This is a genomic window from Sporosarcina sp. FSL K6-1508 (assembly GCF_038007465.1).
GTDB classification, from domain to species: domain Bacteria; phylum Bacillota; class Bacilli; order Bacillales_A; family Planococcaceae; genus Sporosarcina; species Sporosarcina psychrophila_B.
This window is the reverse complement of the sequence record NZ_JBBOXF010000001.1, coordinates 1,671,557-1,729,227: the sequence shown is the minus strand read 5'-3', so window position 1 is coordinate 1,729,227 and position 57,671 is coordinate 1,671,557. Positions and strand designations below refer to the sequence as shown.

Annotated in this window: 53 protein-coding genes, 1 tRNA gene, 1 other RNA gene and 1 pseudogene (1 of these 56 cut by a window edge); 14 read left to right on the top strand and 42 right to left on the bottom strand. The window is 41.4% G+C overall.

Annotated elements, in window-relative coordinates; all coding sequences use genetic code 11:
• Positions 1–51: 51 nt before the first annotated feature.
• Positions 52–660 carry a hypothetical protein gene (locus MKZ11_RS08575; RefSeq protein WP_340793825.1) on the bottom strand — a complete coding sequence of 203 codons (609 nt, stop codon included), beginning with the start codon at positions 658–660 and terminating at the stop codon, positions 52–54.
• A gap of 124 nt (positions 661–784) precedes the next feature.
• Between MKZ11_RS08575 and tnpA (MKZ11_RS08570) the strand changes: the two genes are divergently transcribed.
• Genes tnpA (MKZ11_RS08570) through tnpC (MKZ11_RS08560) form a run of 3 tightly spaced genes read left to right on the top strand, consistent with a single transcriptional unit; the run spans position 785 to position 3,083 of the window.
• Positions 785–1,108, top strand: coding sequence for an IS66 family insertion sequence element accessory protein TnpA (gene tnpA, locus MKZ11_RS08570; protein ID WP_340793820.1), 324 nt, complete (start codon positions 785–787; stop codon positions 1,106–1,108).
• Complete coding sequence (gene tnpB / locus MKZ11_RS08565; protein ID WP_340793818.1) at positions 1,098–1,454, top strand: IS66 family insertion sequence element accessory protein TnpB; 357 nt, start codon at positions 1,098–1,100, stop codon at positions 1,452–1,454. The genes tnpA (MKZ11_RS08570) and tnpB (MKZ11_RS08565) overlap by 11 nt, the downstream gene beginning before the upstream one ends.
• A gap of 27 nt (positions 1,455–1,481) precedes the next feature.
• Positions 1,482–3,083, top strand: coding sequence for an IS66 family transposase (gene tnpC, locus MKZ11_RS08560; RefSeq protein ID WP_445327037.1), 1,602 nt, complete (start codon positions 1,482–1,484; stop codon positions 3,081–3,083).
• A 48-nt stretch (positions 3,084–3,131) separates the two neighbouring features.
• On the opposite strand, the pseudogene MKZ11_RS08555 reads toward tnpC (MKZ11_RS08560), so the two are convergent.
• Positions 3,132–3,953, bottom strand: a pseudogene (locus MKZ11_RS08555) (GmrSD restriction endonuclease domain-containing protein); the annotation flags it as partial.
• Between the two features lie 104 nt (positions 3,954–4,057).
• On the opposite strand from MKZ11_RS08555, the gene tnpA (MKZ11_RS08550) reads away from it, so the two are divergent.
• Genes tnpA (MKZ11_RS08550) through tnpC (MKZ11_RS08540) form a run of 3 tightly spaced genes read left to right on the top strand, consistent with a single transcriptional unit; the run spans position 4,058 to position 6,356 of the window.
• Complete coding sequence (gene tnpA / locus MKZ11_RS08550) at positions 4,058–4,381, top strand: IS66 family insertion sequence element accessory protein TnpA (RefSeq protein WP_340793820.1); 324 nt, start codon at positions 4,058–4,060, stop codon at positions 4,379–4,381.
• Entirely contained in the window at positions 4,371–4,727 is a 357-nt protein-coding gene (tnpB, locus tag MKZ11_RS08545) for an IS66 family insertion sequence element accessory protein TnpB (protein ID WP_340793818.1), read from the top strand. The genes tnpA (MKZ11_RS08550) and tnpB (MKZ11_RS08545) overlap by 11 nt, the downstream gene beginning before the upstream one ends.
• A 27-nt stretch (positions 4,728–4,754) precedes the next feature.
• On the top strand, positions 4,755–6,356 hold the full coding sequence (gene tnpC / locus MKZ11_RS08540; protein WP_445327036.1) for an IS66 family transposase: 1,602 nt from the start codon (positions 4,755–4,757) through the stop codon (positions 6,354–6,356).
• A 270-nt stretch (positions 6,357–6,626) separates the two neighbouring features.
• On the opposite strand, the gene MKZ11_RS08535 is transcribed toward tnpC (MKZ11_RS08540), so the two are convergent.
• From MKZ11_RS08535 to MKZ11_RS08515, 5 genes are all read right to left on the bottom strand, one after another.
• Positions 6,627–9,614: a type I restriction endonuclease subunit R gene (locus tag MKZ11_RS08535; RefSeq protein ID WP_340793814.1), complete on the bottom strand. Its 2,988-nt coding sequence runs from the start codon at positions 9,612–9,614 to the stop codon at positions 6,627–6,629.
• A gap of 15 nt (positions 9,615–9,629) precedes the next feature.
• Complete coding sequence (locus MKZ11_RS08530; protein ID WP_340796952.1) at positions 9,630–10,097, bottom strand: restriction endonuclease subunit S; 468 nt, start codon at positions 10,095–10,097, stop codon at positions 9,630–9,632.
• A 235-nt stretch (positions 10,098–10,332) separates the two neighbouring features.
• On the bottom strand, positions 10,333–11,448 hold the full coding sequence (locus MKZ11_RS08525) for an IS4 family transposase (RefSeq protein ID WP_340792764.1): 1,116 nt from the start codon (positions 11,446–11,448) through the stop codon (positions 10,333–10,335).
• Between the two features lie 68 nt (positions 11,449–11,516).
• The gene (locus MKZ11_RS08520; RefSeq protein WP_340793812.1) at positions 11,517–12,209 is read right to left on the bottom strand and encodes a restriction endonuclease subunit S; all 693 of its coding nucleotides are present in this window, start codon (positions 12,207–12,209) and stop codon (positions 11,517–11,519) included.
• Positions 12,206–14,218, bottom strand: a complete 2,013-nt coding sequence (locus MKZ11_RS08515) for a type I restriction-modification system subunit M (RefSeq protein ID WP_340793810.1) — start codon at positions 14,216–14,218, stop codon at positions 12,206–12,208. Before MKZ11_RS08515 ends, MKZ11_RS08520 begins: the two co-directional genes overlap by 4 nt.
• Positions 14,219–14,582: 364 nt before the next feature.
• On the opposite strand from MKZ11_RS08515, the gene MKZ11_RS08510 reads away from it, so the two are divergent.
• The 4 genes from MKZ11_RS08510 (at position 14,583) to MKZ11_RS08495 (ending at position 17,515) form a co-directional block, all read left to right on the top strand.
• Positions 14,583–15,422, top strand: coding sequence for a rolling circle replication-associated protein (locus MKZ11_RS08510; RefSeq protein WP_340793808.1), 840 nt, complete (start codon positions 14,583–14,585; stop codon positions 15,420–15,422).
• Positions 15,423–15,445: 23 nt separating this feature from the next.
• On the top strand, positions 15,446–16,045 hold the full coding sequence (locus tag MKZ11_RS08505) for a hypothetical protein (protein WP_340793806.1): 600 nt from the start codon (positions 15,446–15,448) through the stop codon (positions 16,043–16,045).
• A gap of 206 nt (positions 16,046–16,251) precedes the next feature.
• Positions 16,252–16,434, top strand: coding sequence for a helix-turn-helix domain-containing protein (locus MKZ11_RS08500; protein ID WP_340793804.1), 183 nt, complete (start codon positions 16,252–16,254; stop codon positions 16,432–16,434).
• Between the two features lie 781 nt (positions 16,435–17,215).
• Positions 17,216–17,515 (top strand): hypothetical protein, encoded by a 300-nt coding sequence (locus MKZ11_RS08495; protein WP_340793802.1) that lies wholly within the window; start codon positions 17,216–17,218, stop codon positions 17,513–17,515.
• A gap of 536 nt (positions 17,516–18,051) precedes the next feature.
• Here the strand turns inward: MKZ11_RS08495 and MKZ11_RS08490 are convergent.
• A complete protein-coding gene (locus tag MKZ11_RS08490) occupies positions 18,052–18,321 on the bottom strand; it encodes a DNA-binding protein (protein ID WP_340793800.1) in 270 nt (89 codons plus the stop codon).
• A gap of 168 nt (positions 18,322–18,489) precedes the next feature.
• On the opposite strand from MKZ11_RS08490, the gene MKZ11_RS08485 reads away from it, so the two are divergent.
• Entirely contained in the window at positions 18,490–18,990 is a 501-nt protein-coding gene (locus tag MKZ11_RS08485) for a helix-turn-helix domain-containing protein (protein ID WP_340793798.1), read from the top strand.
• 54 nt (positions 18,991–19,044) lie between these two features.
• Entirely contained in the window at positions 19,045–20,217 is a 1,173-nt protein-coding gene (locus tag MKZ11_RS08480; RefSeq protein ID WP_340793796.1) for a site-specific integrase, read from the top strand.
• Between the two features lie 134 nt (positions 20,218–20,351).
• Here MKZ11_RS08480 and ssrA read toward each other — a convergent pair.
• From ssrA to clpP, 16 genes are all read right to left on the bottom strand, one after another.
• Positions 20,352–20,711, bottom strand: a transfer-messenger RNA (tmRNA) gene (gene ssrA, locus MKZ11_RS08475).
• Positions 20,712–20,790: 79 nt separating this feature from the next.
• The gene (gene smpB, locus MKZ11_RS08470) at positions 20,791–21,258 is read right to left on the bottom strand and encodes an SsrA-binding protein SmpB (RefSeq protein ID WP_340793795.1); all 468 of its coding nucleotides are present in this window, start codon (positions 21,256–21,258) and stop codon (positions 20,791–20,793) included.
• A gap of 49 nt (positions 21,259–21,307) precedes the next feature.
• Positions 21,308–23,641 carry a ribonuclease R gene (gene rnr, locus MKZ11_RS08465; RefSeq protein WP_445327035.1) on the bottom strand — a complete coding sequence of 778 codons (2,334 nt, stop codon included), beginning with the start codon at positions 23,639–23,641 and terminating at the stop codon, positions 21,308–21,310.
• A gap of 41 nt (positions 23,642–23,682) precedes the next feature.
• A complete protein-coding gene (locus MKZ11_RS08460; RefSeq protein ID WP_340793793.1) occupies positions 23,683–24,429 on the bottom strand; it encodes an alpha/beta hydrolase in 747 nt (248 codons plus the stop codon).
• A 276-nt stretch (positions 24,430–24,705) separates the two neighbouring features.
• Positions 24,706–24,933, bottom strand: a complete 228-nt coding sequence (gene secG / locus MKZ11_RS08455) for a preprotein translocase subunit SecG (protein ID WP_067206024.1) — start codon at positions 24,931–24,933, stop codon at positions 24,706–24,708.
• Positions 24,934–25,107: 174 nt separating this feature from the next.
• On the bottom strand, positions 25,108–26,403 hold the full coding sequence (gene eno / locus MKZ11_RS08450) for a phosphopyruvate hydratase (RefSeq protein WP_340793791.1): 1,296 nt from the start codon (positions 26,401–26,403) through the stop codon (positions 25,108–25,110).
• Positions 26,404–26,417: 14 nt separating this feature from the next.
• Positions 26,418–27,944, bottom strand: a complete 1,527-nt coding sequence (gpmI, locus tag MKZ11_RS08445) for a 2,3-bisphosphoglycerate-independent phosphoglycerate mutase (protein ID WP_340793789.1) — start codon at positions 27,942–27,944, stop codon at positions 26,418–26,420.
• On the bottom strand, positions 27,937–28,698 hold the full coding sequence (gene tpiA, locus MKZ11_RS08440; RefSeq protein ID WP_340793787.1) for a triose-phosphate isomerase: 762 nt from the start codon (positions 28,696–28,698) through the stop codon (positions 27,937–27,939). The genes gpmI and tpiA overlap by 8 nt, the downstream gene beginning before the upstream one ends.
• Positions 28,699–28,713: 15 nt before the next feature.
• The gene (locus MKZ11_RS08435; protein ID WP_340796950.1) at positions 28,714–29,895 is read right to left on the bottom strand and encodes a phosphoglycerate kinase; all 1,182 of its coding nucleotides are present in this window, start codon (positions 29,893–29,895) and stop codon (positions 28,714–28,716) included.
• 114 nt (positions 29,896–30,009) lie between these two features.
• Positions 30,010–31,017, bottom strand: a complete 1,008-nt coding sequence (gap, locus tag MKZ11_RS08430; protein ID WP_340793785.1) for a type I glyceraldehyde-3-phosphate dehydrogenase — start codon at positions 31,015–31,017, stop codon at positions 30,010–30,012.
• A 145-nt stretch (positions 31,018–31,162) separates the two neighbouring features.
• Complete coding sequence (locus MKZ11_RS08425; RefSeq protein WP_340793783.1) at positions 31,163–32,197, bottom strand: sugar-binding transcriptional regulator; 1,035 nt, start codon at positions 32,195–32,197, stop codon at positions 31,163–31,165.
• Positions 32,198–32,331: 134 nt separating this feature from the next.
• Positions 32,332–32,559, bottom strand: coding sequence for a glutaredoxin family protein (locus MKZ11_RS08420; protein WP_340793780.1), 228 nt, complete (start codon positions 32,557–32,559; stop codon positions 32,332–32,334).
• 102 nt (positions 32,560–32,661) lie between these two features.
• Positions 32,662–33,495 carry a TPM domain-containing protein gene (locus MKZ11_RS08415; protein WP_340793778.1) on the bottom strand — a complete coding sequence of 278 codons (834 nt, stop codon included), beginning with the start codon at positions 33,493–33,495 and terminating at the stop codon, positions 32,662–32,664.
• On the bottom strand, positions 33,492–34,070 hold the full coding sequence (locus MKZ11_RS08410) for a LemA family protein (protein ID WP_340793776.1): 579 nt from the start codon (positions 34,068–34,070) through the stop codon (positions 33,492–33,494). The genes MKZ11_RS08415 and MKZ11_RS08410 overlap by 4 nt, the downstream gene beginning before the upstream one ends.
• 345 nt (positions 34,071–34,415) lie before the next feature.
• Positions 34,416–35,678: a group II intron reverse transcriptase/maturase gene (ltrA, locus tag MKZ11_RS08405; protein WP_340792415.1), complete on the bottom strand. Its 1,263-nt coding sequence runs from the start codon at positions 35,676–35,678 to the stop codon at positions 34,416–34,418.
• 597 nt (positions 35,679–36,275) lie between these two features.
• Entirely contained in the window at positions 36,276–36,896 is a 621-nt protein-coding gene (gene clpP / locus MKZ11_RS08400; protein WP_340793774.1) for an ATP-dependent Clp endopeptidase proteolytic subunit ClpP, read from the bottom strand.
• A gap of 188 nt (positions 36,897–37,084) precedes the next feature.
• On the opposite strand from clpP, the gene MKZ11_RS08395 reads away from it, so the two are divergent.
• Positions 37,085–37,156, top strand: a tRNA-Arg gene (locus MKZ11_RS08395).
• A gap of 1,128 nt (positions 37,157–38,284) precedes the next feature.
• Here MKZ11_RS08395 and MKZ11_RS08390 read toward each other — a convergent pair.
• The 12 genes from MKZ11_RS08390 to hprK all read right to left on the bottom strand — a co-directional run bounded on the left by MKZ11_RS08390 (position 38,285) and on the right by hprK (position 48,726).
• Positions 38,285–38,542: an HPr family phosphocarrier protein gene (locus MKZ11_RS08390; RefSeq protein WP_340793772.1), complete on the bottom strand. Its 258-nt coding sequence runs from the start codon at positions 38,540–38,542 to the stop codon at positions 38,285–38,287.
• 36 nt (positions 38,543–38,578) lie between these two features.
• Entirely contained in the window at positions 38,579–39,526 is a 948-nt protein-coding gene (gene whiA, locus MKZ11_RS08385) for a DNA-binding protein WhiA (protein WP_340793770.1), read from the bottom strand.
• 41 nt (positions 39,527–39,567) lie between these two features.
• Entirely contained in the window at positions 39,568–40,533 is a 966-nt protein-coding gene (locus tag MKZ11_RS08380) for a gluconeogenesis factor YvcK family protein (protein ID WP_340793768.1), read from the bottom strand.
• A 4-nt stretch (positions 40,534–40,537) separates the two neighbouring features.
• Positions 40,538–41,428 (bottom strand): RNase adapter RapZ, encoded by an 891-nt coding sequence (gene rapZ / locus MKZ11_RS08375; protein ID WP_340793766.1) that lies wholly within the window; start codon positions 41,426–41,428, stop codon positions 40,538–40,540.
• Positions 41,425–41,907, bottom strand: a complete 483-nt coding sequence (locus tag MKZ11_RS08370; RefSeq protein WP_340793764.1) for an NUDIX hydrolase — start codon at positions 41,905–41,907, stop codon at positions 41,425–41,427. The genes rapZ and MKZ11_RS08370 overlap by 4 nt, the downstream gene beginning before the upstream one ends.
• 209 nt (positions 41,908–42,116) lie before the next feature.
• Positions 42,117–43,067 (bottom strand): thioredoxin-disulfide reductase, encoded by a 951-nt coding sequence (gene trxB / locus MKZ11_RS08365; RefSeq protein ID WP_340793762.1) that lies wholly within the window; start codon positions 43,065–43,067, stop codon positions 42,117–42,119.
• 159 nt (positions 43,068–43,226) lie between these two features.
• A complete protein-coding gene (locus MKZ11_RS08360) occupies positions 43,227–44,747 on the bottom strand; it encodes a tetratricopeptide repeat protein (RefSeq protein WP_340793760.1) in 1,521 nt (506 codons plus the stop codon).
• 85 nt (positions 44,748–44,832) lie between these two features.
• Complete coding sequence (locus MKZ11_RS08355; RefSeq protein WP_340793758.1) at positions 44,833–45,357, bottom strand: acyltransferase; 525 nt, start codon at positions 45,355–45,357, stop codon at positions 44,833–44,835.
• On the bottom strand, positions 45,354–46,007 hold the full coding sequence (gene ppaX / locus MKZ11_RS08350) for a pyrophosphatase PpaX (protein WP_340793756.1): 654 nt from the start codon (positions 46,005–46,007) through the stop codon (positions 45,354–45,356). The genes MKZ11_RS08355 and ppaX overlap by 4 nt, the downstream gene beginning before the upstream one ends.
• Positions 46,000–46,944 (bottom strand): nucleoside recognition domain-containing protein, encoded by a 945-nt coding sequence (locus MKZ11_RS08345; RefSeq protein WP_340793754.1) that lies wholly within the window; start codon positions 46,942–46,944, stop codon positions 46,000–46,002. Before MKZ11_RS08345 ends, ppaX begins: the two co-directional genes overlap by 8 nt.
• Positions 46,945–46,959: 15 nt before the next feature.
• Positions 46,960–47,769, bottom strand: a complete 810-nt coding sequence (gene lgt, locus MKZ11_RS08340; RefSeq protein ID WP_340793752.1) for a prolipoprotein diacylglyceryl transferase — start codon at positions 47,767–47,769, stop codon at positions 46,960–46,962.
• Between the two features lie 30 nt (positions 47,770–47,799).
• Positions 47,800–48,726 (bottom strand): HPr(Ser) kinase/phosphatase, encoded by a 927-nt coding sequence (hprK, locus tag MKZ11_RS08335; RefSeq protein ID WP_340793750.1) that lies wholly within the window; start codon positions 48,724–48,726, stop codon positions 47,800–47,802.
• Positions 48,727–48,864: 138 nt separating this feature from the next.
• On the opposite strand from hprK, the gene MKZ11_RS08330 reads away from it, so the two are divergent.
• A complete protein-coding gene (locus MKZ11_RS08330; RefSeq protein ID WP_340793748.1) occupies positions 48,865–49,422 on the top strand; it encodes an N-acetylmuramoyl-L-alanine amidase family protein in 558 nt (185 codons plus the stop codon).
• Between the two features lie 160 nt (positions 49,423–49,582).
• On the opposite strand, the gene MKZ11_RS08325 is transcribed toward MKZ11_RS08330, so the two are convergent.
• From MKZ11_RS08325 to MKZ11_RS08300, 6 genes are all read right to left on the bottom strand, one after another.
• A complete protein-coding gene (locus tag MKZ11_RS08325) occupies positions 49,583–50,782 on the bottom strand; it encodes a DUF4097 family beta strand repeat-containing protein (protein ID WP_340793745.1) in 1,200 nt (399 codons plus the stop codon).
• Positions 50,783–50,867: 85 nt separating this feature from the next.
• Positions 50,868–53,741, bottom strand: a complete 2,874-nt coding sequence (uvrA, locus tag MKZ11_RS08320; RefSeq protein WP_340793743.1) for an excinuclease ABC subunit UvrA — start codon at positions 53,739–53,741, stop codon at positions 50,868–50,870.
• A 6-nt stretch (positions 53,742–53,747) separates the two neighbouring features.
• Positions 53,748–55,730, bottom strand: a complete 1,983-nt coding sequence (uvrB, locus tag MKZ11_RS08315) for an excinuclease ABC subunit UvrB (RefSeq protein ID WP_340793741.1) — start codon at positions 55,728–55,730, stop codon at positions 53,748–53,750.
• Positions 55,731–55,886: 156 nt separating this feature from the next.
• Positions 55,887–56,123: an IDEAL domain-containing protein gene (locus MKZ11_RS08310; RefSeq protein ID WP_340793739.1), complete on the bottom strand. Its 237-nt coding sequence runs from the start codon at positions 56,121–56,123 to the stop codon at positions 55,887–55,889.
• A 211-nt stretch (positions 56,124–56,334) separates the two neighbouring features.
• Entirely contained in the window at positions 56,335–57,546 is a 1,212-nt protein-coding gene (locus MKZ11_RS08305) for an ABC transporter permease (protein ID WP_340793737.1), read from the bottom strand.
• Positions 57,530–57,671: the 3' portion of an ABC transporter ATP-binding protein gene (locus MKZ11_RS08300; RefSeq protein WP_340793734.1), read on the bottom strand. It continues 608 nt past the right edge of the window; 142 of the gene's 750 nt are visible here — the last part of the coding sequence; its start codon lies beyond the right edge, outside the window; its stop codon occupies positions 57,530–57,532. The genes MKZ11_RS08305 and MKZ11_RS08300 overlap by 17 nt, the downstream gene beginning before the upstream one ends.

Here is a 57,671-nt window from a genome sequence, read left to right as displayed (position 1 = left end):
CGCTAGTTACGAAAAAGACTACGGATTTAAATACGATAAGTATTTTCTTCATTATAAAAAAGGCGTAGGATTCTTTAATATTAATGCGGCTTTTTCTATTGCCGAAACATATTCAGTAAAATATGTGATCCCTTTCTGAGGCACTCTTTTTTGTAGATGTTGGTTAGGTTCTACGAATGCCAAGTTACTCAATACTTTTTTATGATAAGTTTGCTTAGATTCGCTACTCTCATGAGCTATATGATTTCTTATATAACGCATTTTTAAGTATACTGGTTTTAATTCTCCATCAGCAAAAACACAATCAAAAGGATTTTTATTTTGGGCAAATACTTCTTTAGAAAAATTCTCTATTATATTTAAATAATCAATAAACGTACCTTTGCTATTACTCTTTATTAATCTTTCAAAATGACTTAAATCCTCAAACATTAATTTACATTCAGGAGTATAACTCATTGAACTATTTCCACAAATATATTCTTTAAATACAGTAATTAAATAACCTTCAAATTTAACAAAAATTTTAAAAAAAGCTAAATCATAAATGTTTGTATTAGTTTGAACCATAGATTGCCAATGTGCAATATCACTTATTAAACTATCATAAGCTAAGTCAACTATAGTAATCTGGGCAGAATTACCGATAATGGTTGTCATGATAAATATTTATAAACTAGACGTATTCTAGTTTTTCTTTCCGCGTAAGCGTCAAATACTCCCCACCTTCTAACCCCTTTCGTGTTATGTGATAATCACATTAACAATGTTAGGAGGTTTTTTCATGACACGAGACGAACGGCGAGCCATGTGGCACGCACGGATTGAAGCATTTAAAGCGAGTGGTGAATCTAGCGTAACAGCCTGGTGTGCTACAAATAATATCTGTGTTCCAAGTATGTATACTTGGCTTAAAAAGGAATGGCAAAAAGTAGATACTGCACCTACAGCCCAGCAGTGGGTTTCGTTTGATACAATCGCTCCAAAGGTAAGTATGCCTTCCCAATTGACACTTGCGATAGGTGTTGTTTCCATTCAAATTGAAGAGGGGTTCAACCCTACACTTTTAGGGGAAGTACTTCAGGTACTTCAAACGCATGTTAAGTAAAACACCCGTTGATTGTGTGTATTTAGCCTGCGGACGTACTGATTTACGAAAATCTATCGATGGATTAGCTGTCATCGTTCAAGAAAGCTTTCAGCTTGATCCGTTTTCCCCTAGTTTATTTGTCTTCTGTAATCGAAAGCGCGACAAACTGAAAATCCTACATTGGGATCATAATGGATTTTGGCTTTACTACCGAAGGTTGGAAAACGGTCTATTCCAGTGGCCCGATGGACAAACAACCCAGCCACTTGCGATTAGCCATCGACAATTACACTGGCTACTTGATGGCTTACCACATGAACAAAAACAAGCTCATCCAAAAGTTTCTGCAAAAATCATTATTTAAAAAAAGGAATTCGTCGAGTCATGTCGAATTCCTTTTATTATGGAAAAATCAGTAGCAGTTATCTCATCTACAATTGAAGAACTCGCAGCGAAAAACATGGAGTTGGAAAAACAAAATGAAGCGCTACAGGCTAAACTCAACTGGTTAGAAGAACAATTTCGCCTCAGCCAACAACGAAAATTTGGCGCTTCTAGTGAAAAAACCAATCCAGATCAACTCGCACTCTCTCTTTTCAATGAAGCTGAAGTCACAGCGGATGAAAAGGTAGAGGAACCAACGCTTGAATCGATTACCTATCGTCGAAAAAAACGTACAGGCCAAATCGAGGCGATGCTTGAAAACCTGCCAACTGAAACGATTCACTATCGTTTATCAGAAGAGGAACAGGCTTGTTTGTGTTGCGGTGAACAAGTACACGAAATGAGTACAGAAGTACGACGTGAGTTAAAAGTCATTCCAGCTCAAGTGAAGGTCGTTGAACATGTACGCCATGTCTACAGCTGCCGAAATTGTGAACGCGAAGGCACTGAAACTCCAATTGTCACAGCGAAGATGCCAGCACCTATGTATCCAGGTAGTTTGGCTTCGCCTTCGGCGATGGCCTATATCATGAATCAAAAATACGTAGAGGGTATGCCTCTCTACCGACAAGAAAAACAATTGGAACGTCTAGGTGTCCCTTTATCACGTCAGACTTTAGCGAACTGGATGATGTACGGGGCAACTCATTGGCTAATCCATCTTTATGAACATATCCGTACCTATCTATTGATACAGGATGTTATTCATGCGGATGAAACAACACTTCAAGTACTGGCCGAACCTGGACGCCCAGCGACATCCAAGTCCTATATGTGGTTATATCGGACGGGGCGTGATGCATCGGCTGCAGTGTTGTATGATTACCAACAAACAAGGGCAGCCAAACATCCGAAAGCCTTCCTTTCAGGCTTTAAGGGATATCTGCACGTCGATGGATACCAAGGGTATAATGATATACCGAAGGTGAAATTGGTGGGGTGTTGGGCACATTCGCGTCGAAAATTCGATGAGGCCTTAACTGCTTTGCCAGCGGAAGCCAAAAATAAGGAAACTCCTTGTGCTGCGGAGGAAGGGCTGCGTTTCTGTAACCAATTATTCGCGATTGAACGCGCGCTAAAGGATCACAGCCCTGAAGAACGCTATAAAGAGCGACTTGAACGCAGTCAGCCTGTGCTGGATGCCTTTTCAACTTGGCTACAAACACAAAGTCCGCGCGTCGCGCCTAAAAGTGCGTTAGGGCAGGCCATCAAGTATTGCCGAAATCAATGGACATGCCTTACAATGTTTCTACAGGATGGGCGTTTGGAAATCGATAATAACCGGGCCGAACGTGCTATCAAACCTTTCGTAATTGGACGCAAGAACTGGTTATTCTCTCAATCTATGAAAGGTGCAAAAGCAAGCGCAATTGCTTATAGCATTGTGGAAACTGCTAAAGAAAATCAGTTAAATCCATTGGTTTATTTAACCCACGTATTTGAACAGCTTCCTTTAATAGATTTGGAGGATTCAAAGGCGCTAGATCAACTACTTCCATGGTCGGAGACCTTGCCGACAAATTGCCACGTTCCCAATAAAACTAAATAAAGCATATAATAAGCGCCCCCTGAAAGACAGGTGGGCGCTATTTGACGCTTACCTTTCCGCTGCATTTGTTGTTCGACTTTTATGATTTTTTTCTATCACTTCAAAATCTTTTCTTTCATCATCATCATATAAACTATCATTTATATACTCTGTATATTTTGATTCAAAGTTTTTCAATGGACTGATTAAATCTTGCGCAACATTTCCTCCCCCTGTTGTTACAGTTCGACATTCTTCTAATCCTACAAGTGTGAATAATTCATTGTTAACAATTGAGAATAAAGTGTAGAAATAATTTTTTTTGTTAAATAAATTCGTCTGATACATTTCATCATTAAATATTTTTGAAATAACTAATTTTATTTCGTTCATTCTATATTCTATCTCATCTATTCTTTCAAATTTCTCATCATATTTTTTATAATAATCATCTATTTTTGGCTGACTTTCTGAAATAAATCCATCAATCAATTGTATAACTAGACTAGAAATAAACTCCACATCAAGCATTCTAGCAAAATTATTATCTTTAAAAACACCTTGCTCAATAAAGATATTTCTCCATTCTGTTGCCTGATTATACACAAATACTTTGAACTCTCCCCAAAATTTTGCATTTCTCAATTCCTGTCTATTAACAGTCATACTGTTGGTGTTAACCCTTGAAAACATGTCATAAATTATTGCATCATCTTTAGATTTAATTAGTTCTACTGAAAGTTCGAAATTTAAAATACTTTCTTGTATTTCCTCTGGTAAATCTGAATATTTACATCCTGCAAAATCTTTATAATGTGTTTTTAATATTGCAAAATCATCACTTATGAATTCTATAATTGCGGTTAATCTTTGTTGGCCATCTATTACTTCTCTAAAGGTTTTAAGTGTTTTTACGTAAGCGTCAAATACTCCCCACCTTCTAACCCCTTTCGTGTTATGTGATAATCACATTAACAATGTTAGGAGGTTTTTTCATGACACGAGACGAACGGCGAGCCATGTGGCACGCACGGATTGAAGCATTTAAAGCGAGTGGTGAATCTAGTGTAACAGCCTGGTGTGCTACAAATAATATCTGTGTTCCAAGTATGTATACTTGGCTTAAAAAGGAATGGCAAAAAGTAGATACTGCACCTACAGCCCAGCAGTGGGTTTCGTTTGATACAATCGCTCCAAAGGTAAGTATGCCTTCCCAATTGACACTTGCGATAGGTGTTGTTTCCATTCAAATTGAAGAGGGATTCAACCCTACACTTTTAGGGGAAGTACTTCAGGTACTTCAAACGCATGTTAAGTAAAACACCCGTTGATTGTGTGTATTTAGCCTGCGGACGTACTGATTTACGAAAATCTATCGATGGATTAGCTGTCATCGTTCAAGAAAGCTTTCAGCTTGATCCGTTTTCCCCTAGTTTATTTGTCTTCTGTAATCGAAAGCGCGACAAACTGAAAATCCTACATTGGGATCATAATGGATTTTGGCTTTACTACCGAAGGTTGGAAAACGGTCTATTCCAGTGGCCCGATGGACAAACAACCCAGCCACTTGCGATTAGCCATCGACAATTACACTGGCTACTTGATGGCTTACCACATGAACAAAAACAAGCTCATCCAAAAGTTTCTGCAAAAATCATTATTTAAAAAAAGGAATTCGTCGAGTCATGTCGAATTCCTTTTATTATGGAAAAATCAGTAGCAGTTATCTCATCTACAATTGAAGAACTCGCAGCGAAAAACATGGAGTTGGAAAAACAAAATGAAGCGCTACAGGCTAAACTCAACTGGTTAGAAGAACAATTTCGCCTCAGCCAACAACGAAAATTTGGCGCTTCTAGTGAAAAAACCAATCCAGATCAACTCGCACTCTCTCTTTTCAATGAAGCTGAAGTCACAGCGGATGAAAAGGTAGAGGAACCAACGCTTGAATCGATTACCTATCGTCGAAAAAAACGTACAGGCCAAATCGAGGCGATGCTTGAAAACCTGCCAACTGAAACGATTCACTATCGTTTATCAGAAGAGGAACAGGCTTGTTTGTGTTGCGGTGAACAAGTACACGAAATGAGTACAGAAGTACGACGTGAGTTAAAAGTCATTCCAGCTCAAGTGAAGGTCGTTGAACATGTACGCCATGTCTACAGCTGCCGAAATTGTGAACGCGAAGGCACTGAAACTCCAATTGTCACAGCGAAGATGCCAGCACCTATGTATCCAGGTAGTTTGGCTTCGCCTTCGGCGATGGCCTATATCATGAATCAAAAATACGTAGAGGGTATGCCTCTCTACCGACAAGAAAAACAATTGGAACGTCTAGGTGTCCCTTTATCACGTCAGACTTTAGCGAACTGGATGATGTACGGGGCAACTCATTGGCTAATCCATCTTTATGAACATATCCGTACCTATCTATTGATGCAGGATGTTATTCATGCGGATGAAACAACACTTCAAGTACTGGCCGAACCTGGACGCCCAGCGACATCCAAGTCCTATATGTGGTTATATCGGACGGGGCGTGATGCATCGGCTGCAGTGTTGTATGATTACCAACAAACAAGGGCAGCCAAACATCCGAAAGCCTTCCTTTCAGGCTTTAAGGGATATCTGCACGTCGATGGATACCAAGGGTATAATGATATACCGAAGGTGAAATTGGTGGGGTGTTGGGCACATTCGCGTCGAAAATTCGATGAGGCCTTAACTGCTTTGCCAGCGGAAGCCAAAAATAAGGAAACTCCTTGTGCTGCGGAGGAAGGGCTGCGTTTCTGTAACCAATTATTCGCGATTGAACGCGCGCTAAAGGATCACAGCCCTGAAGAACGCTATAAAGAGCGACTTGAACGCAGTCAGCCTGTGCTGGATGCCTTTTCAACTTGGCTACAAACACAAAGTCCGCGCGTCGCGCCTAAAAGTGCGTTAGGGCAGGCCATCAAGTATTGCCGAAATCAATGGACACGCCTTACAATGTTTCTACAGGATGGGCGTTTGGAAATCGATAATAACCGGGCCGAACGTGCTATCAAACCTTTCGTAATTGGACGCAAGAACTGGTTATTCTCTCAATCTATGAAAGGTGCAAAAGCAAGCGCAATTGCTTATAGCATTGTGGAAACTGCTAAAGAAAATCAGTTAAATCCATTGGTTTATTTAACCCACGTATTTGAACAGCTTCCTTTAATAGATTTGGAGGATTCAAAGGCGCTAGATCAACTACTTCCATGGTCGGAGACCTTGCCGACAAATTGCCACGTTCCCAATAAAACTAAATAAAGCATATAATAAGCGCCCCCTGAAAGACAGGTGGGCGCTATTTGACGCTTACGTTTTTACATCTGTATTTTGCCTTAAAAAAACTTGTGGAACTGGTAATCCCCTAATGATAGTGTCAATTAGATAAGATTTGGCTTTCAAATTCCAAATCTGATTTCTTTGATATTTTGGTGACAATTGTAACAACCCGTCGTGATACCAGTTAATAAAATCATTAATATTATATATCTTGCTATCTTTAAAGTTACTCACTACAAAACACCTCTTTCATTATCGATTAACTTCCCCATAAACTTCATCCATCATATCTTCCATAATCACTGTTTTAAACTCATTATTCTCCAGTATCTTCATAAAGAACTCCTGATTGGTACTCATACGATCAATTACGAAATCTATGAACGTCTTTTCAAAGGCGAATTTGAAGTTTTCTTTCGTGTTGTTTTTCGCTTTTTGCTGGATGTCTTCGCTGTTCATCATGTCTTCTTTTACTTGCTCACGTGATAGGAAGTCGATTTCCGTAAATTGCGTCCCGAAACGCTCGTTCAGCTTATCTAAAATAGAAGATAATCGTACTTTTTCATCTTCTCCCATCCCACCAGCACTGTTTGATTGAGGTGATAGGTCATAGCTGCCTGACTTTTCAAGCGCTATGCTGCCTTCAAATACCTTTTGATTGCGGTAATACTCTAATGCCACATCATCGGCCAAATACACATCTTTATCGCCTTTGCCACGTGGCAACTTGCGCAATAAATACGCTAGATAAATATATGTTTTGTGCAGCTCCACATCAATGAATGTTGCGATTTGTAAGATGAAACCATACGTACGAGTGAATTTTGTCGCAGCGCCTTTAAATGCTTCCTTTTCTTCCTCTGATAGCTTTTTGAAACGCTCCACACCTTTATCGATTTCAGCATTCAGCTTATTTTGCTTGCTTGCTGATTTTTGCACACCGCCAGAAAACTCGATTTCATTGACTGCTGTTACCTCTTCCTCTGTATACACTTGGAACGGCTCTAGTTCGGCTTGTAAGTCATATAAAATATTGGGGTCCGTTACAGCAGATAAATTTGTCGTTTCATAATAGGGCTGAAATGAGTCTTTAATTTCTTCTGGATTGTTCACGAAATCAAGGACGAATGTATCATCCTTACCTGGGCATGTACGATTTAAACGAGATAGTGTTTGTACGGCTTTAATGCTATTTAACGGCTTATCTACATACATTGTGTGCAGTAGCGGCTCATCAAATCCTGTTTGATATTTTTCTGCTACTAACAGTAACTGATACTCGTCTGAGTTGAATTTCGTCGGTAGCTCCTTGTCAGAGAAGCCGTTCATATCTGTTTCGGTATAAGGTATTTCACCGTCTTTTACCGTACCAGAGAAAGCTACAACCGTTTTCAAATCATCGTAACCCATTTCATCGATGTACTTATCGAAGGCGATTTTATAACGTACCGCATGTAAACGGCTTGATGTAACAACCATTGCTTTTGCACGACCATCAATTTTTTTGCTTGTAAAGTTACGATAATGCTCGATGATGATTTCTGTCTTTTGCGCTATACTATGCGGATGCAGTGATACATACTGTGCGAGCTTTTTCGTTGCTTGCTTTTGTGACACTTCTGGATCATTATCTATTGTCTTAGCAATTTTCCAGAACGTTTTATATGTTGTGTAGTTTTCTAGCACATCTAAAATAAAGCCTTCTTCAATCGCCTGACGCATTGTGTATTCATGGAAAGCACCTGGCTTACCATCGGCACCAACCTTCCCAAATTTCTCTAGCGTCTTTGGCTTAGGTGTCGCTGTAAACGCAAAGAATGAAACGTTATCCTGCTTACCACTTTTCATAATCGTTTCAACGATTTGCTCTTCTAAGTCACCTAACTCCTCCGCAATACGATCTTCCTCGTACGCATCCTCTAATGACTTGTCCGATAAAATATTAGTCAATGCTGTAGAAGCTTTCCCACCTTGTGAAGAGTGCGCTTCATCAATAATAACCGCATATTTTTTACGCTCTAAATCTGATACTTTTTCCATAATGTATGGAAATTTTTGCAGCGTCGTAATAATGATACGTGTTTCATTGTTAATCGCATTTGCTAACTGCGCTGAATCTTGGTTAATACGTTCTACTAAGCCAGCTTTATGTTCTAATTGATAAATCGCATCTTGCAACTGCTTGTCCAAAACACGACGGTCCGTAATAACAATAACGCTACTAAACGTCGAATTATTTTCATCATCATGTAGCTTTGCTAAACGGTGTGCTAGCCATGAAATCGAGTTCGTTTTGCCAGAGCCGGCCGAATGCTGAATTAAATAGTTATGCCCAACTTGCTTAGCTTCGACATCTGTTTCTAGCTTACGTACAACATCAAGTTGGTGGAAACGAGGGAATATCAGCATTTGACGTACATGTTTCAATTCACCATTCGAGTCTAAAATATCATCCTGTTTTATAAAGATGAAGCGGAATAAAATATCGAGTAGGCTATCTGGCGCTAAAATTTCATCCCATAAATAGTGCGTACGATAATCTCCTTGATAAGATAATGGATTACCTTTCCCACCATTATTCCCTTTATTGAACGGTAAGAAATAGGTTTCTTCCTTCGCTAGTTTGGTTGTCATAAATACTTCATCTGTATCTACGGCAAAATAAACCGCTACACGTTCATTAAATTTAAATAGCTGCTCATTCGGATTACGGTCAAGCTTTAATTGCTTCATCGCATGCTCGACTGTCTGTCTCGTTAATGGATTTTTCAACTCCATCACAATTAGTGGAAGACCATTTAAAAACAGCACCATGTCTAAGCTATTACTATGCTTATCACTGTAATACACTTGGCGTGAAACCGTAAAACGATTTTTCTGATACTGCTCATTAAGCGTTTTATTCATATCCGTAGGCGGTTTATTAATCGCTAGCTGAAGTGTCACACCACGATCTTGAATGCCTTTACGTAAACAATGCACTAAGCCTTGTCGATGTAGCTGATGCGTAATACGCTTTAGCACCTGCTCTTTATAATTTGGACCATAAGACTTCTCTAACGTACGCATACGCTTTTCCTGCGTAGCCTCTAAAAACACAAATAGCTCCTCTACATCTAGTGCATACTGCTTAAAAAGCACACTCGCCTCACCTTCAAGCACACGCTTTTTATATCCATTCGCAATCAATGCCGCTTCAATATTCGTTTCAAAGCCTTTTTCAGATGTATCCACTGCCACTACTGTTCACCTCACTTAATCAAGTTCCATATCTTGCACATCAATTTTGCCTGTTACTGCTTCGTAAATTAGGGCTTGGCGGTATTCTTTTAGTTTTTGAATTTGTAAATTCAACTTTTTGATTAATAAAAAAATAGTTTTCTCTGTTTCTTTTATTTTACTTAAAATCTCAAATTGCTCATCTAATAACGGCACTGGTATAAACGTATTACCTATGAAATCCCAATTGGCTCTAGGCATTTTTGATCCATAAGTTGAAGAATTAATTTCATCAATAAAATTAGGTGAAAGTAAGATATATTTAAATAGCTCATTTACAATAGTATTTGATAGAACTTTCATTACTAAAATTTCCGTCGAACATCGACCATTAAAATCTGCAAGAAGTGTTTTGGATAAATATGGTCTAAGTTTACCAAACAAAACATCTCCCCCATAAAATTTAGTTGCAGTACCTTCGATTTCTACATTTTCACTTTGTATATAGCGTCCACTCTTAGACTCAATATTTTCTAACCCTACATAAATTAAATCCGTTTCTTCTTCAGCTTTTAAATTTCTTATTTCACATCACTAGTGTTGCATAAAAAAATGATTTAAAATTCTTACTATTTATTTTTACGGCGTTGAGCCAAAAAGATATACACTCCAATAAAGGTGGTCCGTCCATTTGGTTTTTATTTACAATTAGACATTTGCGGCAACGACAGTTTAGTTGTTACGGGACTGCTGTCCCTTTGATTTTACGAATCCAAATATGTGCAGGTTTCCAAAGAGAAGCCTTTAAATAGCGACTAATTTTCAAGATTTTATGTTTACTCCGTGTCTTTATTTGCACCAACACATTCAAGCAATATACGATGAGTGCGATATATACCTGATTATGAATGGCCCATTCGCTTTGACCATAGAACTTTTTGATGTTCAAATGTTGTTTGATCCATTTAAAAAACAGTTCAATTGCCCAGCGTGATTTGTACATCTCGGAGATTTCGTCTGCACTCAGGTCAAACCGATTGGTGATGAGTTGTAGTTCATTCCCTTTCGAGTCTATTACTTTGAGTAAGCGAAAGATGTTTTCAGCACGATTTTGAGTTGTACCAATCAACACCGCTTGATCCGATAATACCGTTGTGCCTTCTGGCAATTGGAAGTCTTCACATTCATGGATTACTGCATTTTTACGTAGTCTGGATAAGAAAAAGTAGCCGTCATCTGTCATGCGATCGAAACGTTCGTAATCTAAATATCCACGGTCGAAAACATACATGCATTCCTTGTCATCAACCATGACTTCAAGCTGATTACGATCATGTTCATTCGCTGTTGTAAGCACGGCTTTTTCAGGATAGGACGTTCCTTTTTCCATAAACACAAGACGTAAATGAAGCTTTACCCCAGCTTTCGTTTTGCGGAATTTAGCCCATCGGTGATTGGTTAAATTGAGTGGCAATGTGCTCGAATCAATGATTTTTAAAGGCATAGTGATTTTGGCATAATTTGTTTTTTGATGAATTTGCGCGACTAAATCAAGAAAAAGTTGTTGAAATAGCACGGGATTCATTCCATTGAGCCTGCGGGATAATTGAGAAACGCTTATAGAATCAAGGTTTGTGCTGACTTGAAGATGTTTATTAAAAAGACAATCACTCAGCGCGTGCAGACTTTCCGTTTCATGAAGCTGTGCAAAAAGCAGTAATTTTAAGAATGAATCTGTCGTAAGTTTCTTCGTATAAGCATCTAATCTCATTGTTTTCACGTTTTCTTCAACTAATTGAATATTAATAGGTGAAAACCATTGTCCAAATGAAGTTTTTCGTGTAATCTTGTCCATGAGTAGTTCCTTTTTTAGTGGATTTGGACGGGTTACCACCTGACTTTATCCATTATAAAGGAATTTTTTTATGCAGAAAATAAAGTTAGTGAACATTTCGGGAACTTTTTATATTGAATATATTTTAATGCAACACTAGTGATTTCACATAAATATTTTATTTTATTTACTTCCCAATGCTGAGGAATCTCACCAATCCATTCAACACCTGAATCTTTCATTTTCACATTCGGATTTAAACCTATTGTAACCGCTTCTGTAATGATTGATTGGAGTTGTTGTTCAAATAAGTTTATTAGTTGATATTTTCCAGCAATAATTTCTTCGAATACTTTAGTTTTCTTATCAATATATTTTCGAATTTTCATTTGTACTTCATATGTTGGAACGTCAATTTCTAAATTTTTAATAACATTAACTGCCAACCCCGGTTGTGCAGCAGAAATTGAATATTGATTTAAATTCATATTTTCTAATAAATAGTATAGCCATCCGTTATCAACATCTTTATTTCTGGTCACTACAACAGCATGTTCAGATGCATAAAATTTTCCACTAACTTCTCTTACATTTCCACAATTTGCACCTTGACGACCAATTAAAATATGATCTCCATCATGTGTATACGAATTAGTGTATCCTCTTAGTGCCCCCCCACCGTATACAGGAAAGTCACCTTCAGCTTCTATTAATTCACTTGTAATACTATCCCCACTTCTCATGTCAGCTAAGTACTTCAATTTTGCTTTTTCCCAATTCATAAAAGCACCTTCTTCAACTGCTCAGTAATCTCCACTTCCAACTCACGAATCTCATACATAACCTCTGCTGAACTGCGTAGTGCAGTATATTTGTAGAATTGGCGTGTGAATGGGATTTCGTAACCGACTTTTGTTTTCGTTTCATCAATCCATGCGTCTGTTACATGTGGCAATACTGCACGAGCAAAGTATTCATGGATACTTTCTTTTAACGGCACGCTTTCTGTATCACGTAAATCGCTATCTGGCTCGATGTCTGTTTTATTTTTCATACATACATCTGCTGTTTCGTCTTTCTCAGCAAAGCCAGCTAAAATCGCTTTTAACACTGGTGCGCCAATTGTAATATTTGCTGCTTTTAGTGCATCCTTTAACACTTTCGTAAATGCTTCACGGTTCTTGAATAATTCATCACTTTGCAAACCTCGCAATACCGCAATGATATTCGTTTGCAGTTCTTTGCCAGCTTCGATTTCTGACAGCCCTGCATCGCCTTTTTTCTTCGATGATGCTAAGTTCGAAAAACTTTTTTCCTCTACGACACGTGCAATACGCTCTTCTGACACTTGGAAGTTTAAACGTAATGGACGTTCCACCTTAATTTTTGCATAGCCAAAATCCTCATTATCGAAAATCTTTATGTGCTCGCCTTCTTTGAAGTCACCGTATAAACGTACGATTTCGTTCAATTGCTCTTCTGAAATTTCATTACGCTTACTGCCCATACTTTTCTTCATCTTTTTCGAAAATTCCACCGCATTCACAAGCTGCACTTTTCCTTTACGAAGTGGTGCTTTATCGTTCGTTAAAATCCAAATGTATGTGGCAATGCCAGTATTGTAAAACAAGTCGTTCGGCATTGCGACGATACCTTCTACAAGGTCATTTTCTAATACATACTTACGGATTTCACTTTCGCCAGAGCCTGCATCCCCTGTGAATAATGGTGAGCCGTTCATAATAATCGCTAAACGAGAGCCTTGTGGGTTTTCAGCTGTTACTGGCTTCATTTTTGAAATTAAGTGCAGTAAGAATAATAACTGTCCGTCACTTGAACGAGGTGTACCCGGGCCAAAACGTCCATCGAAGCCTTGTTTATCATGCTCATCTAAAATCGGCTTTTGGTATGATTTCCAGTCAACACCATACGGAGGATTACTAATTAAATAATCGTATTTCTCACGTGAGAATTGGTCATTTGATAAGGTATTCCCTAAACGAATATTTTTGGCATCTTCACCTTTAATCAGTAAGTCTGATTTACATATAGCGTATGATTCAGGGTTAATTTCTTGTCCGAAAAACTCTAGATGTGCAGATGGGTTAATGCTCGCTAAATATTCCTGTGCGACAGAGCCCATGCCCCCTGTACCAGCTGCTGCGTCGTATAACGTTTGCGTTAAGCCTTGCTTCGTTAAAATGCTCGCATCGTCGTGTAAGAATAATAAGTGCGTCATTAAACGAATCACTTCACGTGGCGTATAGTGATCCCCTGCTTCTGCGTTTTCATTGAAACGACGGATTAATTCCTCAAATACATAACCCATATCGATATTCGACACAACTTCTGGATGTAAGTCGATTTCACTGAAACGTTTAATCGTTAAGTACAACATTTCATTTTGATCTAATTTATCGATTTGGCGGTCAAAATCAAAGTGATCCATAATGTCACGAGCCACTCTTGAGAAGCCATTTATGTAGTCACGTAAGTTATCTGCGATGTTATCTGCATCACTTAATAACTTGTTGAAATCATACTTACTTGTGTTGTGGAAGTTTTGTTTTGAGACACGGTTTAAAATCGGCTCACGTGCATCCTCATTCATACTAGCGAACTTTTCTGCAGAAGCTAATACTTCCTCTTTCGTGCTATCTAATACACAATCAAAACGGCGTAATACCGCTAAAGGTAAAACAACTTTACCGTAATCTTCTGGTTTAAATGGGCCACGCAAAATTTCAGCGATTGACCAGATGAAACTTACTTTATCTTGGAAATTGATCATTTCTAATTCCTCTATTCTTAAAACTATTTTGTTTTTATGTTACTCATCATCAAATATTAAGCTAACTCGAGTAAATTTGATGTCCATTAAGAATGATGTTGTTAATCATATTCAACCTGTATGTCGCAGTAAATCGTATGCTGTCACATTGTCCTACTGAGTTCGCAACATCTAACAATACCTAATACAATTATAAGTGTTGCAGCAACAATAAGTAACAGCATAGAATAATAAACTTCGCCAAGAGTAAAGGCGCCTTGCTCTTGACTTGATATTAGTAATTAATTACGGACACTTATTAATAAATAACAATAATGAGTAGGCTCTTAGATATCAGCTTCTCAATTCAGACAGGAGTATTTATATGACATATAACACAGCAAAATTAAGCGGTAGTTTACTTGAAACAGTTAGTCGCTCACATCCACCGAAAGCATTTAATAGAAATGGTGGCCGGAAATCTAAAGTAGAGCAATCACTTTCAACTTATATATCAGATGAAGAACATGCATTAGAAATAAAAGCGCATTCCATTAATAATACAATTCGGACATTTAAACGCTATGTATTCGCTAACTTCTCTAAAGGCTTTACATTACTAACACTTACATTCAATGATGCTTGTGATTTTGATGTAACAGATATTTCTATCTGTAAAGACAAGTTCACTTTATATTGGAAAAATCTCAAGCGCTCTAAACCACTTGTAGGTGTCGATTTACGTTATTTAGGTGTACAAGAATTTCAACAAAACGGACATGTTCACTTTCATATTCTCTGTCATATACCGTTACGTTATACCGAGCATTTGCAGTCAAAGTGGGTTCACGGACATCTACATAGCAGACGCTCTACCAAGGATCCTCTTTCAACTCGCAAAATTGCAAATTATTTAAAGAAAGGTATTTCCGACGAAAAGCTATCTAATGAAAAGCATCGTTATATGCGCAGCCGTAATTTAGAAACACCTATCGTTATCACAATCAATAACAACAAGCTGTCACAATTTATTCTCGCTAATAATAGCGAGCTTATTTATACATTTGATCATGAGTATGGCTTTACTTACAGCCAATATATTACCGATTTAACTGCCGATGACCTAAACGCATTTGCCGAAAGTGGTAATGAAGATGAATTGCTCTCTATACTAGATAAATTAAAATCAATCAACGACCCGAATCTATTACAAACAACATACTAATCATGAGAGACGAGGAAACCAACATGCCAAAAAATACAAAACTAATCAAATGCAAAGGTCATATCGAGATTTTCGATTATGATGCAAATACTAGCAAAAAGAACTTCAGTATTGAACAGGAAGGATATGTCCGATTAGCACGTATCATTCGCACGAACTTTAAAGTACAAGGGAAGCTCACATATGCTGCTCTTACCATACCAGTTGCATATACAAGCGAGGTAAAAGAACAGATTGAACAGTGGCTTAGTACTATCTCAAAAGCCACTGTAGCCGTTTTACAGCCCTCTACAGATACAACAATATTATATGTGTTAACAGATAACCTTCCAGTACTGCTTGCTGCAAATAACGATATTTCAATTATGAGTACTGAATGTCATACTGCCGAAGTACAAGATGTAATCAATATCTTTGTACAAGCCTTTGATACAGCAATTAAAGGGATGCTACGAAAAGCAAAGCAATTTCTAATCGAGCATTACCTTGAAGAACCGCTCACTCTACGTAATCGTAAAGCAGAGGCCTTTATTGAAAAGCACCGACTAATTGATCGAACACCCTATTCAACAGCAGATTTATTCGACTCTGGCTGGTTTACCGTTCAAAGATACATCATTTAAATGAAGCTAGCTTGCTTAAATTTAAGTATCATTAACAGCTATCAGCATTCAGCAACTCACAACACTTTTATTTAGAGATAAGCACTACCACTCCTACTTAAGTGAGTTCGATATAACAACACAAAGCTAGTACAATTAAAGATAGATGAGAGACAAGCAATGAATACGTGTAGCCGAAGGCACATGAAAGTAGAGGTGAGTAGAAAATGCAGCTAAATGATTATCCTGAAGTCCTTACTGTAAAAGACATTCAAACCATTCTAGGCATCGGCCAATCAAAGGCATACGGAATCGCTCGCTCTGGCGACTTCCACACAATCCGTATTGGCACCATGATTAAAATCCCAAAGCACACATTTATTCAATGGCTAAACGGTTCACGTAACTAGCATGTATACACGCAAAGGAACGTTTCTCCTTCACTAGTAGCTTTGCATAATTTAACCTAAGAACACAGATTACTGAGCTATAAATCAGTGATTTGTGTTCTTTTTTGCTTTTTATTGGCAACACTTTAAGTCCCCTGTAGAGTGACGCATATTTAGACCCAGGGGGCTACTAACGCCATAATTGAATGTCTCGAAGGGGAAGGTACCCCCTCACAGAAATTTTATAAATATTATTCATCTACTATGTGATTTATTTTGACCACTGAAAAAGACTTCGCTCTAAATGAACAAGTCCTTCCGATGATTAAAATACGTCCAAATACCATTACCATCTATATCAAAGAACGTCTCCTGTTGATCAGTGATAACACCATTGTCTAAGTAAGTCTAAATGATATCCAGACCATCTATAATACCAATTCTATTGGGGTCTGTTCCAAATTCAACATAATTCAGCTTTTATCCAAATCAATAAACTGGCCACGCTGATCTTCAATCCGATCCCCAACCATTTTAAAAAAACGGATCTATTAAATGTGCACCATACGGTCTTATTGAATAATAGTACATTATACCTTTCAATACCTCCAGGTAATTTGTATTGTGTTTTTATAACAATGTGAAATTAACACATTAATCAAACCCTTTATCAAAGCGCTTTCCCAAGCACAACATGCTTATATCACTCTTATACTCTATAAAATAGCTATTGAACATTTTTATATAGAATGCAATAATCTCCTTGGGTACTCCTATTTTTATAGGAAGGGGGAATAATAAAATGAATAGTTATTTAGATATTGAAAATAAAGTCTTAGAATATGAAAGACTCAATAAACTCTATCTTAATGAAGTTTCTAGCTCATTACCTTTTTTTCATGAAGAAAGAATAAAATTACACGATGAAAAAAAGCTGCTATTGTCTGAGATACATCAACAATATAAATATCTCAAAACAGACATGGAACAAAACTTCGAACCCAGTAAACACATTAGAGATTTTATTTCTAGCACTGGAGTCGAAAATATAATACACTCAGTTGTAAGTAAATCCGAAAAAATAAATTCTGAATTCTATTAACTAGGTTATAGACTTATCTTGAATACAATTGGTTAAGAAATAAATTAAATTTCATGCAACTAAACCTGCTATCTAATGATATTGAATCCATTAGAAGCAGGCTTAGAATACAATCACATGTTATTTAATATCTGGTTTAACTCATCATTCTCTGTTTTAGATAAGGTAATCCCCTTTCTCATTTTCTCCTTACTCAGTCTCGGCTCCCAATCATGTAAATCTTACTTTTGTTGATTGCCATTTCAGCTAATTTGATTTAATTCTTTTGTCCATCATTTTGAAGATCCTGAAATTAAAGAATGGTAGATAAGATGCCCTAGGTAAGAATATATGACCATACAGAGGGTATTGCATAGTTTCTCCAAATAACACAGGTTATAAAACCGCTAAAACTGTAGTTCCTTTCAATGAGATCCTCGACCACATTTTTTATACAACTTCTTTTAATGTGGATTATTTAATTAATAAAAAAAGCGACTTCAGATATGAGAAATCGCTTTTCTTATCATATATAAAACCTTGCCCCCGCTCGGATTTTATTGACTATAACTCTCTAAAAATTCATTAATCTCTTTACGTGATACACGTTTAACTCCGTCTAATTCGCAAATTTTAAGTCCAATTTTCCTGAATTTATTGAATGTATTAACCGAAACACCAGCATAACTAGCTCCCTCTTTAATACTCATCCAGTCCTTTGCAAATAATACTTTTTGATGTTGTTCCATTGCCTGTTTAGTTGCCATGAGAACAACAGTTTTTATTTGCTCTTCTAATCCTTGTGGCATATCTAGTTCGATTCTCAATTTTAACCCTCTCTTCCTGTTACTCCTCTCTCCGGTTTTAACTACAGTAATATTTGTATTTTACTGCTTCTAGATATGAATAATAGCAAACACATTTGCAAATAGCAACAACTTAATATTAATTTGATACAGCAACAATTTTCAGGTACACTAAATAAGTGAAAGGAGTTGATTACTATCAATACAGAATTAGGACTTGCCATTAAAGGAGTAAGAAACGATAAAGGACTTACTTTAAGTGACTTATCTGAGTTATCAGGAATATCAAAACCCTATTTATCACAAATTGAATCTGGTAAAAGACAACCATCTACAGAAATATTAAAGAAGCTAGCAATAGCATTAGAAATCCATTATTTCGACTTACTAAGACTAGCAGGTCACAATGAATTAGTTGAATTGTATAATGCAAAACAATCAAAATATAACTCCTTAAATGCAGGGGAATCGACAGCTATGAATCAATTAAAATCTCGACTAAATGCTTTTGAACAAGCAACAGATTTAAAACAGTTATTAGAACATACTCTTTTAACTTTAAAAGTAGAAAATATTAAGCCTTACTACAATGGTCACTTATTAACAAAGAGAGACTGTGAGAGAATTTTAGCTATGCTAGATATTCTCTTACCACAATATCAGTCTCTTGGTGATGATTTTAAAGTTTAAAAGGTTATTTCCCTTACCTTGCCCCCGCAATCAGTTGAGGAGGAATAAACAGGCATGGCAAAGAAAAAGGTATCACCTATTAAAAGCTATACGTTAAAAAATGGTGAGACACGATACGAGTTTCCAGCTTATTTGGGTGTGGATCCACTAACCGGTAAACAGAAGCGTACATTGAAGCGTGGCTTTAAAAAACGTAAGGAGGCGGAATTAGCATTAGCTCGTATTAAGCTAGCTGTTGCAAACGGTACGTACCAACAAGAACGTGCTGAAACGTATCAAGAAATTTACGACTTATGGGTTCAGCAATATGAAAAGACTATTGAGGAAAGTACATTTGTAAAAACAACAGGCATTTTCAGAAATCATATTCTTCCTGCAATGGGTGCTTATAAAATTGAAAAGATACATGTTGATGTATGTCAGAAGCATGTGGATGAATGGGCGGCGAAGTTAAAGAAGTTCCGCATGGTAAAAGCGTATGCTTCGAAGGTATTAGACTTTGCGATTAAACGTGGCTATATCCAAACCAATCCGTTTGCACACGTAGATATGCCCGCCACCGCCTCTAAGAAGGCTATTGTAAATGATGACGATGAGGCGGAGAACTTCTACACTCGTGAGCAGCTTATTGAGTTCCTATCATGCTTGGAACAAGAAAGTAACTACAAAGCGTATGCTCTCTTCCGATTATTAGCGTTCAGTGGTATGCGTAAAGGTGAAGCACTCGCTCTTACATGGAATGACTTAGACTTCACAACAAACGAGCTACGCATTAATAAGGCCCTTTCACGAGGTAAAGATAATCGTCTCTATTTGAAATCTACGAAAACAGGTGCTGCACGTACAATCAAAATGGACGACAAGACAATGGCCATTTTAAAAGTGTGGAAGAAAGAGCAGAAGAAAAATTATTTAATACTGGGCTTTAATACGTTGCAACCAAAGCAACTTGTATTTAGCAATGAGCACAACGAATACATGCAGCCTACCAAAACTCGTAAGTGGATAGTGCATGTACAGGGTAAGTACAATCTAGGTTCAATCACAACACATGGTTTACGTCATACACATTGTTCGTTGTTATTTGAGGCGGGTGCCAGTTTGAAGGAAGTACAAGATCGTTTAGGACATACTGATGTACAAACGACGATGAACATCTACGCACACGTTACGAAGAAGGCGAAAGAAGAAGCGATACTGAAGTTTGCAAGCTATATTGAAATGTAGATGTATGACTACGCTTTGACTACGTTTTTGACTACGTTCGATTGATATTCAATGATATCATATGAAACAAGGTAAAAGAAAAAGCCCTTGATATACAAGGGTTTTGACGGTGTTTGAAACCATATGATTTCTTAATATGGAGACGGCGGGAGTCGAACCCGCGTCCAGAGGCTCCAACACTTAAGCATCTACGCGTGTAGATTGTCTATTTGGATTCGCGTGGCATTATGCCGGCAATCAGGGCGTCATGTACGCTATCTTGGAAGTCTCTTCCGGCTGCCTCAAGAGGCAACAGCCGTCGTATCCCACTAAAGGTTGAGCCCTACAACGCCACATGGGCGATGGAATTGCAAGGCAGATTCAACAGCTTACGCTGCGAATGCTAGGTTGTTGTTAGTTTTGCCTGTTATTATAAGGTGTCGTTTCTGACGGAGCCGAACCCTCCGACGCGCAACTCAAGCTCAGACCACCCCTGTCGAATCCGTAACGTCCCCAAAAGGGATGTCAGGATAACCTAATGAAAGGCTTCTGAACTGCTTACTGTATTTAGTATACCTTATTTTGACGTTTATTTCAATACTTTTGTCTATCTCTAAGTGCACGGTCGATTTCACGTTTCGCATCTTTCTTCTTAAGATCTTGGCGTTTATCGTAATCTTTCTTCCCTTTACCGACGCCGATCAACACTTTCGCGAAGCCATCTTTTAAATACATCTTAATTGGAACAATCGCGAAACCCTGTTCTTTCGTCCGTCCAAGTAATGTGCTAATCTGCTTCTTATGGAGAAGTAGTTTTCTAGAACGCAACGGATCATGATTAAACTGGTTGCCATGATCGTATGGACTAATATGCATATTGGAAATCCATGCTTCGTTATTGCGGATTCTTACAAACGCATCCCTCAGTTGGACTTTACTATTACGAATTGCTTTGATTTCCGTACCTTGCAGGACAATGCCTGCTTCGATTGTTTCTTCTATTGCAAAATCATGATTCGCCTTTTTGTTAACAGCGACTACCTTCCCTTGGCCTTTCGCCATTTCTTTCACCCCTTGTGAAAACTCGGGAGCGGCCTAGACCGCTCCGGCTTTACTTTTTCTTTTTAGGTTTAGGTTTACTACCCGTTTTTTTAGCTACATTTTCATAAAACTTTTTCTTTTTGCTATATGTCCCGCTTTTCTTTTTATCTTTTGATTTGTCTCCGAATTTATTGTCACCATCTTTTTTCTTTGCATGAATCACTTTCGGAGTTTCTTTACGTGTCCGTCGGAAGTTCTGTTTCATCCCAACTATTTCAAAATCGATTGCTGACTCTTCAGGTTTCACAGCGATAACTTTCACAGTTACTTCATCGCCGAGCCTGAATTGCTTACCAGAATGTTCACCGATCATCATCATTTGTCTGTCGTCAAACCGGTAATAATCGTCGTTCATATGACTAACATGAACAAGACCTTCGATTGTATTTTCCAATTCGATGAATAGACCGAAGTTCGTAACGGAAGAAATTACTCCCTCGAATTCTTCTCCAATTTTGTCGAGCATGAATTGTGATTTCTTAAGTGATTCTGTATCACGTTCTGCTTCAACAGCACGGCGTTCCCGTTCGGATGTGTGCTCTGCAATATCGGATAATACCGCACCCCAATGTGCAATTGTTTGTGCCGAAACATCTTTCTCGATTAGATATGTCCGGATTAAACGGTGGACAATCAAGTCTGGGTAGCGGCGGATTGGAGCCGTGAAATGTGTATAAAACTCTGTGGATAATCCAAAGTGTCCAAGACTTTCATCGAAATATTTCGCTTGTTGCATGGAGCGAAGAAGCATTGTAGAAATGACCGTTTCTTCTGGGAGTCCTTCGATTGATTCGACAATTTCCTGTAAAGCTTTTGGATGTACTTTATTACCCGTACCTTTCACAACAACACCGAAATTAGTTAAGAACTCAAAGAAACGTTGTAATTTCTCGGCCTTCGGGTCTTCGTGAATCCGGTAGATGAACGGCACTTGAAGCCAGTGGAAATGTTCTGCAACCGTTTCGTTCGCAGCAAGCATAAATTCTTCTATTAGACGTTCTGACACTGTACGTTCCATAATCACAACATCTGTCGGCCATCCTTTTTCATCAACAAGGATTTTCGATTCTTTGAAATTGAAATCAATGGCGCCGCGGTCTTCTCTCTTTTGCTTCAAAATGGCCGCAAGGTCGGCCATATGATTGACCATGGGAACAATATGCGCATATCTTTCCGACAGTTCCTCATCTTTTTCTTCGATGATTTTATAGACTTCATTATAGGTCATACGTTCTTTCGAGCGGATTACACTCTCAAAAATTTCATGCTCGACGACTTTCCCGTTGCGATCTATCGTCATTTTACACGATAGAGTAAGTCTATCTACACCCGGGTTCAGTGAACAAATACCATTCGATAATTTATGTGGCAGCATCGGAATAACTCTGTCTGTCAAGTAAACACTTGTGCCACGGTCATACGCATCATCACCCATCGGAGAATTTTCCGTCACATAGTAGCTGACATCCGAAATATGGACAGATAACGTATAAGAACCATTATCATTTTTCACTACTGAAATGGCATCATCAAGGTCTTTGGCATCCGCGCCATCAATTGTAATTGCCAGTTCTTCTCGAAGGTCACGACGTTTGAACAAATCTTTTTCCTGAACTTCATCTGGAATTTTATTTGCTTGGTTTAGTACCTCCGGTGGAAAATCAACTTCAATTCCATGCTTATGGATGATAGACAAGATATCCACGCCTGGATCATTTTTGTGACCAAGAATCTGTACTACCATACCTGTCGCCGATTTTGCATCATTCGGCCACTCCGTAATTTCAACAACAACCTTATGACCATCCACCGCATCCAGTGAATTGCCTTTGCCGATGAACACATCCATTGGCAACTTCTTGTCATCAGGAACTACAAAGCCGAAGCCTTTATTGTCTTGGTACATGCCGACCACTCTTGTCGTCTTCCGTTCGACAACACGTGTGATGGAGCCTTCTCGTCTGTCACCTGCTGTACCATTTGTAACACGAATGAGGACCGTATCCCCGTTCATCGCTCCATTGACTTCATGTGGCGGAATGAAGACATCATCCATACCTTCTGTTTCGGGCGCGACAAAACCAAAACCTTTGGCATGCCCGATGAACTTGCCACGGAGAAGATTCATGCCCTCTGGTAGGCCATACCGGTTCGTTTTCGAGCGAATAATCTGCCCTTTCTGCTCAAGGTCAACAAGCATTTTCACAAGTTCTTTGAACTCCGCCGCCTGCTCAAATCCCATTTGTTCTTGGATTTCCTGTACAGTTAGCGGCTTATAGGTTTCTTCCTTCATAAGAGACAGCAATTTTTGCTGCATTTCTTGATCTAAATTATCCAATTGCATCACTCCTTCTAAGTATATAGTATGGTCATCAGTCTGACATTTCACACGTTCCAGTCCAGAGATTCAAGAAATCTCAAAATGTCTTCATGTAGCTGCACTTTTTCTGGCCCGAGTGTAATGACATGCCCTGATTGCTCATACCATTTGATTTGTTTTTCGTCGGATTCAGTGTTGTCATAAATGACAGTTGCTGAATCAGGATCGATGACATCATCGAGTGTCCCTTGGACGACAAACAGCGGTGCATAAGTATGATCGATATGATCGCGTACATCATAGACAAGTGAACGAAGATCTTTGAGTGAAGGCATTTTTTCGTCGCGGAGTGACATAACTTCTTTTTCTATATCTTCTGCGCTTTTTCCTTCATACTTCTTGTACTCCCGTGCATATTTCAAGACACCTTCATACATAAGTTCGGTCGTTTTCATCGACATTGGTGCGCACATAGTGACAATGCCCTTCACTGGTTTGTTATACCCCAATTTAAGTGAAAATACGCCACCGAGAGACAATCCGGCGACGGCAATCTCATCATATCCTGCTTCCTGCAATTGAGTATAACCTGCTAGAACGTCTTCCCACCATTCTTCAGGACCTGTATGTATCAATTCTTCCGGTGGAACACCATGTCCTTTATAATGGGGAGCAAGCGTTGTATAGCCTTTTTTCTCAAGAAATCGACCCAACATCCGTACATCAGCCGACGTTCCAGTAAAGCCATGGAGCAGTAAAACTGCACGCTTCCCTCTTTCGAAAAAGAATGGTTTCGGTTGTGCAATTCTCATTTCTATCACCCTTCCGTATCAAGTGTAACGTCAATAAGCAAGGAATGCTTTATCCCCGCTTATTGGTATGGAACTCTTGTTAAGAATGCCCTATTCAGCGGCAATAACTGTGTAACGTACATCTATTCTCTCCAAAAACCGAGCTTTTAGAGATAGAGAATAGTCATAACTACTTTCTGAAGTAGTCGTTTACCGCCCGTTAAAGCGAGAAAAAAAACGCCCGACCAGTCGGAAGGTCAGGCGATAATAGTTTATTTAAGATTGTTCTAGCTAATTTTATACTTTCATAATGACGATCGCCAATACGATAAACAAAACGGCAAGTACAACTGTGACCCGTTGAAGTACAAGGTCAAGTCCGCGCGCTTTTTGTTTTCCAAAAAGTTGTTCGGCTCCACCAGAGATGGCACCTGATAGACCTGCGCTTTTTCCGGATTGCAATAATACGACCACGATCAATGATAGTGCTACGATAACGAGCAGTGTCATCAGCAAAGTATGCATTTTGTTCCACCTCCCGATTCGAACTTCACAACAGTTCTATTTTACCAAAGTCAGACTGTCGTTACAACCTATTGTTCTAATTTTAAGACAGAAGTCGACATAGAAACATTGGGAGTTTCCATCCGATCGCTCAAATCCCAGAGAAAAACCCGCCGAAGCGGGTTTTATTGACCATTATTTTTTCAAGTTATAAAACGTCTTAACGCCAAGGTACTCAGCAGTGTCGTCAAGCTGATCTTCGATACGGAGCAATTGGTTGTATTTTGCAACACGGTCCGTACGAGAAGGTGCCCCCGTTTTAATTTGTCCAGCGTTTGTTGCCACTGCGATATCAGCAATTGTCGTATCTTCTGATTCACCCGAACGGTGAGAAATAACTGCCGTATAGCCAGCGCGTTTCGCCATTTCAATCGCATCAAACGTTTCCGTCAATGTACCGATTTGGTTCACTTTGATAAGGATTGAGTTCCCAATACCTTCTTCAATGCCGCGTGCCAGTTTTTCTGTGTTCGTTACGAACAAGTCATCTCCGACAAGTTGGATTTTTTTACCTAAGCGGTCGGTCAACAGCTTATGACCCGCCCAGTCGTTTTCATCCAAACCATCTTCAATTGAGATGATTGGGTATTTATTGCAAAGTTCCTCGTACCAGTCTACCATTTCAGCGGAAGTTTTCACGATGCCTTCTCCAGCAAGATTGTACGTGCCATCTTCTTTATTGAAAAACTCAGATGATGCAACGTCCATTGCAAGAAGAACTTCCTCACCTGGTGTGTAGCCCGCTTTCTCGATTGCTTCTAGGATAATGGACAGCGCTTCTTCGTTAGAAGCTAAGTTCGGAGCGAATCCGCCTTCATCACCCACTGATGTATTTAAGCCTTTTGCCTGTAGAACAGACTTCAAGCTATGGAAAATTTCTGCACCCATGCGCAGGCCTTCGTGGAATGAGTCAGCACCGACTGGCATTACCATGAACTCTTGAATATCAACGTTGTTATCCGCGTGCTCGCCGCCGTTTAGAATATTCATCATTGGTACCGGTAATTGTTTTGCGTTAATGCCACCTAGATATTGATAAAGGGGGATGTCAAGATAATCAGCAGCTGCATGTGCAACAGCTATTGAAACGCCAAGGATTGCATTTGCACCCAATTTTCCTTTGTTAGAAGTGCCATCTAGCTCAATCAATGCTTTGTCTATCGTCACTTGATCAAGAACTGAATACGCATCTTCCAATTCCTCTGAAATAACTTCATTGACATGGTCAACCGCTTGAAGGACACCCTTGCCGAAGTAGCGATCTTGGTCGCCATCACGTAATTCAACTGCTTCGTATTCACCTGTCGAAGCGCCAGATGGAACGATTGCCCGGCCAAATGCACCACTTTCTGTAAATACTTCAACTTCTACTGTTGGATTTCCACGTGAATCAAGTACTTCTCTAGCTTGGATAAGTGTAATGATTGGCATGTCATTCTCCCCTTTTAAAATAATGGTGTGCCGGTCATTTCTGCCGGTTGTTCTACTTGTAATAATTTTAACATTGTTGGTGCCAGGTCCGCGAGTTTACCGCCTTCATGCAATACAATTCCCGGCTTCGTAACAATCACGGGTACAGGATTTGTTGTGTGCGCCGTCATCGGTGCGCCATCCTGCGTTGTTACTTCGTCAGCATTGCCATGATCGGCTGTTACAATTGCTGAACCGCCTTTCGCATGTAGCGCATCAATAATTTTGCCTAAGCATAAATCGACTGTTTCAATCGCTTTAATCGTCGGTTCCAGCATTCCGCTATGTCCAACCATATCCGGATTGGCAAAGTTAAGGATGATGGCATCATAACGGTCAGCTTCAATTCCTTCGATCAGTGATTCAGTCACTTGATAAGCACTCATTTCGGGCTGCAAGTCATACGTCGCAACTTTAGGTGAGGCTATCAAGATCCGTTCTTCACCTTCGAACTTGTCTTCTCGTCCGCCGCTCATGAAAAAAGTGACATGTGGGTATTTCTCGGTTTCTGCAATACGAAGTTGCGTCAAACCGTTGCGGGCGATAACTTCACCGAGCGTATTTTCCAAGTTTTCACTATTGTAGACAACATCTGCAGCAATTTCATCGCTATAATGTGTGAACGTCACAAATTTTAAGTCCTTATACTTTTTCGTTCCTGTTTCAAATTCATCAAACGTACTGTCTGTTAAGGTACGTGAAAGCTGAATTGCACGGTCTGGACGGAAATTAAAGAATACAACTGCATCTCCGTCTTCAATCGTTGCGACAGGCTTGCCAAGTTCTTCAATCACGAAAGGCACTACGAATTCATCATGAATGCCTTGTTTATACGATGCAAGTACCCCTGCGGTCGGTGTTGTCGCCGTCAAGGCAGTGCCTTCTACGATTGCACCATAGACCTTCTCTAAACGCTCCCAGCGCTTATCGCGGTCCATCGCATAATAACGTCCTGAAATGCTTGCGAACTTACCGACTCCAAGTTCTTGCATGACCTCTTCAGTCTTTTCGATATAATCAAGCGCCGATTGCGGACTTACATCGCGGCCGTCCAAGAAAGCATGAACGAACACTTTGTCGAGTCCGTTCAATTTTGCAAGACGGAGTAATGCGAATAAATGCTCATAGTGGCTATGTACACCGCCATCAGACAGCAAACCCATCAGATGCAGTGCAGAACCGTGTTCTTTCGCATGCGCAACTGCGCGCAATAGCGTTTCATTATCGAAAAAGTCCGCTTCTCTGATTGATTTATTAATACGCGTCAAATTCTGATAGACGATACGACCGGCTCCGATATTCAGATGCCCCACTTCGGAGTTCCCCATCTGCCCTTCCGGAAGACCAACCGCTTCCCCGCATGCTGTCAGCGTTGAATGCGGGAAGTTGTTCCATAGAAGATCGAAATTCGGTTTATTTGCCTGTGCGACGGCATTGCCGAGCTGATCATCCCGGAGACCGAAACCATCCAGAATGATAAGCGCTACTGGGCTTTTACTCATGTGCTCCAGCCTCTATCAATTTCAAAAATGATGCAGGTTCTAGACTTGCGCCGCCGACAAGCGCGCCGTCGATGTGTTCCATTGTGAGAAGTTCTTCAATATTATCTGGTTTGACACTGCCGCCGTACTGAATGCGAATTTCGTCTGCCACGTTTTCAGTGTACAGTTCGCCGATTGTTGTGCGGATTGCACCACATACTTCATTCGCATCTTGCGCAGTTGCCGTTTTCCCTGTGCCAATAGCCCAGATTGGTTCATATGCAATTACTGCTTTTGCTGCTAATTCAGGGCTGATGCCTTCAAATGCTTTTTTCACTTGCCCTGCTACTAAGTCGACTGTTTTACCACTTTCCCGATCTTCAAGGGATTCTCCCACACAGACGATTGGCGTTAATTGGTATTCGAATGCAGCGTGGACTTTTTTGTTAACGGATGCATCTGTTTCATTAAAGTATTGGCGGCGTTCTGAATGTCCTAGGACAACATAGCCAGCGCCAATTCCAACGAGCATCGCCGGGCTGATTTCACCCGTAAAAGCGCCTTCCTTTGCATCGTGCATGGTTTGTGCACCGATCCCTAAAGCCGAGCCTTTCGTTACCTGTACAAGTTCTGAGAGGTATAGAGCTGGTGGACAAATGACCGCTTCCACTCTTTCTGTGAACGGTACCTTGTCTTTCACTTCATTCGCAAAACTTTTTGCTTCTTCAAGAGACTTGTACATTTTCCAGTTACCTGCAATTATTCGTTTTCGCAAAATGTTTCCCTCCAATCAATTATCGTTCAGTGCAGTGACTCCCGGTAAGTCTTTGCCCTCCATGAATTCAAGAGAAGCCCCTCCACCAGTGGAAATGTGATCCATTTTGTCTGCTACACCAAACTTCTCGACAGCAGCGGCTGAATCGCCTCCGCCAATGACCGTATAGGCTGTTGTTTCAGCCATTGCTTTTGCAACTCGTTGTGTTCCTCCAGCGAAAGGCTCCATTTCAAACACACCCATTGGTCCATTCCAAATAATTAATTTCGACTCTTTAATAACGTCTGCGTAAAGTTCAGCTGTTTTCGGTCCAATATCAAGACCCATCCAACCTTCTGGTATGGAATCGATATCCACGTTCTTTGTCTCTGCATCGTTTGAAAACGAATCAGCTATGACAACGTCGATTGGTAAATACAAATTAACGCCTTTATCTTTGGCTTTTTCAATAAATGATTTCGCTAGGTCGATTTTATCTTCCTCAAGAAGCGAGTCTCCTATTTCATGGCCTTGTGCTTTGGCAAATGTATACGATAATCCGCCGCCGATAATCAAGTTATCCACTATGTCCAGAAGATGATCGATGACGCCAATTTTGTCTTTCACTTTAGCCCCGCCGATAATCGCTGTAAACGGACGATCCGGTTCTGATAATGCCTTGCCGAGAATGTCCAATTCTTTTTCAAGCAAGAGGCCTGATACAGCCGGGATATGTTCTGCAATGCCTGCAGTAGAAGCATGCGCTCGGTGCGCAGCGCCAAATGCGTCATTGACGAAAAGATCAGCAAGCGCTGCAAATTGTTTTGCTAACACTGCGTCGTTCTTTTCTTCTCCAGCATGAAATCTGACATTTTCAAGAAGAATGATATCGCCGTTTTTCATTGTCGAAATGGTTTTCTCCACATCTTCTCCAATGGATGAATCGAGCTTTGTTACCGGTTTACCAATCAATTCCGCAAGTTTTTCCCCTGCAGCAGTCAGCCGCATCTCTTCATTTACTTCGCCTTTCGGACGCCCTAAATGACTTGCTAGAATAACTTTCGCGCCTTGTTCAACCATATAATTGATGGTCGGGATTGCTGCACGGATTCTCGTATCATCCGTTACGTTTCCATCTTCCATTGGCACATTGAAATCCACCCGGCAAAAAACCCGTTTCCCTTCAAGCTGCATATCCTTCATCGTCTTTTTCGACACCATGAAAATGCCCACCTCCATGTATATTAAAAAAAATGAGGAACGGGGTATCCCCGCTCCTCTTACCCAACTTTATTATAAGGGGTCTTGTCGTTTATGGCTATATTTAACTATTTACAAGCCTGTACGGTACATGTAAAGTGCCAAATCAATACAACGTGCAGAGTAAGCTGATTCATTGTCATACCAAGAAATTACTTTCACCATGTTGTTTTCAAGGACCATTGTTGAAAGGCCATCTACAGTAGAAGATGAAGTATTTCCGTTGTAATCTTTCGATACGAGTGGTAGTTCATTATAAGCTAAGAACCCTTTTAGCTCATTTTCAGCCGCGTTTTTCAATGCATTGTTCACATCAGCAATTGTCACATCTTTCTCAAGTTCAGCGACAAAGTCAACAAGTGAAACGTTTGGTGTTGGAACGCGGACAGCCATACCGTCAAGTTTGCCTTTCAGTTCAGGAATAACTTTCGTTACAGCTGAAGCTGCGCCAGTCGTAGTTGGAATCATGTTTTCTGCAGCTGCACGAGCACGTCTGTAATCCGAATGCGGTAAATCCAAGATGCGTTGGTCATTTGTGTACGAGTGAATTGTTGTCATTAGACCGCGTTTTACGCCGAATTGATCGTGAAGTACTTTTACAACAGGCGCAAGACAATTTGTCGTACATGATGCATTCGATACGATGTTATCAGTTGCCGGATCGTATGATTCGTGGTTAACTCCCATTACAAGTGTCGTGACATCGCCTTTTGCCGGTGATGACAAGATAACTTTTTTCGCACCCGCTTCAAGGTGTTTGCTCAATCCAGCTCTGTCAGCAAATACGCCTGTCGACTCGACGACAACGTCAACCCCAAGTTTGCCCCATGGTAGCGCTGCTGGATCTTTTTCTGCATATACTCTCACTTTTTTGCCATCGACAATAAGCGTGTCATTATCCGAACTGACTTCTGCGTCAAATACACCATGTACAGAGTCATACTTCAAAAGATGTGCAAGCATTGCCGCATCCGTTAAATCGTTTACCGCCACGATTTCAATATCCTCTTGTTTCAAAGCTTCGCGGAATACCTTACGTCCAATCCGTCCAAATCCGTTAATTGCAATTTTCAAAGTCATAATAAATTCCTCCAATTAGTTTTTATTTTTAGTAAGAACAGCGAATGGCGACTAGCTGCTGTTCCACGTTAGATACTTTCTCACACCTATACAATGCTCATCTAAACTTATTCCCCGAAACAGTCTGCGTTAGTCATTTAAATACTTATTTATTAACGAGTATTTTCAGCATTTCAGTTGCTGCACCTTCGTCCGTTATTAAAATCGTCTGTTTCGGCGCACTTGCCATATAGGCCAAGATAGCTTCGGCTTTACTGCTTCCACCCGCAACCGAAATGATGAGTGGAATCTTCTCAAGATGGCCAGTCTGAACTCCGACAGTCCGTAACCTATGAACGACATTCCCCTCGGAGTCGAAATAGTAACCGAATGCTTCGCCTTTAGCCCCATTATTTTGAATCATATGTTGCTCTTCTGGCGATGAGTTACGTAAGACGGCCATCGTTTGTGCGTCGCCAATTCCATGAAGGACACAGTCTGTCGTTTCGTAAAGTTGAAGCATTTTCAAAACAGATGGTTCTTTTCGAAACGCTTCATGCGCTTCTTCACTTAATGACTCGGGATAATAAAATGTACTGTACGTACCACCACATGCTGCGGCGAATGAAGCTGCAATGACATTTGCCTGCAATCCAATATCGTCACCAACACCGCCTCTAGCGGCGATAAACAATAAGTTATTCGCATCGTTAAATTTTTCGATATGAAGCGGTATCGATGCGATTGTACTTCCACCAGTGACGGCGACTATTTTACCTTCGCCAATTTTAGTGGAGAATTGTTTAGCTGCTTCCATGGCGAGCAAACTTTTTGAAATTGTATCGGTATCACAGTTACCTGCAACAACTTTGACTGATTGAATTCCTAGAGACTCACTCAGCTTCTTGGCAATCGACGCGCGGCCTGACCAGTCTTCCATTGAAGGCTCAAGTGCAAGTAAGACAGTTAGCCCTTCAGTGGTAATTGAAGCGCCGTCTTTCGCAATTTGGATAAGGTTCTGTCCTCGCAGCAAATCCATCACCGTTCGAGTTTCTCGCTCTGATAAACCAGCCATCTGACCAAGTGGACGTCTCCCAATCGGACCAGCCATTTTTACAAACTTTAATATTCGATATCTTTGTTGCATTAACTCCATCATTTCTGGAACGAGCTTCCTTTGTGCCTCCATCAAATCGTCCAATGGTTGCCCCCCTCAACTGAAAGGGACAAATATCGTCCCACTATAATGTAAAACGTCCCACCTAAAGCAAAAAAATATTTCTTACTTCAGTATATGCTTTTCCATTCAGCTTTTCAACCAAAACAGACTAATTTTCAGAATAAAGCGAGGATGTCTACATAGCCAATTGAGCCGTAAAGCAATACTGTATTATCTTTTTCGATGACAGGAATCATTAACATATATTTTTCATGACTTTCATCATCTGTTTCTATATCCACTTTAGTCCATGTAAGCGGAAAATCCTCTTGAACAAGTTTCATCATTGATTCCGCTTCATCACAAAGATGACAACCCGGCTTTGTATAAAATGTTACATGCACCCAAATGCACCTCTCAACTTTTAGTATGATTTCAGTATAAATGAATAACGGGCGGCATGCACAGGATGTTGCCTGTATCTGCCGCCCGTTATTATTTTAGCGTTACCAGCTTCGGCCTGCTCCGCCTCCACCACCGGAACCGCCACCGCCACCTCGGAAACCGCCGCCTCCGCCGCCAAATCCGCCACCACCGAATCCACCGCTTCCGCCACCAAAGGAACCGGGGAAGAAGATTGGTCCGCCGCGCCGCCTTCCACCTGAGCCTCCGCCTCCGCCACGGCCCCCTTTACCCATCACGCGGAAGATTATATAAATTGCGATGAATATGAGAACCGGAAAAGGTATTCCGAATTCAGAGTTATTTTTTTGGGAGTCGGGCATCTGAATTGGTGCGACTTCACCATCCCAGTTATATTCAGCCGCGATCTCGTTGTAAAACGCCTTATATGTTTCCATAATAGCCATGTCAGGTCTTTCTTGTTTTAAGTAGGGAATCGCCAGATTATCAATGATGCTCCCCACTTTACCATCTGGGAGAGCCCCTTCTAACCCATAGCCCGTTGTAAGAAAGATCTTTCGCGAGCCTTCTTTCCCCTCAACCTTTTCAGTTGTCACAACAAGCAATGCGCCGTTATCCGCTTCCTTTGTTCCTAACCCATATTCCCGCAATGCTTTTACAGCAAATTCTTCAACCGCTTCATCACCAATCGTAGGCATAATTAGCACAGCAAGTTGAGCTGTTGTGGCATCATCCAGTTGCATTCCGTACCGCGTAAGCTCTCCCTTTTGTTCAGGGCTTAGGATATTTGAAAAGTCTTGGACATAGATACTGCTTCCAGTCGGAGCGGGGACGTCAGCCGCAAACGCCATTCCATTAAATGACATGAAGAAAATCAAACATGTCATCGCAAGGAAGCAGACAGCTTTTCGAATCATTCTTTGCCATCTCCAAAATCGACTTCAGGTGCTTGATTTGCAGCTGCATCGGCTTTAAAATATTCTTTTTCGTCATAGCCAAAAATAGAGGCTACGATTTTTCCAGGAAATCTTTTCACTTGTCTATTGAATTTAGCTACTTCATCATTGTAATCTTTACGTGCAACACCTAAACGATTTTCAGTTCCAGCAAGTTCATCCATTAATTTAGTGAAATTTTCATTTGCTTTTAAATCAGGATAATTTTCGACCACTACGAGAAGGCGGCTGAGTGCTCCGGACAATTCAGTATTCGCTGCTGCTTGTTCTTCCGGTCCGGCTGCTCCTGCAAGTCTTGCACGAGAATCCGCAATGTCACTGATAATCTCTTTTTCATGACTTGCGAAACCTTTTACCGTACTTACCAAGTTCGGAATTAAATCCAGTCTTCTTTGTAGTTGGTTTTCAACTTGCGCATAGGCCTGATCCACATCTTCTTCAAGATTCACAAATTTATTGTAACTCGGAACTAATATCATAGCCAAAACTGCAAGTATGATTACGATTACCGCAATCGGTCCTAAAATCTTTTTCATGTCATCGCCCCTAACTAGTTATTTACCTTCATTTACCCTTTACAACAGCGTGTTGAAACTTTTTGCTACAGTAGTATATACCGTATGACTATTGAAAAGGTTTCATTTATTCTGTATCAATATTTCTTAATTAAACCGGGAACAAACGTGGCATTGCAACAAAGAGTGTTGTGATGCAATTCTTCCACACTGCATAATCCGCGTCTTATGGACTCCCAACTTTTCAAGCGCCTGTTGCCTTCTCTCGCAAGTTATTCACAATTTCCTGCAAATCGAGTAGGAGGGAGTGATTAACTCCCGACCTCTCACACCACCGTACATACCGTTCGGTATACGGCGGTTCAATTAAGATTGATGACGCAAAATTTCGTAACGTGATAGTAGACTTTTGAGCCCTTGGGAACTCCAATAGGAGTTTCCGAGGGTTCTATGTAATACAGGACTTTTAGAAATTCTCCAGTAACTTTTACGCGAGTTACCCCATTCGTATGCCTTATCTTTCGGCGCACCTAATCCAATGAGCTTCCTCACCTTCGTACTTGGTTTCTTCCAGTTTTTCCACATACACATTCGAAGTCTTCTTCTAATCCATGAATCGAAAGCTCTGAAAACGCTTGGCGTATCCGCCAATGCAAAATAACCGCACCACCCCATAAGGTATTGATTTAGTTTCTTGATTCGATAATCCATCGGATAGGGTTTCTTCCTAGAGGTTATCTCTCGGATTTTATTCTTCATCCGTTTCATACTTTCTTTGGCAATCCGAACCTTTGGTTCTTTATGTAAAGTAAAGCTGAATCCAAGAAACTTCCTCTTCCAAGGGCGGTCTACCGCAGATTTATTCAGGTTAACTTTCAACTTAAGCCTTCCTTCAATAAACGAAGTGACAGAACCCATGACTCGATTTCCTGCTTTCTTTGTTTTCACATAGATGTTGCAGTCGTCAGCGTATCGGACAAATTTATGTCCTCTTTCCTCCAATTCTTTGTCTAGATCATCAAGGACAATATTGGAAAGTAATGGACTGAGTGGGCCACCTTGCGGCGTACCTTCCTCATTGGTTGTCACGATACCATTTATCATAATTCCTGATTTCAAATAGTTACGGATTAGCTTAAGCAGACGTTTGTCTTCGATTCGTTTCGAAAGTGTTCCCATTAACCTGTCATGGTTCACTTTGTCAAAGAATTTCTCCAAGTCTATATCGATTACCCACCGATTACCTTCCTGCATATATCCTTTCGCTTTCCTTATTGCGCCGTGGGCGCTTCGCTTTGGTCGAAATCCATAGCTATGTTCTGAAAACGTTGGATCATACAAAGTAGTTAATACTTGGGCAATGGCTTGCTGAATGAGACGATCCGTCACGGTAGGGATACCTAATAACCGCACGCCACCGTCAGGTTTCGGGATTTCGACCCTGCGGACAGGTTGCGGCTTATAAGTACCCTCAAGAAGTTCCATTTTCATGGATTCCCAGTGTTCCAAGATGTGCTTTCGTAGGTTTTGTACGGGCATTTCATCTACACCATGGCTCCCTTTATTGCGTTCTACCCGTTTCAGGGCAGAAAGCAGATTTTCACGCGACAGTATTCGTTCCATCAACATTGGTTACGCCTCTTTCCGTGAACAACGCTTCTTCTTATGCCAGCTCTGCTCCACCATCTCGAAGTCCCCCATGGGATTCACCACTTCCTCCTTCAAGCATGCCTTATCGGTTATCTGTGTTCTTCGCAGGTTACTGAATGCCAAGATGTTGTTCTCTCTTAATTGTTCAGCCCTTCCCATTCTGCTCGAGTTCGAATGGTACTATGGCTTCTGCTGACTTCTGATTGTTCAGCTACCCATCACTGAGTAGGTTACCAAGTGTACTCGGCGTTTCAATCAGACCTCCCCAGGTAAGAACGTAGTCTTTCCCTCCACCTATCTGCTTCATTTACTGCATATGACCTTCGGCAGAAAGGGCTTTGTTTTGTTAAGCAAACTCACCCAATCATACACAGCCTTATATGAAGTTCGTGTTCCTCAGACCGGAGGTTTGCCGCTCGCTTCCTTCAGATTCCACGTCGCCATGGACACCCTTGCGTTAAGCTAACTGTTACTTCTGCCTTCACAGTTCGGGACTTGCACCCTATAGACTACGCCCATGCTGGGCGCACTTAAAAAAGCCGACTCTCCATGATGGAAAGTCGGCTATCGTACAACTTATTTAGATTCAGGTTTAGTAATAGCTCCGTCTTTCATGTCACTGCGTGTAATAATATGGTCAATTAAACCATATTCTTTCGCACGTTCAGCTGTCATGAAGTTGTCGCGGTCCGTATCCCTCGCAATTACTTCAACCGATTGGCCAGTACGCTCAGCAAGAATCAAGTTTAGTTTTTCACGAGTGAAAAGGATATGTTTTGCAGCGATTTCAATTTCTGTCGCTTGCCCTTGTGCTCCGCCCAATGGTTGGTGAATCATTACTTCTGCGTTAGGAAGCGCATAACGTTTCCCTTTTGTACCTGCAGCTAATAGGAAGGATCCCATAGATGCAGCCATCCCCATACAGATTGTTTGAATGTCTGGTTTGATGAATTGCATTGTGTCAAAAATAGCTAATCCAGCGGTGACGCTTCCTCCTGGGCTATTAATGTAAATAGAGATATCTTTTTCTGGATCTTCCGCTTCCAAAAATAGAAGTTGAGCAACGATAGAGTTCGCAACGTTGTCATCGATTCCACTTCCAAGCATGATAATACGGTCTTTCAATAGACGTGAATAGATGTCGTACGCACGCTCACCGCGGCTAGTCTGTTCAATTACTGTAGGTATTAGATTCATTCCATTTCCTCCTTCAAGGTGGATAGTGTAGTCTGCCTATTGAAACGTAACTTCGTCTCAACTGTAACTTTATCATACATAGTATGGTCAACGAAGGTCAAATATAACGCTTTCAAAATAAGCATTGCATTCATCCAGCTACACTAGTATAATAAATCTTGTCTGCTGCCAAAACAGTTTGACCTAACGCCCTCGTGGTGCAACGGATAGCACGTGAGCCTCCGAAGCTTAAGATGTGAGTTCGATTCTCGCCGAGGGCATATCCCAGTATAAGGTTTATACTATAAAATATTCGTCTGCTTGTTAAAAGCGACGAATATTTTTTTGTTGTCTTATTTTGGGGGTGTTGCCATGAATTCGGCCTGACTTGCCATTACTTCGACCCGGATCCCCATTAACTCACACCCTATTGCCATGAATCGCCGACCGGCCCATGACTATTTTCCACTTTGCCATGAATTCGGCCTGACTCCCCATTAATTCACTCCCGATTGCCATGAATTGCCGGCCGCGCCATGACTATTTCTCACTTTGCCATGAATTCAGCCTCGCTCCCCATTACTTCTCACCCGATTGCCATGAATTGATGACCGCGCCATGACTATTCTCCACTTTGCCATGAATTCAGCTTCGCTCTCCATTAATTCACATCCTATTGCCATGAATTGACGACCGGGCCATGACTATTCTCCACTTTGCCATGAATTCGACCCCTTTCTCCATTACTTCACACCCTATCGCCATCACTTACCGACCGGGCCGTGACTATTTCCACTTTGCCATGAATTCAGCCTCGCTCCCCATTAATTCACACCCGATTGCCATGAACTGCCGACCGGGCCATGACTATTCTCCACTTTGCCATGAATTCAACCCCTTTCCCCATTACTTCACTGCCGATTGCCATGAATTGACGACCGAGCCATGACTATTTCTCACTTTGCCATGACTTCGACCCGGATCCCCATTAACTCACATCCTATCGCCATGACTTACCGACCGAGCCATGACTATTTCTCACTTTGCCATGAATTCACCCCAGATCCCCATTACTTCACACCCGATTGCCATGAATTGCCGGCCGAGCCATGACTATTTCACACTTTGCCATGACTTCAGCCCGGCTACCCATTACTTCACACCCGATTGCCATGAATTACCGACCGAGCCATGACTATTTCACACTTTGCCATGACTTCAGCCCGGCTCCCCATTAATTCACATCCTATTGCCATGAATTGACGACCGAGCCATGACTATCTTCCACTTCGCCATGAATTCACCACGGATCCCCATGACCTCACACCCGATCGCCATGTCCTCCCCTTACCCAATAAAAAAACCGTTTCCACTTGTCATTTGACGGTGGGAAACGGTTATACTTTTATTTAATTTTCATTTCCAACGAGGGTTGCTAGTGATTCTAGTGCTTGTTCCTCGTCATTTCCTTCGGCGATGAGTGTAATCGTAGTGCCACGTGCAATGGCAAGACTCATGATTCCCATTATACTTTTCGCATTTACTTGGCGTTCCTCTTTTTTCAAGAATAGATCAGACATGAACCTATTTGCTTCTTGAACAAAAAGCGCGGCTTGCCTTGCTTGCAATCCTGATTTCAACTTCACTTCAACTGTTCGTTCTGCCATACTAGTACCCGCTCCTCTCTTGGTTCGCCAGCGGATTTACCGACTGCCGATTCCTCCACTGCGAAGATTTTCCGCAATTTCTTCAATTTTTCTTAAACGATGATTAACTCCAGATTTACTTACCGTTCCGCCTGAAACCAATTCACCAAGTTCCTTCAGTGTAATATCCTGATTTTCTACACGCAGTCTCGCAATTTCTTGGAGTCTTTCTGGTAATTCACCAAGCCCAATTGTATTATCAATAAACTTTATATTTTCAACTTGGCGCTGTGCAGCCCCAATTGTTTTATTCAGATTCGCAGTTTCACAATTCACAAGTCGGTTCACACTATTACGCATATCCCTTATAATTCTTACATCTTCAAACTTCATTAAGGAGACGTGCGCACCTACAATACTAAGAAAATCTGAAATTTTTTCTGCTTCTTTCAAATATGCGATATATCCTTTTTTCCGCTCAATCGACTTTGCATTCAAATGATATTTATTCATCAGATCCACGAGGGCTTCGCTATGTTCCTTATATATTGAAAAGATTTCAAGATGATACGAAGACGTTTCCGGATTATTCACTGACCCTCCGGCAAGAAAAGCTCCCCGTAAATAAGCACGTTGGCAACATCTCTTTTTAACCAATTCCTTTGAAATTTCATTTTTAAATTGAAATGTTCCTGTCAGAATTAACAGGTCTTCAAGGAGTGCCTTTGCTCCGCCCCGAATCCGGCAAATATACACATTGTTTTTTTTCAAACGCATCTTTTTTCGAACAAGCAGCTCTACCTTATAGGGGTATAACCGTTTCAGATTCGAATAAAGGCGTCTGGCAATTGCAGCATTTTCAGTTTGTACGTCAAGACTTAACTGTTTGTTGGAAAAGGAAAGTGCTCCATTCATTCTAATGAATGCCGCCACCTCTGCTTTTATGCAACAGTCATCCGCTTCTATCTGTGTCATTTCTTTTTTTGTTTCTGAAGCAAAAGACATGATTCTTCCCCTTTCTCGGCGACGATCACGTCTGTTCCGTTTTAGCTATTCTCCATATATTCCATGAGCCATTTAGCGACTTTTTCGGAGTCATGTATCAGGTTTCCGTCGACAATCTTACTTATATCTTTTACTACGATATGAGGCACAAGATGTTGCAACGTTTCCAAATCATTTTCGACAAGCCAAGGAGGCCCTATCCAGTCTACACCTTTAGTCAATGGAGGAATTTCTGGTCCGTTCAATAATACCGTATCAATGAATGCTTCTCCAGCATGATCGTATAATGCTTTGACATGCTCCGAAGCTGTATAGCGGTATGTTTCACCAGCTTGCGTGGTTAAGTTGCTAATGTACACCTTTTTTGCATCGCATGCTAATACTGCTTCACGAATTGCCTGAACAAGTATGGTTGGCAAAATGCTTGTATATAAACTGCCTGGTCCAAAAATGATGAGATCCGCGGCTTTTATGACCTTAAGTGTTTCAGGTAACGGTTCCACTTCTTGCGGCGATACGTACACTCTCCGTATTTTATGCCCGTAAACAGGAATTTTCGATTCGCCCGTCACGATTGTACCGTCTTCCAGTTCCGCATGCAATGTGATTCGCTGGTTTGCAGCAGGCAACACTTTCCCTTTAATGTTCAGAACACGGCTCATTTTCTCTACGGCACTTGCGAAATCGCCTGTAATATCCGTCATTGCCGCTAGGATTAGATTCCCAAGTGAATGGCCTTTCAAATCCTCCGAAGTTGAAAAGCGGTATTCAAACATTTTTTCAATTAGCGGTTCCACATCTGAAAGCGCTGCCATCACTTTGCGAATATCACCGGGGGGCGGGATATCATATTCATCAAGGAGCCTTCCAGAACTGCCTCCGTCGTCAGCTACAGTGACAACTGCAGTCAAGTCGACAGAGTGCGATTTCAACCCGCGTAGTAACGTAGACAGTCCGGTTCCGCCACCGAAGACGACGACTTTTTTAACATTCTCCGATTGCGGCATAGCGTCAATCCTTTCTTTTTTCAGTATCCCTATGGGTAATGAAAGTTCGGTATTCATCTTTGAAACGTGCTCCGAAAAATTCAGCGAGTGTTACGGATCTATGTTGCCCGCCGGTACAACCGAACGCTATGACAACTTGCGACTTACCCTCATTTTTATATTGGGGGATAAGAAACTTGAACAAATCCGTTAACTTTTCGATAAGAATTTGCGTGTCACTCCACTTAAGCACATAATCGTAAACTTCCTTGTCCAGGCCAGTTTTCGGTTTTAATTCTTCGATATAGAAGGGGTTTGGCAAAAATCGAATATCAAATACGACATCTGCATCAATCGGCATTCCGTGTTTAAAACCGAAGGATATGAAGTTCACTGTAAAACCTGAATCACCTTTGGATGAAAACTCGGACATGATTTTCTCCCGCAATGCTCTCGGTTTAAGTCCGGAGGTATTATAGATTGAGCGTGCACGGCCTTTCATCTCTGACAGTAGCAGTCGTTCTTTCTTTATGCCCGCCAATGGCATACCGCCACCGGAAAGCGGATGGGACCGTCTTGTCTCTTTATAGCGCCTGACAAGTGTCGCATCGTCAGAATCGAGAAACAAAATCCGAGTCACTACACCTTCCATACGCAACAGATTGTCTAGTGCTCCAATTAGCGAATCGAAAAGGTCGCCTCCCCGCGTATCCATGACAGCTGCAATCCTTCTCATCCGATTCTCCGATTTCATCATCAAATCAAGAAATGTGACTAACAACTCCGGAGGCAGATTATCGATACAATAGAAGCCGAGGTCTTCGAAGCTTTGCATAGCAACTGTTTTGCCCGCGCCTGACATCCCTGTAATGATGACTAGTTCAACATCGCTATTCGGTGTCTCAATTTCCGTCATTGATTATCACCTTCCGCAGGGTTCTGAATTTTTTCTTTCAACAGCTTAAATTCTTCCGTATAAAAGAAAGTGCCATATTGAATACCTGGGCGAGATACTGCAAACAGTAAGTTCGTACGATCTCCTTCGGCCATAGGAAGTGTCTGTAAGCTGTCGACAGGATGCCATTCCAACACCCCTTCAGTAGTCGTTTCAAACGGTTCTCCAGCCAAGTCAAAAGCTATGAATGTGTGGAGCATCCACTCGTTTTTCACATTCTCTCCATTTTCATCCATGATCACCATCGTGTAAACGCCTTTCAGAGAAGGATCAATCGGAACAGCACCGGTTTCCTCTGTAAATTCCCTGACTGCCGTCTCTAAAATCGATTCACCAGGATCCATTTTCCCACCCGGCGCTACATACCAGTCACGACGAGGTTTTTTTAATAATAAAACATGATTATCTTTTACTACAAGTAAATTTACGATTCTTTGCATTTGTCATCCCCACTTTTTATGAATGCATATACCTATTATACATCGTATCAGTGTAAAACGACAAAAAAAGAAGGCTATCTACCAGATTGTACCGGTAGATAGCCTTTTTAAATTTGCTTTATCAAAAGGGGGGGTCAATTGATACTTTTACTATACCCTTTTGACATTGCATTCCTGTTACAGGCAGATTAAGGTTGCGTTAAAATCCATTAAGCCTCTGCGCCTAATTTCTCCATTAACTCTTCAACGTATTTCTGTACGGCCTGTGCAGCGATACTGCCGTCTCCTGTAGCTGTCACAACTTGACGCAATAACTTCTCACGTACATCGCCTGCGGCATAAATACCAGGTACGGATGTTTCCATGATTTCATTTGTTGCAATATAACCGTTTTCGTCAAGAATTCCAAGTTTAGCAAACGGAGCTGTTAACGGATCCATTCCGATATAAACAAACATGCCATCCGTTTCAAACACTCTTTCCGAACCGTCGACAGTTGAAACAAGTGTAACTGAACCAACTTTTCCGTTTTCAGCGTTTACTTCTTTGACAGAGGAATTCCAGATGAATTCAATTTTACTGTTTGCAAATGCACGATCTTGAAGGATTTTTTGCGCACGCAATTCATCACGGCGATGAACGATTGTCACCTTATCCGCAAATCGCGTCAAATAGGCTCCTTCTTCTACTGCAGAATCACCGCCACCTACAACAACGAGTTCTTTCTTACGGAAGAATGCACCGTCACACACTGCACAATAGCTGACGCCACGGCCAGTAAGTTCAGCCTCTCCCGGAATACCCATCTTCTTGTATTCGGCACCTGTCGTAATAATGATCGCACGTGCTTTATATTCTTTGTCTCCGACGACAATCGTCTTGTACATTTCGCCGTCAATAACGTCAGTTACATCGCCATACGCATATTCTGCACCAAACTTTTTGGCATGATCGAACATTTTTGTAGAAAGATCCGGACCTAATATATGTTCAAATCCAGGATAGTTTTCAATCTCTTCCGTATTCGCCATTTGTCCACCCGGAATTCCTCGTTCAAGCATTAGCGTTGAAAGATTACCGCGAGATGTATAGACAGCAGCCGTCATCCCCGCAGGGCCGGCACCAATAATTATGACATCATAGATTTTTTCAGTTGTCATGTGAACTTCCTCCTCCACAACATTTACACACTAAATCGTATAGGATTCCTATGTGCCATTCAACTTTCCTGCTTGTAAAGAAAAGCGTAAGGCGCCTTCCAGACACTATTCTAAGTCAAAAAACTTATACTTTCTTATCTCAGAAGAAAGCGTAAGACATTAAGCATCGAATTGGGGCAAGTACTCAATTAATTCACCGACGTACTTTGTCAGCGTCGGGACTGAAATATTGAATTCCTTGGCAATCGCTTTTTTTGTCACATCCGGATAGCGCGATGACTGGAACATATAATCTGCCGCTGCTGCAAGTGCAGCCGGATTTCTAAATAGATAGGAACGACTTAGTGCCGTTTCGCACAGCGTGAACCACATTTGGAAAAGATGTGACGCTTGTTTGTCTAACGGACAATATTTGGCATAGAGCAAGTCTGTCGTTTCAAGCGCACGCATAAAAGACTTATCAAAATTGGTCTCGGGCATGAACTCATAATCAAGGCCACTCGCCAAAAAGAGTCGCTCATAATCACTTAATTTTTCGATTTCTATATAGGATGGATGAGAAATTATTTCCTGCTTATGACCCGACTTACCCAGAAGGTAAAAGCCGAACATCCTCTCGCTTCTGTAGGTATTCGTGATTTTGCTCAGTAAAAACTCTCGATCCTGCTCTAGTGAGTCGGACTTAATCATCTCTTGGACATCTTTCCATGGCTCATACCCAATCTTCGTCGGGTCCAGTTCAACCAACCTGGCATATGCTTCACGAGCAACTGTTTCATGTCCGGAAAAGTAAGCGGAATGGGACAGCCAGAAATAATAGCCGGTATCCCCGTCAAACCCTCTTTTTTGAAGACTTCTAAGCCAGTTATAAGCTTCTTTATGCCTGCCGATGAGCGCAAATGTTGCACCAAGTTTATAACGATTTTCAATTTGATAGGGTTTAATCTTCACGAGTAATGCAAGCAGGGATTCTAATTCTTCTTCTTTCTTTTCATAATAATAAAAGACCGCAAGATTACAAAGTGCATGGATATTTCCTTTATTGCGCGCTAAGACATCATGAAGCAACTCACTAGCACGCCCGTTTTCGCCAATATAAAAGTAGGCAAGCGCCAAATTATTGTAGGCAGCCCAAAAGTCTGGATAGTCAACAATAATTGCTTCAAGCAATTCAACAGCAGCCTTAAAATCCCCGGATTCCATTAGTCGGCGCGCTTTTTCCTGAAGAAAATACACTTCACCGTCCGGCATTTCGTCATCATTAAATGATTCTTCCTGCTCCGCGAAATCAATGATTTCCATCGAATCATCAGCGAATGGACCATCCGGATCAAGCAGCACATACTTTTCAGCGTACATTTTCGCATCTCTTAACATCCCTAAATGGGCATGTACTTCCGCCAAATAAAAAATAATTTCTTCTTCAGCAGGAGCTAGTGCGTTGGCAGTCATGAGCAGTTCATGTGCATCCTCAAAACGCCCCTCTTCCATGACGAGCACACCATATTCCATAAGGATTTTAGGATCTTCAGGGCTTAGTTCAGTTGCCCTTTTCAAATACCTTTGTGCATCTTCAAAACGGTCGCGTTGCATCGCCTGAATTGCTTTATTATAATAAAATTCACCGTCTGGAATGAACGAAATGACTTTTTTATCATGCTTCTTACGTAGATTATCCAATCATATTCCCCCGAAAAAATAAGAAGGAACGCAAAGTACGTTCCTTCCCGTATTGTTCCCTATTATACCATAAGATACGCCGGCGCTATTCGTTTTCATTTTTTTGTTGCCGCTCAACCATCTGCTCTTGCGTAAAGATGATCTTAACCGGATTCCCACCAGCAAACACGCCCGGTGGAATATCACAATTCACAAGGGACGCTGCGGAAACGATCGCTCCATCCCCAATTTCGACCCCTGGAAGAATCGTCGTATTTGCTCCGATTAATACGTCTTTACCAATAACGACATCTCCTATACGATACTCATCTATTAAGTATTCATGCGCAAGTATCGTCGTATTAAAACCAATGATTGAATTGTCTCCGACTTTTATTCGTTCTGGGAACATGACATCCGGCATGACCATGAGCGCGAAAGATGCCTTATGTCCGATTTCCATTTTCAGAAAAGTGCGGAACAAAAAGTTCTTCATCGGGATGAAAGGTGTGTACCTTGAAATTTGGATGACCGTAAAGTTTTTTGCCACTTTGAAAAAAGGGACAGTCTTGTAGATGTGCCAGAGTGAATTCGCTCCCCCTTTTGCGGGATGCCTTTCAGTACGCCTCAAACTGTTTCTCCTTTGACCAATTGCAGCAAATCCGAAATATGTTGCAACATGTAATCCGGGTTGAATGTTTGTAAAAAGGCTTCTCCTTTTGCGGACCAAGCGACTCCAGCTGTACGCACACCTGCATTTTGACCGCCTACTATATCATGGTAATTGTCCCCAATCATCAGAGCTTCATCCGCGGAGACGCCTAATCGTTCGAGTGCTAGTAAAATCGGCTCGGGATCCGGCTTGGTTTTCGTTACATCGTCCATTCCTATGATTTCATCAAAAACCCCTTCTGCATCTAACAGCCCTAGCCCTTTCATAACCATTTCGTTTCTCTTTGTAGAGACAATCGCCATTTTCATGCCCGCTGTCTTCAGCAACCTCAACGTTTCAGACACACCGTCAAACTCGCTTGAAAGTTCATCATGCATTGATTTATTCCACGCTCTGTATTCTTCAATAAGCTCCTCCGTGTTTTCAGGATCAACCGAACTGAATGATTCATGTAGCGTGGGTCCAAGAAATGGAAGTATATCGATTCGCTCATACTTCCCCGGATAATGAGTTCCGAGTACATATTGGAAAGTTTGGATGATCAATTCGTTCGTATCGAGCAATGTTCCGTCAAAATCAAATAATAGTGCAGTAATTGGTTTAACCATCTGCAATCGTAACTCCCTTCTCTTTCTGTTGTTCAGACCGTTTCCAGATATAAGCGACCACAATTGTCAGCACGAATGCTGTTACGATACGGATAATCAGTAGTGGCAGAATGGGAATGCCTAGCGGGATAAAGATTAGTGTGTCTTCAATGACTGCATGACATGCAACGAGGAATATGAATGCAAGAGTCGCATCTTTTTTGCTCACGCCGTCTTCCTGCACCGCCTGAATCATAACGCCCGCCCCATAAGCGAGTCCGATGACCAGACCGGCAACAAGTGTCATCGAAGTATTCGATTGTACACCGATTACTTTTGTGAAGGGCGCCAGTTTCTCTGAAAACTTCTGCAAGTAATTGCGGTCTTTCAGAATCTGTACAATAATCATAAGTGGTATAACGATTAAGGCTAGCTGCAGAACGCCAAATGACGCTTTCTGCACACCTAGCAACCCGATTTCCAGCCAACCATCCGGTATATCCGTAATTTTCGGCGCCATGCCGTAATGTGCTGTCTCCCCTCCGCCTTTCCACATCAGGTTAATAACAATCCCTGACATAGCTGCAAGACCAAAACGCACAAGAAGCACAATCCATAACTTCACGCCGACTTTCAAAGCAACGCCTGTTTCAATGAATAGATTATGTGAAAATGACAACATGACGGCAATTATGAATACTTCCTTCACAGTCAATTCCAATGATAAAATGCCAGCTATTCCTGCATATAAATTGAGTGCATTCCCAAGCACTAACGGAATCGCAGCTTCTCCGCTTAGACCGAATAACCCCATAAACGGTGCAACAAGTTTAATAAGCCACGGCAACACAGGCGTATGCTGCAATATGACGACAAGTACCGTAATTGGAAAAATGATCTTCCCAAGCGTCCATGTCGTCCGAAGCCCAGCCTTTAATCCATTCTGAAGCGTCCCCATTCCCCAAGCCCCTTTTTATTTATCTTGATAGTTCACATCGTTTTTCTGTACAAACCTTCTCACTACGAATATCGCTATCGCCGCAATGATAGTCACGACCGATATGAGTTGAGCCGCTCGAAGTTCACCGATAACATATAAGCTATCCGTTCGCATCCCCTCGATGAAGAAGCGCCCTGCTGAATACCAGACAAGGTAAAAAAGAAACATTTCGCCGCGCTTCAAGTTCACCTTACGCAACAAAATAATTATGATCAGCCCTACAATATTCCACATCGATTCATAAAGGAATGTCGGATGATACGTCACGCCTTCAATCGTCATCTGATTCATGATCCAATCCGGAATGATTGTTGTTTCAAGGAACTTTTCAGAAACAGGCCCGCCATGTGCCTCCTGATTCATGAAATTGCCCCAGCGACCGATAATCTGACCGATTAAAAGCCCTGCTGCTGCAATATCAACTGTTTTCCAGAATGAAATCCCCCTGCGTTTTGTGTAAACATATGTTGTGATGAAGGCCCCAATCAATGCCCCATGAATCGCGATGCCGCCTTCCCAGATTTGTATAATCTGTCCTGGGTGATCTTTATAAAAGTCCCATGAGAAAATTACATAATAGATTCTTGCACTAATAATTGAGATTGGAACAGCCCAAATGAGCAAATCCGTCAAAAAGTCCGGATGCATTCCACGCTTCACCATTTCCTTTTGAACGACAAAGAATGCAAGAACAATTCCAAGCGCAATTATAATCCCGTACCACCTGACTTCAAGTGATCCAAGCGAAAATGCGATAGGGTTTATTGCCAGTAAATCAAACATGGTTCAACCTTTCCTTTCTCCATCAATCATTTAATTTGGATTTCCTTCGATTTGAGCACTAAGTTTTTTCGAAAATTCCTCTGCCGCATTGATACCTAGTTTTTTCATTCGATAATCCATTGCCGCGACCTCGATAATGACAGATAAGTTACGTCCTGGACGAACGGGCACAGTCAGCTTCGTCAATTCTGAATCCACGATTTTCATCTTTTCTTCATCGAGACCGAGTCGATCATATATCTTATCTGGGTCCCATAACTCAAGATCGACGACAATCAGAATCCGTTTATCACTTTTCACAGCGCTTGCCCCAAACAGTGTCATCATATCTACGATGCCGACTCCACGGATTTCGAGCATATGTTCAAGTAGCTTTGGCGCATTTCCGATCAACACATTTTTTGCAACCTGTCTAATTTCTACAAGGTCATCGGCAACAAGTCGATGGCCCCTTTTCACAAGTTCCAATGCTGTCTCACTTTTCCCTACGCCGCTCTTTCCTGTGATCAGTATTCCAATCCCATACACATCTACAAGCACACCATGGACTGCTGTCATAGGCGCAAGCCTGCCACTCAGATAATTCGTAAGCATACCGGAAAATCGTGTTGTTGGAATATCTGTGCTTAAAACCGGGATACCCCTATTTTCAGCGGATTCTCTTAATTCAACCGGTACGTCCATATCGTGTGCCACAATGATGGCTGGGGTATTTTTTGAACAAAGCCTCTTCATCCGATCTATCCGTTCTTCTTTATTAAGGTTTGCGAAAAAAGATAGTTCCGTTTTGCCAAGAAGTTGAACGCGATCCGCCAAGTAGTAATTGAAATAACCTGCCATTTCAAGCCCCGGCCTCGAAATGTCACTAGTATGTATTTGTCGCTCCATACCTTTTGCTCCTGCACTAAGCTCAAGAAAAAGCCTTTCCTGAACATCTTTCACTGTTACATATGCCATTAATACGCCCCCTTTTCCCTCTATTCCAAATGTCTATGCCCCATTTTACCATGCCCATTTTCAAATGAAATGATTTAGTGCCGAATCTGTCCACTTCTCTCTTCTTTTTTCTATATAAGAAGCAAGGAGGGGAAAGATTTGACAACGATAATGATTGACGCAGGGCATGGTCCAGAAACAGCAGGAAAAAGATCACCGGATGGCGTGCTACGAGAATTTAGTTTCAACAGCGCTGTTGCAATTCTAGTTAAACGATATCTTGTTGAGGAAGGTATGACAGTGGTTTTCTCACACAAGGAGCAGGAAGATATCACTTTGTCGGAACGAACGAAACTCGCGAACAGGTTAAAAGTAGATGCATTTGCTTCCATCCATGCAAATGCCTTTGGAAATGACTGGAACAATGCCAATGGTATCGAGACATTTGTTTATCCGGCGGCCAGTAAAGAATCTGTGACACTCGCTTCTCTTATGCAAAAGTCACTTATAACCGCATGTAATCGAGCGGATCGCGGTGTAAAGAAGGCGGATTTTGCCGTCTTACGTGAAACACGGATGCCAGCAGTGCTCATTGAGTGCGGATTTATGACACACCGGGAAGAAGCGGCGTTATTAATGAACAAAGCCTATCGGGTGCAATGCGCAAAAGCGATTGCTTTCGCGATAACTGCATGGGTGTATCGAGGGAAAAGGTGATTAGCTCTCATTGCTATAGAAGTTGCAAGTAAGATTTACTTCCGCATATATTCTAACAATACGCTAATACCATCGACAATTTCATTCCCATTAAAAAGGACTGCGCCCCCAGCGATTTTACTCGGTGGGGCGCAGTCCTTTCTTATTATCTGATCATCTATCATTCATGTTTCGCGTTATAACAAACAAGAACAGAACCTGTTTTTGCTTCGCCGGAAATGTGGAGCGGAGATACATTTCCCTCGATGTTCTTTTTAAAACGGATTGTCCGCTGAAGTAGTTGTTCCTGTTCCACAGTTCGGTCGACGTCATCAAGTTGCAAGTCCAATCGCCCCATATTGGAAGCAATTTCACCAGAAAGGGCAATGTCAGCCGGAATATAAATTTCAACTGACCCGCTCATCGTTTTCGCATCGATTTTTTCTGCTGCCCGGTCTGTTGTCGTAACAACGACATGTCCGTTTAGTGATTGTGCTTCCACGTCTTTTACAGCACCGTCAATATATACGCGGCCGTTCAACGTTTCTGCTTCAATTGATGCACCAGTCATGCCAGTTAGACCAATTGAGCCATTCACTGTTTCGAATTCGCCGGTTTTAAATGCCAATCCTGCAATTTCAATTTTCCCATTTGCAGTCTTAACACGTACAGTTTCAGCTGCTGCATCTCTCATTTTAAATGAGCCGTTCAGCAAACGTGCGGATATTCTTGCGTAATCTTTTTTCGGGATAAATAATTCAACATTTACTTGAACCATTTTCAAATCACTTGAAATCCTTATTTTCCCTTCGTCATTTACAAATAATAACTTATCAAGGAAATCACTTTTAGCTTTTTCTTCTGATTCACTGTTATACATTTTCACAGTAAAGTCTGCGCGTATGTCTTCCGTTTCACCCGTATGGATTGTCAATTTCCCATTGTCGATATCGATAATTATCTCTTCGATTTCAGTTGCCGGTTTGGCTATTGAATGAGTAAACGTAACGGCATTGCCAAATGGCGATTCAAAGTCGAAGGATTTCACTTTCTGAACAGCAGTTTGCATGAATTGCATAAACCGGTCTCCAACATTCGTAAAATCCTTCCGCAAATCCTCTAGAAATTCGTCCATAGAAGGATGGCCCGACTCTTTGTGTTCAGCATGGGGCTCGGTCTTCTCGAATGGATCCGCTTTAGTTTGTTTGTGTTCACTATATTGTTCTTCTGTTTTTTGTGCATCTTCCGTAGTCTGTTTAGTCCCGGTTGCATTATCTTCGTGAGCCGTCTGCCCCAATGTTTCTAGAAGTGTCAATGCTTCCTCGGTCGTGATTGTACCGTTTTCAAGCATTGCTAAAATCCGTTTCCGTTCATTTTGCATCATTACGCCTCCTAGTAGTGTGGTGATCCGGATTCCTCCGTTATTTTATAACTACCTATATATACGGTTGGATTCAGAAAAAGTTTCATTTAGAAACTTTTTCAATATCTTCAATTATCATTTCCATTCGTTTTCGCTCACGTTCAAGAATTGGTTTTAAATAATAGCCAGTATATGAAACTTCCGATTCAGCCACTTTTTCCGGCGTACCTGTCGCGATAATTTGTCCCCCTTTATCGCCGCCTTCAGGCCCTAGGTCGATAATATGATCAACGGTTTTTATGACATCTAGATTATGTTCAATAACAAGAACGGTATTTCCCGTGTCAACTAATCGTTGCAACACAATGAGAAGCTTGGCAATATCATGAACATGCAAACCTGTTGTCGGTTCATCAAGAATATAAAATGACTTTCCGTTTGAGCGTTTATGCAATTCAGAAGCGAGTTTCACCCGTTGCGCTTCTCCGCCAGATAATGTTGTTGCCGGCTGCCCCAGATGTATATAACCCAGTCCTACATCGACAATCGTTTGTAGCTTTCGGCTAATCTTGGGTATGTTTTCAAAAAACACAAGAGCGTCATCAACTGTCATCGCGAGGACATCGGCAATGTTTTGCCCTTTATAAGTGACTTCCAATGTTTCACGGTTGTAGCGTTTCCCATGACATACTTCACAAGGAACATAGACATCCGGCAAGAAGTGCATTTCGATTTTAATGATTCCGTCGCCTCGACAGGCTTCACAACGGCCGCCTTTGACGTTAAAGCTGAAGCGGCCCTTTTTGTAACCGCGGACCTTTGCTTCGTTTGTGGAAGCAAACACATCCCGCACGTCATCGAACATGCCCGTATAGGTCGCTGGATTTGATCTCGGTGTACGTCCGATTGGGGACTGATCGATTTCAATGACTTTTTCAAGTTCTTCAAGACCTGTTACCGATTTATATTGGCCTGGCTTTTGCTTTGAGCGATTCAATTTTTGCGCAAGCACTTTGTAAAGGACTTGATTGACCAGTGTGCTTTTCCCCGAACCAGAGACGCCTGTTACCGCTATAAATTGACCAAGCGGAATATCAACATTCACGTTTTTTAAGTTATTTTCAGATGCGCCTTTAATTACTATTTTCCGACCATCCGGCTTGCGCCGTTCCAATGGAAGCTGAATAAACTTCTTGCCGCTTAAATATTGGCCTGTCAGCGATTTAGGATCATTCATAACTTGTTCCGGAGTACCTGCGGAGACGATTTCCCCACCTGCCATACCGGCACCTGGTCCTATATCAATCAAGTAATCAGCTGCCATCATTGTATCTTCATCATGTTCAACAACGATCAGTGTATTGCCTATATCCCGCATACTTTTCAACGTGTCGATAAGTCGGTCGTTATCCCGTTGGTGAAGGCCAATCGACGGTTCATCCAAAATGTAAAGAACACCGGTCAATCTTGAACCAATTTGTGTCGCTAATCGAATTCGTTGCGCTTCACCACCAGAAAGTGTTCCTGCCGCTCTCGCTAACGATAAATAATCAAGACCGACGTTTATAAGAAATCCAAGGCGTTCTTCAATTTCACGTAAAATCAGCGTCGCAATTTGTGTATCCTTTTCGGATAGTACAAGGTTTTTAAAGAACATATCCGCTTCAGTAATAGAGAGTTCCGTCACTTTCCCGATATGGACGCCATTCACTTTGACAGCAAGCGACTCTTCTTTCAAGCGATAGCCGGCGCATGTTGGACATGGCCGCTGCGACATATACTTTTCCATCTGCTCACGGATATAATCTGAGGACGTTTCTTTAAAACGTCTTTCCACATTTGCTAAAACGCCTTCAAAATAAATGTTGCTATCACGTGTACCACCGAATTCGTTTGTATAACGGAATCGGATTTTTTCGTCTTTCGAGCCATTCAGTAATTTATCGAGTTCATCGTCCGGCAGTTCACTTACCGGTACGTCCATGGAAATATTGAAATGTTGGGCTACTGTTTTTAATAATTCAGGGTAGTATTGAGAGCTTGTCGGCTCCCACGGGGCAATCGCATGATCCTTCAGTGACAGTTCAGGATTCGGTATGACTAAATCGGGGTCTACTTCTTGCTTTGTCCCCAGTCCATCACATTCCTGGCAAGCACCAAATGGACTATTGAATGAAAACATTCTCGGTTCCAATTCACCAATTGAAAAACCGCATAATGGGCAAGCATGGTGCTCGCTGAACAGAATTTCTTCCCCATCCATAACGTCAACTAAAACTGTTCCTTCCGCAAGACGAAGAGCCGATTCAAGTGAATCACTCAGGCGTGGCGCAATGTCTGCTTTCATAACAATTCGATCGATTACGACTTCTATTGTATGCTTCTTATTTTTGTTCAATTCGATATTATCGTCCAAATCGAGGATTTCCCCGTTTACACGAATTCGCACATATCCTTGTTTCTTAATGTCTTCAATCAATTTCACATGTGTTCCTTTTCGTCCCGATACAATTGGTGCCAGCACTTGAATACGCGTTCGATCCGGTAATTTCATCAGACGGTCAACCATTTGCTCAATTGTCTGCGATGAAATTTCTATTCCGTGAATTGGACAAATCGGCTTACCTACACGCGCATATAGAAGACGGAGATAGTCATAAATTTCCGTCGCAGTCCCAACAGTAGAACGCGGATTGCGGCTTGTTGTTTTCTGGTCAATTGAAATCGCGGGGGACAGCCCTTCGATAACATCGACGTCTGGCTTGTCCATCTGGCCCAAAAACTGCCGAGCATACGAGGAAAGTGATTCAACATACCTCCGCTGCCCTTCCGCATAGATTGTATCGAAAGCGAGCGAAGATTTGCCGGAACCCGACAGACCTGTCATGACGACCAGTTTGTCACGTGGAATATTTACGTTAATATTTTTCAAGTTATGCGCCCGAGCGCCTTGTATGATTATTTCTTTATTTTTCATAACGTCCTACCTTTCCGACTTCAATTCCAGGATTGTATCCCTCAATTCAGCAGCTCGTTCGAAGTCTAGTGCCTTCGCTGCTTCTTTCATCTCTTTTTCCAGAGTTGCTAGCAGGGTAGTTTTTTCGTCTTTCGTCAACTTCTTGCCTTCTGTCACTTTTTCCAAATAAGAAATAGCTTCGTCTGAAACCAGCGTTGCACGTATCACATCGCGGATTTCTTTTTTAATGGTTGTTGGTGTAATGCCATGTTTCAGATTATATTCTTTCTGTATTTCACGCCGACGCTGTGTTTCCCCTATCGCTTTCGTCATAGAATCTGTCATACGGTCTGCATACAAAATAACATGGCCATTGGAGTTACGGGCTGCACGGCCCATCGTTTGGATGAGTGCCCTTTCTGAACGTAGAAACCCTTCCTTATCCGCATCCAAAATCACAACCAGTGATACTTCCGGAATGTCAATTCCTTCCCTTAGCAAGTTAATGCCGACGAGAACGTCATATGTGCCCTTCCGTAATTCCCGAATGATTTCAATTCGTTCAAGTGTCTTAATTTCAGAATGTAGATATTGTACTTTTATCCCGATTTCTTTCAAGTAGTCGGTCAAGTCTTCAGACATCTTTTTCGTCAACGTTGTAATAAGTACACGTTCATTGTTTTTCATCCGTTCTCTTATTTGACCGATTAAATCATCAATCTGCCCTTCAATCGGTTTGACCTCAATCGTCGGATCCAGCAGACCCGTCGGGCGAATAATCTGTTGAATCATTTCAGGGGTATGCTCAATTTCGTAAGGACCAGGTGTTGCTGAAACATAAATTGCTTCATGCACATGATCTTCAAATTCTTCAAAAGTTAGTGGTCTATTATCAAGAGCTGACGGTAGACGGAAACCATGTTCCACAAGCACTTTTTTCCGCGCTTGGTCACCGTTATACATACCGCGTATCTGGGGTAGCGAAACGTGACTTTCATCGACAATGACAAGGAAGTCGTCCGGAAAATAGTCGAGAAGCGTATACGGCGTGGCCCCGGCTGGACGAAGTGTCAAGTGGCGGGAATAGTTTTCGATACCGGAACAAAAACCCATTTCCCGCATCATTTCAAGATCATAGCGCGTCCGCTGTTCCAGACGCTGCGCTTCCAAAAGCTTGTCCTGAGCGCGAAATTCCTTCAACCGTTCTTCTAGTTCAATTTCAATATTTTCTATAGCTTTTATCATTTTTTCTTCCCGCGTAACAAAGTGAGATGCGGGGAATATGGCGACATGTTCACGTTCACCAAGGATTTCACCTGTCAGTGAATCCACTTCACGGATTCGTTCGATTTCATCGCCGAAAAACTCTATGCGAAGACATTGTTCATCTTGGGACGCTGGCAGAAGTTCGACAACATCGCCCCGTACACGGAAGGTGCCGCGAGTGAAACTAATATCATTTCTTTCATATTGAATATCCACAAATCTGCGCAGTAGTTCATTGCGTCCAATCTCCATCCCAGGACGGAGGGATACAACGTGCGCGCTATACTCCTCCGGCGAACCAAGACCGTAAATACATGAGACGGATGCAACAATGAGCACATCATTCCTTTCAAATAAGGAAGACGTGGCAGAGTGGCGCAACTTATCAATTTCGTCGTTAATACTTGAATCTTTTTCGATGAAAGTGTCGGTATGCGCAATATATGCTTCCGGTTGATAATAGTCATAAAAACTGACAAAGTATTCAACTGCATTGTCAGGAAAGAACTCTTTAAATTCACTGTATAATTGACCTGCCAATGTTTTATTGTGAGCGATCACAAGTGTTGGTTTATTAATTTCCGTCAATACGTTTGAGACAGTAAAAGTTTTCCCGGTCCCAGTTGCACCTAGTAGTGTTTGGTGTTTCTCCCCGCGGTTATGTCCTTCTAACAATTGCGCGATTGCGGAAGGCTGATCGCCTTGTGGTGTATAAGGGGCTTGCAAATTAAATTTTTGGACCATCGGAAGTCCCTCCTATATGAGTTGCATCTATCTTATCACTTTACCCAACTTTTGACGAGCAAAAAGCGAACGTACGTTTTTTCACTATCTTTTTCCTTCTTTTAGTACGCAAAAAAACACCGCATGTCTATTCAACATGCAGCGTTCTTTCGCTTTTCAATCATTCTCTTCAAGTTTGGCAAGTCTTTCGGAATACATAAGGAATGCGCTTTCATCCTTACAGTCAAGTGCCAAATCAATCAAATCGATCAGTCGTTTCTTTGTCTGCTCTCTGTGTATATGTTTCAAAAAAAGATCCAAATAAATTTCATTTAACAGTTTTTCCGCTTGAAGCGAGGAGCTGTTTTTCCCTACGGCTTTCAAAAACTCGGCATATGAATAATTGTTCTCCATCACTCTCACCCCTGATGCCTTTTATTTAGTATATCTAATTTCAAGGATAAGTTGCAAGGTTTTTTCGAATATTCTATTTTTATATTTATGCATATTCAACGATAAGCCGACATAAATATTGCCTTCGCTCAGTTTAGATAGCGCGTTCAATACTTCAACCTCTATAACAGAAATATCCCGTCTGCAATTGACTGCAAACGGGATCGCTTTTTTATTCGTATTCCTTCTTTTCCCCTGTCAATCTGATCGTAGCTTCGGAGATAATAAGGATGACCACACCTGCAAGGAGAGGTATGACAGACATTCCGTAAAGGTATAATGCCGCACATGCAACTACTGCTGCCTGAATCCATTGCACTGTACGAACGGTTTTTTTAATCGCAGCTGGACGCGTGTCTTCCTTTTCTGGAAACAGCATATCCATCCGAAATTCGTCTCCTGCACGTAATGCATGGATAAGTTGAATCGCAGACGCAAAGGCGAGCGCACCTGCAAAAATGAAGACAACTATTGGGAATGGAATGAATAGCGCTCCGAGTGCAGATAAGGCAGTTAGCCTCGTCCATAACCAGAAAATATCATCCGTCCGAATAAATGTCCGTCTTATCAGATAGATTTGCGCTGCAGTCTTGCCGAAGTGAGGTGAGCCCATCAAAAATCCTAACCAGCCTCTTCTACTTACAGATCCCTTCAAATGCGGAACGTCTGTGAAATAGTTTGCAAATCGGTAAAAACGCATCATCCGGTTTTGTTCGAGTGCAATGAAATGATCGTAAGGAAAAGGTTTTTCCATTCTTTTTTTACGCCAATGGATCGTGTACAATCCGATAACTACACCGATAATCGGTAGAATGATAGGGCTTCCCACAAGGCCGACGTAAATAATCGAACCCGCCAATAAAAAGCGAACAATCCTGTCGAGCCAAATTTTTTCTCCGTCGAGAGCATGTCTGAAATTATATTCCGATTCAATGAAGAGCCATTTGATAAGTAGCATAAAAATCGCGATGCCGATGTACTCCAGCTTCGTTCCTGACCCTGTAGCAGCTAATAAGGGCAATGCCACAATATAGAGAAGAAAAGGCAATGGCAGTTGTGAGAAGAAGCTCCAACTTAAAGATCGTTTCATATAAGTAACAAGTTTCTTTTCAAGCGGCAAGAAATAAACTGTGTCCGCGGGTTTCAATAGTGTTACAGGCGGTGAGTAGGCGAGCGTCGCCCCAAGTATGACAGCTGTCAGGAGAGCGGCTGGAAAATCTGCCGGTACTTCCTTCAGCCACTCACTGTACGTATAAGCGCCCGCACCAATTGTGAAGACAAGAACGATTGCCAAATGGCCTGTAAACACATATTTTAAATACTTTTGGAGCTCGGTTATATAATGGACGAACCGCGCCCCCCATATCTCACGCAAATTGTTCATTGTCATATTCCTCTGTCATCGCTATATACAAGTCATCCAGTGATGCCCCAGGACGTCCGAATGCCTTTCTTAAGTCATCCATCGTTCCTTCTGCCCGCACCCGTCCTTCGTGCAGCAAAATAATC

Coding starts and splice junctions, on each gene's coding strand:
- MKZ11_RS08575 (WP_340793825.1), bottom strand. CDS start 660: ATGACAACCATTATCGGTAATTCTGCCCAGATTACTATAGTTGACTTA.
- tnpA (WP_340793820.1), top strand. CDS start 785: ATGACACGAGACGAACGGCGAGCCATGTGGCACGCACGGATTGAAGCA.
- tnpB (WP_340793818.1), top strand. CDS start 1,098: ATGTTAAGTAAAACACCCGTTGATTGTGTGTATTTAGCCTGCGGACGT.
- tnpA (WP_340793820.1), top strand. CDS start 4,058: ATGACACGAGACGAACGGCGAGCCATGTGGCACGCACGGATTGAAGCA.
- tnpB (WP_340793818.1), top strand. CDS start 4,371: ATGTTAAGTAAAACACCCGTTGATTGTGTGTATTTAGCCTGCGGACGT.
- MKZ11_RS08525 (WP_340792764.1), bottom strand. CDS start 11,448: ATGGACAAGATTACACGAAAAACTTCATTTGGACAATGGTTTTCACCT.
- MKZ11_RS08520 (WP_340793812.1), bottom strand. CDS start 12,209: ATGAATTGGGAAAAAGCAAAATTGAAGTACTTAGCTGACATGAGAAGT.
- MKZ11_RS08515 (WP_340793810.1), bottom strand. CDS start 14,218: ATGATCAATTTCCAAGATAAAGTAAGTTTCATCTGGTCAATCGCTGAA.
- MKZ11_RS08510 (WP_340793808.1), top strand. CDS start 14,583: ATGACATATAACACAGCAAAATTAAGCGGTAGTTTACTTGAAACAGTT.
- MKZ11_RS08505 (WP_340793806.1), top strand. CDS start 15,446: ATGCCAAAAAATACAAAACTAATCAAATGCAAAGGTCATATCGAGATT.
- MKZ11_RS08500 (WP_340793804.1), top strand. CDS start 16,252: ATGCAGCTAAATGATTATCCTGAAGTCCTTACTGTAAAAGACATTCAA.
- MKZ11_RS08495 (WP_340793802.1), top strand. CDS start 17,216: ATGAATAGTTATTTAGATATTGAAAATAAAGTCTTAGAATATGAAAGA.
- MKZ11_RS08480 (WP_340793796.1), top strand. CDS start 19,045: ATGGCAAAGAAAAAGGTATCACCTATTAAAAGCTATACGTTAAAAAAT.
- smpB (WP_340793795.1), bottom strand. CDS start 21,258: ATGGCGAAAGGCCAAGGGAAGGTAGTCGCTGTTAACAAAAAGGCGAAT.
- rnr (WP_445327035.1), bottom strand. CDS start 23,641: ATGCAATTGGATAATTTAGATCAAGAAATGCAGCAAAAATTGCTGTCT.
- MKZ11_RS08460 (WP_340793793.1), bottom strand. CDS start 24,429: ATGAGAATTGCACAACCGAAACCATTCTTTTTCGAAAGAGGGAAGCGT.
- secG (WP_067206024.1), bottom strand. CDS start 24,933: ATGCATACTTTGCTGATGACACTGCTCGTTATCGTAGCACTATCATTG.
- eno (WP_340793791.1), bottom strand. CDS start 26,403: ATGCCAATCATTACACTTATCCAAGCTAGAGAAGTACTTGATTCACGT.
- gpmI (WP_340793789.1), bottom strand. CDS start 27,944: ATGAGTAAAAGCCCAGTAGCGCTTATCATTCTGGATGGTTTCGGTCTC.
- gap (WP_340793785.1), bottom strand. CDS start 31,017: ATGACTTTGAAAATTGCAATTAACGGATTTGGACGGATTGGACGTAAG.
- MKZ11_RS08415 (WP_340793778.1), bottom strand. CDS start 33,495: ATGATTCGAAAAGCTGTCTGCTTCCTTGCGATGACATGTTTGATTTTC.
- MKZ11_RS08410 (WP_340793776.1), bottom strand. CDS start 34,070: ATGAAAAAGATTTTAGGACCGATTGCGGTAATCGTAATCATACTTGCA.
- ltrA (WP_340792415.1), bottom strand. CDS start 35,678: ATGTTGATGGAACGAATACTGTCGCGTGAAAATCTGCTTTCTGCCCTG.
- clpP (WP_340793774.1), bottom strand. CDS start 36,896: ATGAATCTAATACCTACAGTAATTGAACAGACTAGCCGCGGTGAGCGT.
- MKZ11_RS08390 (WP_340793772.1), bottom strand. CDS start 38,542: ATGGCAGAACGAACAGTTGAAGTGAAGTTGAAATCAGGATTGCAAGCA.
- whiA (WP_340793770.1), bottom strand. CDS start 39,526: ATGTCTTTTGCTTCAGAAACAAAAAAAGAAATGACACAGATAGAAGCG.
- MKZ11_RS08380 (WP_340793768.1), bottom strand. CDS start 40,533: ATGCCGCAATCGGAGAATGTTAAAAAAGTCGTCGTCTTCGGTGGCGGA.
- rapZ (WP_340793766.1), bottom strand. CDS start 41,428: ATGACGGAAATTGAGACACCGAATAGCGATGTTGAACTAGTCATCATT.
- MKZ11_RS08370 (WP_340793764.1), bottom strand. CDS start 41,907: ATGCAAAGAATCGTAAATTTACTTGTAGTAAAAGATAATCATGTTTTA.
- trxB (WP_340793762.1), bottom strand. CDS start 43,067: ATGACAACTGAAAAAATCTATGATGTCATAATTATTGGTGCCGGCCCT.
- ppaX (WP_340793756.1), bottom strand. CDS start 46,007: ATGGTTAAACCAATTACTGCACTATTATTTGATTTTGACGGAACATTG.
- MKZ11_RS08345 (WP_340793754.1), bottom strand. CDS start 46,944: ATGGGGACGCTTCAGAATGGATTAAAGGCTGGGCTTCGGACGACATGG.
- lgt (WP_340793752.1), bottom strand. CDS start 47,769: ATGTTTGATTTACTGGCAATAAACCCTATCGCATTTTCGCTTGGATCA.
- hprK (WP_340793750.1), bottom strand. CDS start 48,726: ATGGCATATGTAACAGTGAAAGATGTTCAGGAAAGGCTTTTTCTTGAG.
- MKZ11_RS08325 (WP_340793745.1), bottom strand. CDS start 50,782: ATGCAAAATGAACGGAAACGGATTTTAGCAATGCTTGAAAACGGTACA.
- uvrA (WP_340793743.1), bottom strand. CDS start 53,741: ATGAAAAATAAAGAAATAATCATACAAGGCGCTCGGGCGCATAACTTG.
- uvrB (WP_340793741.1), bottom strand. CDS start 55,730: ATGGTCCAAAAATTTAATTTGCAAGCCCCTTATACACCACAAGGCGAT.
- MKZ11_RS08310 (WP_340793739.1), bottom strand. CDS start 56,123: ATGGAGAACAATTATTCATATGCCGAGTTTTTGAAAGCCGTAGGGAAA.
- MKZ11_RS08305 (WP_340793737.1), bottom strand. CDS start 57,546: ATGAACAATTTGCGTGAGATATGGGGGGCGCGGTTCGTCCATTATATA.